The following is a 57,671-nucleotide window of genomic DNA, read 5'->3' as shown; positions in this document are numbered from 1 at the left end:
ATGTGCGCGGCATCGGCGAGGGGCTGACGCTCACCGCACGGGGATGGGCGCGCTATGTCGGGCCGTCGCGGCTCGGCGTCGGGCCGGAACTGGGCGCGCGGCAGGGCGATTATTTCGACAGCGGGCTGACCGTGCGCGTGGGGCGACCCCGGCTGGGCGTGACGGTCAGCCTCACCAATATCGCCGATACGGTGGGCAATCGCTTCGCGCTGGGAACCCCCTTCGCCACCGGCCGCGCGCAGGTGACCCCGCTTCAGCCGCGCACGCTGCGCATCGGGATCGACGGCCGTTTTTAGGGGGGATGCGCCCCACCCCCGGCCCCTCCCCTGAAGGAGAGGGGGGAGCGAGTCCGATGTCATCCCGTTCTGGAAGCCTGATCGGCGGAAACAGCGCTCATCGTCATGCAGGGCTTGTCCCGGCATCCACGGTGCCGCCGGGAGCAACGGGGCGCGCCCCTGCTTCACGGCAGACCCCGGAACAAGTCCGGGGTGACGGTTGAGGCTGGGGCGGGCGCGAAAAATTTTTGCGTGGCCGCCAAGGCTCGGCAGCGCGGGCTCCGTCTTCGGGATTGAAACGGTCCTGAAGAGGTTATTCGATGCGCGTCTCGCTGCTTACTACCACTGCCCTGATTACGCTTGCCACGCCTGCCGCCGCGCAGACCGTCGTCAACGCAAAGCGCACTGATCCGGTGCGGACCTCGACGATCAAGAACGGCGCTGCCGATGCGGTTCGCATTGCCTCGGCCGGATCGGTCGAACCCGCTTCGGGCACTGCCGTCACCATGGACAGCGACAATGCCGTCACCAACGAAGGCAAGATCGCGATCAGCAACGCCAATGGTGCGATCGGTATCGCAGCGGCAGCGGGCACGACGGGCGATATCGTCAATAGCGGCACGATCACGATCGACGAAAGCTACACCCCGACCGATCAGGACAAGGATGGCGATCTCGACGGGCCGTTCGCGGTCGGATCGGACCGGACCGGCATCCGCACGCTGGGCGCGCATTCGGGCAAGATCACCCATAGTGGCACGATCACGGTCGAAGGCAATGATTCCGCCGGTATCTGGCTGGGCGGAACGCAGACGGGCGCGTTCACCCATGACGGCAAGACGAGTGTAGTCGGCGACAATTCGGTGGCCGTGCGGGCAGAGGCGATCAACGGCAATGTCCGCCTTGCCGGGACGGTGACCGCGACCGGCGCGAATGCGATTGCAGCGCGCTTCACCGGCGATGTGTCGGGCGCGATGGTGGTGCAGGGCGCGATCGGCGCGACCGGATATCGCTATACCACTGCGCCTTCGGACACGTCGAAGCTGGATGCCGACGATCTGCTGCAGGGCGGGCCGGCGCTGATGATCGAGGGCAGCGTGTCGGGCGGGGTCATCCTGGCCGTCGCGCCGAAGGATAGCGACCCTAACAATGCCGATGAGGACAAGGACGGGATCGAGGATGCGAAGGAAGGCAATGCCGCCATCGTTTCCTATGGCAAAGCGCCCGCGATGGTCGTGGGATCGGCGAGCCGCGATATCGCGATCGGCGCGGTGGCGAACACCGCCAACGGATACGGCCTGATCATCGACGGATCGGTTGCCGGGAACGGCGTCTATTCGGGGATAGACGGCAATGGTCTGGTGATCGGCGGTCAGGGCGGCGCGGTGACCATCGCCAACGGGATGGGCGTTGCGGGCGCAGTCACCGCGACATCGAATGGCGGCACAGCGACCGCGCTGCGCATCGGCAGCGGGGCGAGCGTTCCCGAACTTCGCGTGTCGGGTCAGGTGACCGCGCAGGGCGCGCAGGCAGCGGCAGTGCGCGTCGATGCGGGCGCGAATATCGCGACGATCCGCAATTCGGGCACGATCGGCGCGGCGGTGAATGCCGAGACGGGGCAGGCCAATGCGATTGTCGATGCCTCGGGCGGGGTAACGCTGATCGAAAATAGCGGTGCGATCGTCGCCAAGGGAGCGAAGGCGGATTCGAACCGCAATATCGCGATCGATGTTTCCGCGAACACGAGCGGCGTCACCGTGCGCCAGACCGCAGTGGCCGCCGATGTCACCGCGCCGTCGATCACCGGCGATATCCGCTTCGGATCGGGCAATGACGTGCTCGACCTCGCCGATGGCAGCTTCAAGGGCAATGCGAGCTTCGGCGCGGGCGCGAACCGGATGGCGCTGTCGGGCGATGCGCAGGGCGCAGGCGCGATGACATTCGGTGCGGGCGCGGATACGGTGGCGCTTGCCGGATCGTCGGTGTTTAGCGGCAGCGTGGATTTCGGCGGCGGTGCCGATGTGCTGACGCTCGCCGGGACGTCGCGCTTTTCGGGCACGCTCGCCAATGCGGGGGCGCTGGCGGTGAATGTGACGGGCGGCATGCTCGACCTTCAGGGGGCCACCACCATCGGGTCGCTAAACATGGGCGCTGACGGCATTCTGGGCGTGACGCTCAGCAAGACGGCAGGCACGGGCACCGCGCTGAACGTCGCCGGGACGGCAGCATTCACCAAGGGTGCGACGCTTCGCCTTTCCGTCACCGATGTGCGCAATGCCGAGGGGCGCTATGTCGTGCTGACCGCCGGACAGCTGACCGGTGCGGACGGGATCAAGACCGATGCCGATCTGTTGCCCTTCCTCTATAAGGGCTCGCTCGCCACCGATGGGGCGGCGAACCAGATCGTCGTCAATGTCAGCCGGCGCAGCGCGCAGGAGCTGGGCCTGAACCGTTCGCAGACGACTGCCTACAGCGCCGTTTATGCCGCGCTGGCGCAGGATGAGGATGTCGCCAATGTCTTCCTGAACATTCGCGACGGCGATCAGTTTCGCGGCACGCTGCGCCAGATGCTGCCCGACCATGCGGGCGGCACCTTCGATGGCCTGAGCCTTGGCGTGCGGACCATGGCGCGCCAGCTCGCCGATCCGAGAAGTCCGATCCTCACCCGCGGCAAGTTCAACCTGATGGTGACGGCCGGCGGATGGGGCACTGACAAGAAGGAGAAGGACACCGCCGCATATGATCTGGGCGGGCTGGGCTTTGCGGTCGGGGGCGAGATCGAGACGGGGCTGGGCACGTTCGGCGTGTCGGGCACGTATCTGTGGAACAAATATACGAGCGGCAGCAGCGACAATGAGGTGCTGTTCAGCACCTATGAGCTGGCGGGATTCTGGCACGGCCAGTGGGGCGGGTTCGCCGCGCGCGCCCGCGCATCGATCGGCACGGTCGATTTCGAAGGATCGCGCTATTTCAACGGCACGGTCGGCAATGATACGCTGAGCCGCCGGGTCGAGCATGAATCGAACGGCACGATGACGTCGTTCAGCGGCGGCGTGTCTTATGAAGGGGGCGGGCAGGTCTTCTTCTTCCGCCCGGCAGTATCGATCGACTATCTGAAGCTTACCGAGGACGGCTATACCGAAACCGGCGGCGGCAAGGCGCTCGACCTCACCGTCGACAAGCGCAGCAGCGATGAGGCAGCGGTTGAGGGCGGCCTGACGTTGGGCATGGATCTGTCGGGTACCGGGCGGCGCGACAGCAACTGGTTCCGGATGGAAGTCGAAGGCGGCTGGCGTGAGATTGTGAGCGGATCGCTGGGCACCACCACGGCGCGTTTCGCGGGCGGCGATGCCTTTACACTGACGCCGCAGGACCGGGCGAACGGCTGGTACGGGCGGCTGCGCGCGCTGGGCGGCGGGTCGCTGTTCCAGGTGGGCGGCGAATTCGGCGCCGAGAAACAGAATGACCGGCTTGGCCTCACCCTGCGCGGAACGATGCGGGTGAACTTCTAAACCCGGCACGATGTCCTTGTGAGCGGCAATCCGAAGTTTTCCGTTGCAAGTCGCTGCGGATTGTCGCTCGCAAGGTCCGGTCGGCGGGGCCATCCCCCGGCTCCCCACGACCGTCCGGCCCGAAAGATGTCCGTTGCTTCTTTCGGGCCGGAAATGGTCAGGTGAACAGCATCCAGAGTGCCATCGCGACCATCATCACATTTTCGGTCAGCGAGACAAAGCCGAGCGGGACGTTCGAACCGCCGCCGACACAGGCGCATTTCAGTTCGCGCTTCTGCACATAGACAGCATAGAAGACCGATATCGCGCCGATCCCGCCGATGAACAGCGCGATCGGGATCGACAGCCAGTGGAGCGCATGCGCGACCATCAGCACGCCCGCCAGCCCCTCGGCAAAGGGATAGATATAGGCATAGGGCACCCAGCGGCGGGCGAGCAGGTCATAGCCCAGAAACATCGTCGCGAAACTGTCCACATCCTGCAATTTCTGAATGGCGAGCACGCACATCGACAGTGCGATGAACAGCTCGACCGTCAAGACCGACAGCAGCACGCCGCTCGACAGCCAGCTTGTCGCCACCGCCATCAGCGCGGCCATGGCGAAGATCGCGATGACGGGTTTGTAGCTGGTCGCGTCCGGGTCCTTGACCGGTTTGCCGAAATAGCGGCGAAGCGCCTCATGCCCGCCGATCCTCTCGCCGCCGATGAAGGTTTGCGGGGTGGTCTTCACATCATGTTCGGCCTTGAACGTGTCGGTTTCCTCGCGCGTGGTGAGGTGATGGTCCTCGACTTCATAGCCTTCGGATTTCAGGAGATGGACCGTCTTCAGCCCGAAGGGGCAGATGTGCTTGTCCATCACCATGCGATAGACGGTCGCGCGTTTTTCGCCCGTTTCGGGGGGATTGCTCGCTTCGTTCATCGTTTCACCTTTTCGAACAGTTCGACCAGCTCGCCGAACTTTTCCTGCTGCTGCGCCGGATCGCCCGAGCGGATCGCGTCGGCGACGCAATGCGCGGCGTGGTTTTTCAGAACCGCGCTCTCGACCTTTGAGATTGCCGATTTCACCGCCTGAATCTGGTGGAGGATGTCGATGCAATAGCGATCGTCCTCGACCATCTGGGCGAGGCCGCGCACCTGCCCCTCAATCCGTTTCAGGCGGTTGATCGTCGCTTTCGGATCGGTGTGCACGGCTGCGTCCTTATAAATACCCTGGAGGGGTATCGATATGGCGGCAACCCGCAGCGTTTCAAGGTGCGGGGGGCGGGCGTTATCCGAACAGGCCGCGCTGATAATCCTGCACTGCCTGCACGATTTCCTCGCGCGTGTTCATGACGAACGGGCCATGGGCGAAGACCGGTTCGCCGATCGGGTCGGCATGGCCGAACAGGATCAGCGCGCCGCTTTCGGCCGAAACCTCGACTGCGTCGCCGTCGCCAAGCTGCGCGAGATGATATTCGGGGACTTCCTCACCGGAAATCCGCACCGACCCGCGCACGGTGTAGAAGAAGACGTTGCGGCCAGCCGGGGCGGGGAGCGACGCGCCGCTTCCCGACGCCATCTCCACGGTGCCGAGCATCACGCCGGTAAGCGACGAAATCGGTGCGCCATCGGTGCCCGATACCGGACGGAGCGTCACGCCCTCGGCGAGGGTTTCCGCCGCGATCTGGTCCGCGGTTACGCCAATATAATGGGGATCGGTCATTTTGAGGCGCGACGGCAGGTTCACCCAGAGCTGCAGGATTTCCATGTCGCCGCCTTCGCGCTTGAACGCCTCCGGCGACAATTCGGCATGGACGAGGCCGCGCCCGGCAGTCATCCACTGCACGCCGCCCGCTTCGACGATATTCTCACCGCCGCCGGTATCGTGATGGGCAAGGCTGCCCTTCAGGATGAAGGTCACGGTTTCGAACCCGCGATGCGGATGCGGGCCGAAGGGCAGGCCGTTGTTGTTCGGCGCATAATGCTGCGGCCCATGATGGTTGAGGAACAGGAACGGATCGACCTGTTCCAGCCCCGGACCCGGCACCGGGCGGCGCGTGACGAGATCGCCGATGTCATCGCGAAGGGCGGGGTGGATCGATTTGACCTGACGATTGCTCAAAATTCACGCTCCGGGGATTAGCGGCACGGGGCCTTTGGGCACGATGCCGTTCGGATTGATATGGGTGTGGCTCTCATAATAATGATGCCGGATATGGTGGAAATTCACCGTCTCCGCCACGCCGTCGAGCGCGTAAAGGCGCCGGGTCAACGCGGCAAGATTGGGATAATCGGCGATGCGGCGGACATTGCATTTGAAATGGGTGTGATAGACCGGATCGAAGCGGATCAGCGTCGTCCATAGCCGGATATCGGTTTCGGTGAGCGTGTCTCCGATCAGCCAGTCGCGCCCTTCCAGCCGGTTCTCCAACTCGTCGAGCACCGTGAAGAGCGGGCCGATCGCTTCGTCATAGGCCGATTGTGAGGTCGCGAACCCCGCCTTGTACACGCCATTGTTCACGGCCCCGTAAATGCGATCATTGAGCGCGTCGATCTCTTCGCGATGCGCTGCCGGATACAGGTCGAGCGGCTTCGCCCCGCATTCGTCGAACGCGCTGCCCAGCATGCGAAGCAGGTCGGCGCTTTCATTGTTCACGATAGTGCCGGTTTTCGTGTCCCACAGCACCGGCACGGTGACATGCCCCGAATAATCGGGCTTTGCGGCGGTGTAGATCTGATGAAGGTTATCGGCATCCATCAGCGGGTCGGGGGTGGCGCATTCGCCCGAACGGAAGGACCAGCCGCCTTCTTTCATCAACCAATGGACGACGACCAGCTCGATGGCGTCGGTCAGCCCTTTCAGGTGACGCGCGACATTGACGCGATGGGCCCAGGGGCAGGCAAGGCTGATATAGAGGCGATAGCGGCCCGGTTCTGCTTTGAACCCGGCCTTTCCGGTCGGACCTGCCGAACCGTCGGGCGTCACCCAGTTGCGGAACGCACTTTCGTCGCGTTCGAACGTGCCGCTTTCCTCGTCATTATGATCCCATTCGTCGTGCCAGACGCCATTTTTCAAAAAGCCCATGCCGGTCTCCTGTTCCTGTCGCATGGGATAGCGCGGCACCCCGCCCGTGCGTTCCATCGCGGGCGGGGGGCGCGGTGCCCCGACCCCAATCCAGCGAAATCGTCATTGCGAGCCCCGCAGGGGCGCGGCAATCCAGAGCGGCTTGCGCCGGGTCGCTGGATCGCCGCGTCGCTACGCGCCTCGCGATGACGATGTGGTCCGTGAGGGGTTGCTGAAACCCGCTATCAGCGCTGGCGCACCTCCACCACCGCGACCGATTGGGCGGGCAGGTCGAAGGCGAGCTTTCCGCCATCCTTCGTGCCGCTGAACGCGACCGGGTGGATCGTGTCGGGCGCGTCGAAGCTGTTATGCGTGTCCATCGCCGGGCCGGTCAGGATCTGGCCGGACGCGCTGCCGGTCATGCCGGTCACCACATGCGCTGCCTTGTGCGGATCGCTGTTGACGAGGGCGAGATAGAGCTTCCCATCCTTCGCCTTTGCCGCCGAGACATCGACCATCGGCACGTCATGGTCGCCATAGCGATAATCGGGCGTTTGAATCGCAACGGGATAGGGAGTCGCGCCCTGAAACACCTTGTACATGTCGAACACCCAGTAGGTCGGCGTGCGGACCATCTTGTCGCCTTTGGTCAGGATCATCGCCTGAAGCACATTCACCATCTGCGCGATCGCGGCGAGCTTCACCCGGTCGCTGTGACGGTGGAAGATGTTGAGGGTGAGCGCGGCGACCTCTGCATCGCGCAGTGAATTCTGCTGATAGAGAAAACCGGGGTTCGAGCTGGGTTCAGGGTCGTACCAGGTGCCCCATTCATCGACATACAGGCCGACTTTCTTTTCGGGATCATATTTGTCCATGATCGCCGAATGTTTGGCGATCAGCTCCTCGATATGGCGCGCCTTTTCGAGCGTGATCGCCCATGCGTCCTCGTCAAAGCCGAGTGCCGGTCCCTTGTGATCCCAGCCATAGGGGAAGACATAATAATGCAGGCTGATCGCGCCGAGGCGATCCTTTGACTTCTGCATCAGCTTTTCGGTCCAGTCGTACAGATCGTCATGCGGACCCGCCGCGACCTTTACGAAATCGGGAGCGCCCGGTGCGGGGTTGACGAAGGTCGCATAACGATTGTGCAGATCGGTCGAATATTCGGCGGTCATATGCCCGCCACAGCCCCAACTTTCATTGCCGAAGCCCCAATATTTCAGGTTCGTCCACGGCTTGTCCCTGCCATTGGCGCGACGTAAGCGCGCCATCGCGCCATCGCCGCCATCGGTGATGTACTCGGCCCATTTGCGCATGGTGTAGGGCGGCAGCGAACCCATATTGCCCGACACATAGGCGTCCGCGCCCAGTGCCTCTGAATAGTTCATGAATTCGTTGGTGCCGAAGCTGTTATCGTCGTTCACTCCGCCCCAATTGGTGTTGATCCCGACCGGGCGTTCGCTGAGCGGGCCGATGCCGTCGCGCCAGTCATAGGTGTCAGCAAAACAGCCGCCGGGCCAGCGGACGACGGGCACGTGAATCTGTTTCAGTGCCTCCAGCACATCGGTGCGAAAGCCGTTGCGGTTGGGAATATTGGAATGGTGGCCGACCCAGATGCCGTCATACAGGCCGCGCCCCAGATTTTCGGCGAATTGCCCCTGAACCGCCGGGTCGATCACCGGGCCCGGATGCGCGGTGTCGATCGATACGCTGACCCGGCTCGCCTGTTGCGCGTGGCCGGGCGATGCGAGCGCTAACGCAGCGACGGTCGCGGTCAGCAGAGTGTTGCGAAGATTCATGGATCATCCTCCCCTTTTCAGCAGATTTTTCCGCCAAGAAGAGGGTTATGCCCGAGTTTCGCGCGACGGCAAGCCCGGTATCGAAGCTGGTGATAGCGCGATCAGTGCGGCGCGCGCCGGCAAGCCGGGCCGGAGCGCGCCGCGCCGGATCAGCGGGTTATGTCGAGCACCATCCGGCCCTCGATCTGCCCCTTTTTCATCCGGTCGAAGATCGTGTTGATTTCCTCCAGCGGCGCACTTGCCACCGTTGCCTTCACCTTGCCGTCCGCTGCGAAATCGAGCGATTCCTGAAGGTCGAGGCGGCTGCCGACGATCGAACCGCGCACGGTGATGCCGTTGAGCACCATACCGAAAATGTTGAGCGGGAAGTCGCCGGGGGGCAGGCCGTTGAGCGCAATCGTGCCGCCGCGCGCGGCCATGCCGATCGCCTGTTCGAACGCTTTTTCACTGACCGCGGTCACCAGCACGCCGTTGACTCCGCCGCCGGTTTCACGCTTCACCGCCGCCGCCGGGTCGCTTTCGGTGCGGGCATTGACCGTGACCTTCGCGCCGAGCCGGCGGGCAAGGTCGAGCTTCGCGTCGTCGATATCGACCGCGACGACGTTCAGGCCCATCGCCACCGCATATTGCACCGCCATATGGCCAAGCCCGCCAATCCCCGAAATCGCGACCGTATCGCCGGGCTTCGTATCGGTCATCTTCAGCCCCTTATAGACCGTCACCCCGGCGCACAGCACCGGTGCGATGTCGATAAAGCCGATATTGTCAGGGAGGTGGCCGACATAATTGGGATCGGCGAGGACATAGTCGGCGAAACCGCCATTGACCGAATAGCCGGTATTCTGCTGGCTTTCGCACAAGGTTTCCCAGCCGCCCAGACAATGGACGCAGTGACCGCACGCGCTGTAGAGCCAGGGCACGCCGACCCGGTCGCCCTCCTTCACATTGGTCACGCCCTTGCCGACGACGGAGACATAGCCGACGCCCTCATGCCCCGGAATGAAGGGCGGGTTTGGCTTGACCGGCCAGTCGCCTTCGGCTGCATGCAGATCGGTATGGCAGACGCCCGATGCCTGTATCGCCACCTGAATCATGCCGGGGCCGACTTCGGGAACGGGGACTTCCTCGATGGTGAGCGGTGCGCCGAATTCGCGCACGACGGATGCTTTCATGGTCTTGGTCATGATGGTTCTCCGGTGTTTGGGGGCGCCTCAGAAAAAGCCGAGCTTTTTGGGGCTGTAGCTCACCAGCATGTTCTTGGTCTGCTGATAATGGTCGAGCATCTTCAGATGGTTTTCGCGCCCGATGCCCGATTGCTTATACCCGCCGAACGCCGCGTGCGCCGGATAGGCGTGATAGCAGTTGGTCCACACGCGCCCGGCCTGAATCGCGCGGCCGAAGCGGTAGCAGGTGTTGGCATCGCGGCTCCATACGCCCGCGCCGAGGCCGTACAGCGTGTCATTGGCGATCGCGAGCGCTTCGTCCTGATCCTTGAAGGTCGTCACCGACAGGACGGGGCCGAAAATCTCTTCCTGAAAGATGCGCATGCGGTTGTTGCCGCGAAACACGGTGGGCTCGACATAGAAACCCTCGGCAAGGTCGCCCGCGAACCGGGCCGCATTGCCGCCGGTGAGCAGCTCGGCACCCTCCTGTTTGCCGATATCGATATAGGAGAGGATCTTGTCGCGCTGTTCGCTGCTCGCCTGAGCGCCGATCATCGTGTCCATGTCGAGTGGATTGCCCGCCTTGATCGCCTGCACCCGCTTGATCGCGCGCTCCATGAAGCGGTCATAGATGCTTTCCTGCACCAATGCGCGGCTGGGGCAGGTGCACACCTCGCCCTGATTGAGTGCGAACATGGCGAAGCCCTCAATCGCCTTGTCGAGGAAATCGTCATCCTCGCGCGCGACATCGGCGAAGAAGATGTTCGGGCTCTTCCCGCCCAGTTCCAGCGTCACGGGGATCAGATTTTCGCTGGCATATTGCATGATCAGCCGCCCGGTGCCGGTTTCGCCGGTAAAGGCGATCTTGGCGATGCGCTTGCTGCTGGCGAGCGGCTTGCCCGCTTCGAGGCCGAAGCCGTTGACGACGTTCAGAACCCCGGCGGGGAGCAGATCGCCGACGATTTCGAGCCACACCATGATCGACGCAGGCGTCTGTTCGGCGGGTTTCAGCACGATGCAGTTCCCGGCGGCGAGTGCAGGCGCGAGCTTCCATGCCGCCATCAGCAGCGGGAAATTCCACGGAATGATCTGCCCGACCACGCCCAGCGGTTCCTGGAAATGATAGGCGACGGTGTCATGGTCGATTTCGGAAATGCCGCCTTCCTGCGCGCGGATCGTCCCGGCGAAATAGCGGAAATGGTCGATGGCGAGCGGGATGTCGGCGGCCATGGTTTCGCGCAGCGGCTTGCCGTTATCCCAGGTCTCGGCAATGGCGAGCCGTTCGAGATTGTCCTCCATCCGGTCGGCGATGCGGGTGAGGATCAGCGCGCGATCGGCTACGCTCGTCCGGCCCCATGCTTCGCGCGCGGCATGCGCGGCATCGAGCGCCGCCTCGATATCCTCGGCCTGACTGCGCGCGACGCGGCAGATGGTCTTGCCGGTGATCGGTGAGATATTGTCGAAATAGCGCCCGCCTTTCGGCGCCATCCAGTCGCCGCCGATGAAATTGTCATATTTCGCGGCAAAGGGCGCGGTCATCGCGGCCGCAGGGCTGGTCTGTGCATCCATGGGAAGGTTCCTCTCAAATCCATATCGCCGGCTGATGCCGATCGTGAGGAACAATCTTCGCGCTTATGGGCGCGAAGGAAAGGGCAGGGCGATCAGGGGGATGCGCAATCGTCTCACTATCGAGACAGATAATGCGGGCGACGATCGTCAGCCGCGCGAAATGCCCGCTCTGTCCATCCGGCGATAGAGAGTCGCGCGTCCGATGCCGAGCGCCTTTGCCGCCTGCGTCGCATTGCCGTTCGCCTGAGCCAGCGCGCGGCGCAGGATCGCGCCGTCGGCATCGCGAAACGAGTCGAGCGACGGGCCGCCCAGCACCTCCGCCGCGCCGCGCCGACCCAGACTGGCGTCGGTCAGGCTGAAGCGGCGCCGCGCCGCGCGGGTGGCACCGACGATCAGATCGTCGCGATCGACCGCCAGCAGGGCAGTATCGCCGCCGGGCAGATTGGCGTCGATGATCCGGTTGCCCTCGAACGAGCGGCAGAACAGCGCGCGTTCGATGCGGCGGGCGGCGTCCTGCACGATCTTCTGCACCAGCGTCGCGGTCGCTTCGGTATGATCGTCGCGGCAGTTCGAAATGTCGAGCGCGCCGGTCAGCCGCCCGGCGGCGTCATATACCGGCGCGTCCATGCAGCTGATCCCGATATTGCGGCTGGCGAAATGCTGATCGCGATGGATGGTGACGGCGCATCCTTCGACCAGACAGGTGCCGATGCCGTTGGTGCCCTCGCTGCCTTCGCTCCACACGCCGCCAAGCGTCAGCCCGACCTGTTCGAACATCTCCCGGTCGCCGGGCTTGCTGCGCGCTTCGAGGATCACCCCGTCGCGGTCCGACAGCATCACCGCGCAGCCGGTCGCGGCAACCGTCTGAAACAGCTGATCGAGCAGCGGGCGCGCGACGTCGAGCATCAGTTCGTGGCGTTGCCGCCGCACGGTCAGCTCGCTTCCCGAAACGATGGTGGGCGCGCGATGATCGCCGGCGTTCAGCCCGTGTTTCAGCCCCGACCGGCACCAGCTCGCCGCGACAAGCGACTGTGCGGCCCGGGTCGGCGATCCGAGCACTTCTTCGACCTGATCCTGATGATGCCGGTCCATGGCATCACTCTATCGTGTTTTGGCCCCGATGGCGATGGGGTGTCGCGCACGGGCACGACTGCGGTCCAGCCGGGCGCGCCAAAAGCCGTATACGGCGAGCGAACCGAGCAGGGTCAGCACCAGTCCCGACAGCGTCATGGCAAGTTTCCACACGATCCCGCCGACCCGCGCCGCATGGATCGGATAGAATTTCTCCTGAAGCCGGGCGGCAGTGCCGCCCGTTCGTGGATCGCTCGCTGCCAGCATGCGCGCGCTCGCCGGATCGAAATAGACATAGCTCCGGCCGTTAGGCGTCCATTCGAAGCGCTGGGCGAGGCGGACGATCACCGGCGCATGGGGCTTTCGCGCATATTGGATGCGGCGAATCGCGGCATCGGGGAAGCGGCGATGCGCGCCGTCAATGATCGCGCGCCAGTCGATTCGCCCGGGCGGGGTCAGGGTCGGGGCCACGGGAACGGGCGCTTTGTCGATCCAGGGGCCGAGCGGGGTGAAGATCATCGCCGCGCCGGTCGCCATCGACAGGAGCAGCAGCGGCGCCGTGACGATCCCGATATCGCGATGCTGGCGGACGATCGCTGACGGCGTCATCCGCGCGGGCCAGAGCCGGAAGCGAAAGGTGCGCCGGGTGCGCCACCAAAGGATGCTGCCGGTTATCACGAAGCCGATGCCGATCAGCCCGGCGATCCCGGCAATCAGGACGCCGGTTTCGCCAGCGAACAGGCGATGGTGCAGGTCGAACAGCCAGAGTTCCGGGCGCTGCCATGCGCTGGTCCAATGCGCGACGCGTTCGCCCGACTGCGCGAAATAGGCGCCGCTGCCATCGGCATAGATCGCCTGATGCACGCCGAGCTGCGGCCCGGCAAAGGTGATGCGCGACAGCGGCTCGCCGCCCGATGCGCTGGCGGCCTCCATCACATGCGCCAGCGCCGCGTCACTCGCACGCACCGCATCATGCGCATGGGGGACGGCGATCCAGCTGTCTTTCCATACCAGCGCAGCGCCGGACAGGCCGATGACCGCGAGCAGCAGCCCGATCAGCGCGCCGGTCCAGCGATGGAGGAGCGACAATAGCCGCATCAGAAATCGCTACGCCAGCCCAGCGTGAAGTTGCGCCCGCGCCCGGTGTAGAAGCGCGCATTGTCGGTCGGCCCCTGCGTGTCGCTATAATAAGTGACATAATCCACATTGCCGAGATTCTGCACGCCCAGCTGAATACGCCCCTTGCCCAGATCGTAGGAGATCAGCGCATCGACCAGCGTATAGCCGCTGAAATCGTTCGCGCTCGGCTGTCCGTCGAAGCTGCGCGACAGATAGAAACGTCCCTGCACATGCGCGGCAAAGCGGCCGGTACGATAATCGGCGTCGAGGTTCAGCCGGTCGGGCGAGATATTGGCACCGTCGAGATCGGCATCGTCGACACCGTCGCCGTCTGTGTCGGTCCGTCCGACGGTATGGGCATAGCCGATACCGACCGTGAAGCCGGGCAGGGGCGTGCGGACATCGAGATTGAGGTCGAGTCCCTGAATATCGATCGGCTGGCGCGCGACCGAGAAGATGCCGTCATCGCCCCGGATGAGTACCTGCCCGACATCGCTCGACGACCAGTAATAGCTTGCGCTTGCCTTTAACGGGCCGCGTTCGACCTCGAACCCGACTTCGCGATTGTCGGAGACGACCGGGCTGAGGTTGAGGAAATTCTCCACCTCGATTCCGGGCTGATCGATGCCGCGCAGAATTCGGCCGATATCGGCGATCGTATAGCCCTCAGCATAGCTCGCATAAGCGCGGATGCCGCGCACGGGCTCGAAAACCACGCCGCCATTGGGCAGCGCACGGTCGAAACCGGGCGTGCCGCCGGTGACGCGCACCGCGCCATAGCTGGCGAGCGTAGTGAAATCGGGAATGTCGAGCCGGACATTTTCATAGCGCACCCCGCCCGCGAGGCGGAGCACATTGTTCAGCAGGCCCCAATTCGCCTGAACGAAGGGTGCAAGGCTGCGGAACGTGGTCTCCGGCACCCAGCTTCGCCCGGTCAGCGCGAGCGACTGCTGCGTGCGGTCGAACAGCGCGTCAAAGCCCAGCGTGAGGGTGAGGTCCTTCACCCCCGGCACGGGGCGTTCATAGCTGATCTTGCCCCCCAGCTTGCGCGAGATATTTTGCGACTGGTCGAACAGCGTGCCGAGCGGCGCGATCGAGGGATCCTGAAACGCGCCATAGACGCCGCCCCCGAACAGGTCGCGGGTGCGGTTGTAAAATCCCTGCAGCGTCAGCGTGCCGCCGCCCAGATCGCCCGCGATCAGCGACGCAGAGGCGAGTTCGGCGATACCCGATGCCTGTTTCCCCTCCGGTCGCCCACGCGCGGAAGTGGCCGGAACGCCGATCGCGCGGTTCCCGTCCACTGCGACATAATGGCCGTTGCCGCTGATATCGAAACGATTGGCGACCACCTCCAGCCGGGTATCGGGGGCAAGCTGAACGCCGATCCGGCCGAAAATCGACCAGCTGTCGGTATCCTGCAATTCGCTGTGATTGCCGTCGATGCCGACCCGGCGGCCATCGCCGTCCAGAAATACGCCGCGTCGTTCGAACGATCCGCCCGCCGTCGCATCGAACGCCCCCGTGCGATAGGTGAGCAGCCCCGCCGCCTTGCCGCCCAGCGAGCTTCCCGAAAAATCATCGCCGGCATTGCCCTGAAGCAGGGTGCGGCCATGCCAGCCATCGGTTTCGGGGGCGCGCACCGTCACCTGATTGACGACGCCGCCGGTCGCGCCGATCCCCTGCAGCGCGTTCGATCCGTAGATCACCTCGACCCGGTCGATGAAGAACGGATCGATCGTATAGCCGTCGCGCGATCCGTCGCGGATCGGCGTCGATTGCGGGATGCCGTCGATCGCGAACAGCGGCGAGCGGCCGCGCAATGTCTCGCCGAAGCCGGTGATCTTTTCGCGGTCGGGCGAAAATGCCGGGAGCAGCGCCGAAAGCGCAGCGACGGTCGATCCCGATACGCCGAGCTGGCGATCGAGCGTCTCGCTATCGATCACATCGAGCGTCACCGGCAGCGCGCTCGCCGGAAGTCGGGTACGCGCCGCACTGACGACGATATCGTTGTCGTCCTTTTGGGTATCCTGTGCGGCCTGCTGCGCCTGCGCAGCCAAAGGCGTGAACGCGATCAGCGCGAAGGACAGGCAAAGCGGACGAGCGAACATGAAACCCCCCAAAGGAATGAAGGGTGGCTCCTATCGTTACTGATAACGAGTTGCAATAATACTTTTCGTCGGTTGGTACTTAATGTGCCCCGCCGCCCGGCAGGGTGGCGCTTGTCATCAGCGCGCGTGCCGGTTCGATGCTTTTGTCGAAATAATAAAGGCGCGGTGCGTCGAAGGTAATCATGTAGAGCTTGCCGCCGACGATCGCTGCCCGCGCTTCGCCGTTGCGCGTCAGCGCATCGTCATCGGTATAGCGATAGGTGAACCGAACGCCCTTATTGCCCAGAAAATTCGTCGGTTCGGTCGAAAGCAGTTCGAACGAAGCGATATTTTTCTGCGTGCGATAGGTCCCTTCCAGCAGTTCGGGGATTTCGACCAGCAAGGTGCTCTGAAGGAATTTGGGGAGCGGATCGCGCTTCTTGCTGCGTTCGCGGACCAGCGGTTCATCGGGCGCGATCCCGCCGTAAAAGGTAACGTCGTTCAGCTGTTCGCCGTCCAGCGTCCAGGTTTCGGCATGTTTGCCGGGTGCCATCGAAAGGCGGTTCCAGTCGCGATCGGGCGTCACGCTCATATCCGAACCGGCTACCGTCGCCGCTTCCTTCGCGGTGCGCAGCCGGTGCGCGAGTGCGGGCGTGGCGAGCAGCGCCATTGCGGCGACCGCACCGGTGAGAGTGCGAAACATTCGGTGGGTCATTGGCTGTTTTCCTCAGGAAGCATGAGCCTGATCATCGCTGCGTCGGACGCATCGGGGCTGAGTTGGAGATAGTGTTTCAGGGCCGCCTGTCCCTCGGTCCGCCGTGCGGTTTTGATGAGCGACAGGCCAAGCCCGCGATAGGCCTCACCCAGCGCGGGATTGAGCGCGAGGGCATTTTGGTAGAATTGCGCTGCGGCGATGAAATCCCGCTGCGTGCCGCGGGTACGATAGAGATTGCCGCGGGCGAGCCACAGCGTGTCGGTCCAGCCGTTTTGGGCGAGATTCTGAATCAGATAATCGCTCGCACCGAAATCGTTGAGCTTGATCTGATCGTCGAGAAAGACCGGCATCCATGTTGCCAGCGCCTCGCGATAGCGCGCCGCCCCGTCATCGCGCGCATCGCCGTCGGATGCCGCGAGTTCGGTGAGATACGCAGCGCGCTCGCCATTGGGCGGGTGGGAGGCGGTGAAGGCGATTGCGTTGAAATTGGGCTTTTTCAGCCCGCGCACCGATGCCGAGCTTTCAGCCTCCGCCATGACATGTTGCCACATGTCGCCCGCTGCTTGCGGGCGCAGGGCGCTGCGGTTGAGATAGGCGACGCCCAGCCGGTCCGCCTCGCGCTCCTGATCGCGGCTATGCCGGAACAGGCTGCCATACACCGACAATTGGAGATCCTGATAGGTACGCATCGTGCGATAGCCCGGTGCCATGCCGGCCAGCAACGCGCCCCATGCGAGCACGTCGGAACCGGTGCGCCGCGACCGAAATGCCTGAAGCGTGTGGCGGCTTTCGAAATGGCCGAATTCATGGCCCAACACTGCGCCCAGTTCCGCTTCGTTGCGCACGCGAAGGAACAGCCCGCTCAACACCCGCATCGTGCCGTTGGGCGACATGGACGCGTTGAACGTGGGTTCGCGGATGATATATACCCGTACCGAATTGCAGCGGTCATCGCCCACCGTTTCGCACAGGACATGTTTTACATAAGCGGTCAGCGCTTCGTCGCGAATGACAAGGGGCGAAGCGGCAAGTTCTTTCTCCGCCTCATCATCCTCTCGCCACAGGCCGATTTCGTCGACACCCTGCGGCTGATACACCCCCTGATAGGGCGGCGGCAGCATTTGCTGCGCAGCCGCGTGTGGCGCCGCCCATAGCGTCGCCGCTATGGCGAGCAGCGCCCGCATATGGTCGACCGCCATGTTACTGACCGAGATCGCTGCCGGGGAAATCCTCCAGCAACTGGGCAGCGCGCTTGTCGGCTCCCTCCGCCTCACGGACATCGCCGCCCATCGCTGCATCGGCGTTCAGCCACAAAATGTCGCCGGTTTTCAGGTCGACGAGCCCGGCATAGCCCTGATGCTCGCCCGATTTTACCGGAATGCCCGGCCCCAGCATCGCAAGAACCTGAAGCACCTTGCGCCCGGTCGAGCCATAGGCATCGCGATTATAGAGGAAGAGCCCGTAATCGGCATCCTTCGCACCGGGCAGGTCGGCAACGCCCGCGCCGAGCGACCAGTCGAAAACATCTTCCTTATTGTCGCGCTTTTTGGTGGGCAGGCGGTTGCCCCGAAAGAACTGATATTCGATCACCGCATCCGACACCGCGGCGAACAACGCCATATGTTCGGCAAGCTTCTGCGCATCCTCGCCATAGGCTTCGGGCGCGACGACGATCTCATTTCCGAGCTTCGTCTGAAGTTTTTCCAGCGCGACCTGAAGGTTGCGCTTCGCCGAATCGGTCCATTCGCCATTGGGTTCGAACATGCCCCCGGTCGATTGCGACCCCACCTGCACGCTCGGCCGGAAGACGAGAATTTTCTTGCCGCTTTTCGGTGCCAGTTCAAAGCCCTGCTTCGTCGCAGAGCGTTCCTGTCCGCTTGCCGGCGCGGCGGCGAACAGGGTGACGCACATCGCCAGGGCGAGCGCGCGCAATATATGCTTCATCGATTTCCCCCCAATGTCCTGCCGAAGCAGGAGCGGATCGGACGGTAGGATGAAGGCTTCGCGCCGGACAAGCCGGAAAAGATGCCGGTTGGCGCAGGGCAGTATCGTTTCGGGAATCATCCGAAACGGAACTTGTCCGCGACTATGGGCGGTCCGGATGCGAGTGACAGCGGGCGTCATTAGGCTTTCTTCGCGCGGGCGGAGAAGCGATTGCTTGCCGTCGGCTGCCCACCCGCCTTATCTGTGCGGCCATGCATGGAACGAACAACACACTCGCGCTGATCGGCAATACGCCTCTGGTCCGGCTTGCCGGGCCGAGCGAGACGAGCGGCGGCGAAATCTGGGCGAAATGCGAATTCGCCAATCCCGGCGCGTCGGTAAAGGACCGCGCGGCGCTTTCGATCGTCGAGGATGCTGAGGAAAAGGGGCTGATCCAGCCCGGCGGCACGATCGTCGAGGGGACGGCGGGCAATACCGGTATCGGTCTCGCGCTCGTCGCCAATGCCAAGGGCTATAAGACGATCATCGTCATGCCCGAAACGCAAAGCCGGGAAAAAATGGATACGCTGCGCGCGCTGGGCGCCGAGCTGGTGCTGGTCCCGGCTGCCCCGTATTCGAACCCCGGTCATTTCGTCCACACCTCGCGCCGGATCGCCGAGGAGACCGAAAATGCGATCTGGGCGAACCAGTTCGACAATGTCGCCAATCGCCGCGCGCATATCACCGGCACTGCTGCTGAAATCTGGGAGCAGATGGAGGGGCGAATCGACGGCTTTACCTGCGCTGCGGGAACCGGGGGCACGCTGGCCGGGGTCGGGCTTGGCCTGAAGGAAAAGGATGAACGGGTGCGCATTGCGCTGTCCGATCCGCATGGCGCTGCTTTGTACGAATATTATGCCCATGGCGAGCTGAAGTCCGAAGGGTCGTCGGTTGCCGAGGGGATCGGGCAGGGGCGGATCACCGCCAATCTGGAAGGCGCGCCGATCGATACGCAATATCGCATTTCCGATGAGGAAGGGCTGGAATGGGTCCGCCGGTTGCTGCGCGAAGAGGGGCTGTGCCTCGGCCTGTCGTCGGGCATCAATGTCGCGGGCGCGGTGCGGCTGGCACGCGAACTGGGTCCGGGAAGCAGGGTCGCGACGATCCTGTGCGATACCGGTTTCCGCTATCTCTCGACGCTCTATAATCGCGAATGGTTGCAGGCAAAGGGATTGCCGGTGCCCGACTGGCTGGCTGCCGCCTGAGGCGAGCTGCTTCGCGCAGAGGTGACAAGCGCGTGCCGCTTGCCTAGACTGGCGCTATCGTGATGAAGCAGATGCAGCAGGAATCGGCGCAGGCAATGCAGCGCGTCCGGGTCGGTCTGACCGGCCTGATGGTGGTGCTCGTCATGATTTTTGTCGGCAGCATGATCTACGCCTCGGCGAATAAGGATGCCGGCGCGCCGACGATTACCGATGCCCAGCTGGAAACGGTCGCCAATCTGACCGCGCCTGAAAACGCGATCGAGCCGGTGGCGAAGAAGCAGCCCGAAGAGCCGCTCGCCGAACTGGGCGTCGCGCCGAGCGCGAGCACGGTCGAACCGGCAAGCGCGAACAAGATCGCCGCGCAGATTCAGGCGGAGAAGCAGAAGGACAGTTCGAAGGTCCATTGACTCGTGCTGCGGGGGCACGTGCTCAATATATTCGGGTCGCTTTCCCTCGCCTGCGCTGTTGCCGCTTCCTCACCTTGTGATGAACGGCATGAGTCGTTCCGGATACACGGCTACGCCGGTTTTCCAATCCGCGCTGACCTTTGCCTTTTGACAGCGAAATTCGCCGGAACGAACGCGCGCCTGCCTGAGCGTGGTCATTCCGACAGGATCGAGCGGTCGATCTCTGCGATGTTGCGTGCGCCGGTGAGCGCCATGGCGGTGCGCATTTCCTTTTCGATCAGCGAGAGCAACAGCGTGACGCCTGCCTCGCCCCCCGCCGCCAGCGCATAGAGCCATGCGCGGCCGAGCAACACGCCTTCGGCCCCCAGCGCGAGCATACGCACCACGTCGAGCCCCGATCGCACCCCGGAATCGGCGAGGATCGCGGTGCGTCCCTTCACCGCGTCGGCAATGGCGGGCAGCGCGCTCGCGGTCGAGGCGGTACCGTCAAGCTGGCGTCCGCCGTGGTTGGACACCACGATCCCATCGGCCCCGGCATCGACCGCCGCGCGCGCATCATCGGGGTCGAGAATGCCCTTGATAATCAGCGGCCCGTCCCAGGCTGCGCGAATCCAGCTGATATCGGACCAGGCGATCGACGGATCGAAATTCGCGCCGAGCCAGCCCATATAATCGTTCATCCCCGACGAAGCGCCCAGCACCGGCAGCAGATTGCCCAGCGCATGCGGTCGCCCGCGCAATCCCACATCCCATGCCCAGCCGGGCTTGCCCATCGCCTGCAACACACGGCGCAGCGGCGCGTACGGGCCGGACATGCCCGAATGCGCGTCGCGATAGCGCGATCCGGGCACCGGCATATCGACGGTGAAGACCAAAGCTTCGGCACCCTGCGCCTTTGCCGTGGCGATGAGGTCCGCCATGAAGGCGCGGTCGCGGATGACGTACAGCTGGAACCACAGCGGTCCCGGCGTCGCGCTGCGCACCTCCGCCATCGAACACAGACCGACTGTCGAAAGGGTGAAGGGAATGCCCGCGGCGGTCGCTGCTCTTGCTGCCTGCGTTTCGCCGCGTCGCCGGTACATGCCCCCGATCCCGATCGGCCCCAGCGCAAGCGGAAGCGGTCGGCGCGCCCCCAGCAGATCGGTCGACAGGTCGATGTCCGACACGTCGCGCAGCACCCGCTGTTTCAGCCCGATCCGCGCCAGATCCTCGCTATTGGCGCGCAACGTCATTTCCGACCCTGCTCCGCCATCGGCATAGTCGAACAGGAAGCGCGGCACCCGCGCCTGCGCCGCGCGGCGAAAATCATGCGGGGAGGAGATGATCGTCACGGATGCATTCCCCTCGACAAAGGAACAGAGATCATGCAAGGCTCTCACTGAAATATCAGATGCGACTTGTCGCAGACATAAGCGCGATACGCAAGCATTATGCCATGGGTGGAAAAGGATCGGAATGGCCGAAGCGAACCATGATGCACCACGCCTTGCGCTGCCCCGGCTGGGGTTCGGCGCAGCGGCGATCGGTGGATGGTTCGCGCGGGTGGATGCCGAAGCAACATGGGCGACGGTCGCTGCTCCGCTTAAGGGACGCATCTCCTTTTTGGACACCGCGCCGCATTACGGGCGCGGGTTGAGTGAGCGTCGGCTGGGCGATGCGATCCTGCTGGCCGGGCGCTATACGTTGCTGGAGCAGGAGCCGCTCGACAGCCCGTTCCCGCAATGCGAGGCCGTCGGGGTACAGGTGATTGTCGGCGGACCCTATAATAGCGGTGTCCTGGCAACCGCTGGACGCGGCGGCGCGGGACTTGACGTGTATGAGGACGAACCAAAGGTTCATCCCGGCCTGCTCGCGCATCCGTATGCTGTTCCGCTTCCGCATCTGGGTAGTGCCACGATCGAGGCGCGCTCGGCGATGGGTATGCGCGCCGCCGCGAAACTGGCAGCGTTCTTCCGTGGCGAGGAGCCGGCCGACCGTGTCGCCTGAAGAACCGATTGCGGCGCTGGTGGCGGATCGGCTGGCGCGGCGCGCGGCCGGCGATCCGCCATTGGTGCTCGGTCTTTGCGGCGCTCAGGGGAGCGGCAAGTCCACGATTGCGGCGCAGCTGGCGGCACGGTTCGATTCCAGCGCGGTCTTGTCGCTCGATGATCTGTATCTGACGCGTGCCGAACGCGCGGCGCTGGCGCGCGATGTCCATCCGCTGTTCGCGACCCGCGGCGTTCCGGGAACGCACGATGTTGCGCTGGGGATCGCGACGATTGAGGCGCTGGGGCGTCGCGAAACGATTGCGCTGCCGCGGTTCGACAAAGCGGTCGATGATCGCGCGCCCGTCGATCGCTGGCCCGAGGCACCGCGCGATTGCGCGCTGTTGATCTTCGAAGGATGGTGCGTCGGCGCGGTCGCGCAGGATGAGGCGGCGCTGGCGGCTCCGATCAATGCGCTTGAGGCCGGCGAGGATGCCGAAGGCATCTGGCGGCGCTATGTCAATGCAGCGCTGGCGACCGAATATCCGGCGCTATTCGCGAAAATCGATTTGCTTGCGTTGTTGATGCCGCCGGACTGGCCGACGGTGCTGCAATGGCGCATCGAGCAGGAGGAGGCGCTTCGACGCGCACGCGGCGCTGCGGCGGGCGTGATGAATGCCGCGCAACTGGCGCGCTTTGTCAGCCATTATGAACGACTGACGCGCCATATATGGGCTGAGATGCCCGCCCGTGCTGATCTGTGCCTGCCGCTGACCGCAGAGCGTGCACTGCGCGACTGACCGGTCGCATCATTACGGCGATGCGGCCGTGCATTGATTGAACGATGGCAGCGTAAGGTTGCAAGCAGCGCACTGCACGTCCACCGCATCGCTGCGGGCGCGCCACCCGGCCGCTGACGCGGCATTCATTCGGCCGGTCATGTTCGTGGGGTTACCGCCGCCCGAAACCGCAGCCGGTATAATTATTGTCGACGCCCGGATCGGTCAGCGGTCGACCTTGCGCTGATGAGCCGGGTGCTGCCGAAGCCCAAGGAGGGCGAGGAGGATGCGACGGGCAAGGATACGGGCATCCCGACCACCGCCGTCAATGTGCCGCAGATTCTGAGCCCGGTAATGGCTGCAACGTTGCTGTCGGTGACCGATAACAGCTATACCGCCCTTTTCATCGTGTCGGGAGCATTTGTGCTGGTCGGATGGTTCCTTGTCCTGCAGATCATGTCGGTACGCTGATATGACGATTATCGATTCACACCTTCACTTCTGGTCGCTGGCGACGCCGGGTCACGAATGGCCGACGCCGGACGAACCGCGCCTGTACCGGGATATGGGGCCGGACGATCTCCGCGCGGCGGCCGGAGATACGCCGCTGGCGGGCGCGGTGCTGGTCCAGTCGCAACCGACCGATACGGACACCGACTGGATGCTGGCGCTTGCTGCCGGTGAACCGCTGGTGCAGGCAGTTGTCGGCTGGGTCGATCTCGCTCATCCCGAAGCGCCGGAGCGGATCGCCGCTTTGGCGCGCCATCCCAAATTGCGCAGCCTGCGCCCGATGCTGCAGTCGATTGACGATACCGAGTGGCTGCTCCGCGACGAGTTGCGCCCTGCGATCGCGGCAATGGAGGCGAACGGGCTGCGGCTCGATGCGCTGGTGCAGCCGCGGCATTTGCCGATGCTGTCGCGTTTCGTCGCGCGCTGGCCCGATCTGGCGGTGGTGATCGATCATGCCGCCAAGCCCGATGCCGCACAGGGAGCGATCGATCCCTGGCGCGATCATATTGCGCAGCTGGCCGGGCAGGGCGCGTTCTGCAAGCTGTCAGGGTTGCGCACCGAGCAGACGCCCGATCAGGCGGCGGACGAACTGGCTCCCTATATCGATCATCTGCTTGCGAGTTTCGGCGACCGGCTAATGTGGGGCAGCGACTGGCCGGTGCTGACCCGGTTCGGCGAAAGCTATACGCGCTGGCTCGCCGATGCGCAGCGGCTGGCCCGGGCAACGGGCACCGAACGCGAACGGTTGTTCAGCGGTTGCGCGCGGGACTTTTATGGCCTGCCGGAAGATGATCGCTGATCCGCCACGCGGATAATTCGCGGGCGAGGGATGAGGCCGAAGATGATCGCTGATCCGCCAAGGCGGAGAATTCGCCGGCGAGGGTCGCCTGGAATATCAGTCGTCTACGAATCGTAGCGCAAAGCGTCCGACCGCGATATTAAATGGTCGCATGCCCAGGACAGCTCGCGGAACTCGCACAAAACGCCATGCCTCCGCCGCCGGGGAACCGATCGGGACCGGGCCCCGGCTGGGCGAAGTGGCGTATCGCCGGATCCTCGAAGGATTGTTCGACCGGCGTATTTCGGCCGGCTCGTTCATTTCGCAGAACGAACTGGTCCGGTTGCTTGATCTGCCCATTCAGCCGCTGCGGGACGCGCTGCGCGTGCTGGAGACCGAGGGTATCCTGAAAATCCACCCCCGGTCGGGCATTGAGTTTCTCAAGGCCGATCTCGAACTCGCGCGCTCGACCTATCAGTTTCGCTCGATCATCGAACGCTCGGCGGTGCGGGCCTATGCCGAGACGGCGGACGCGAACGAGATCGCCAGACTGATCGACATGCATCACGCGCTGCTCGAACAACTGGAGATCGACAGCGCGGAAGAATGTCTGGATGCGATGGAGGAACTGGAGCAACAGTTTCACAGCAGCATCATCGCTTCCTTGCGCAACCCGATGATCGAGACGACGGCGCGCAGGTTGAAAAACTATGTCGCGCTGATCCGTCTCGACGTCACCGCGACTGCACCGCGCATGATCCGCACGATTCGCGAGCATCTCGACGTTCTCCAGGCGTGTGAGGCGCGCGATCAGGAGGCTGCCGAGGCAGCGCTCGCGCATCATTTTCAGGCGGCGCTTCAACGCATTCTTGGGATGGTCTGACACCGCCGGACCCAGTTTCGGAGACTGTAATGATACCGACCCGTCACCTGGCGGGCGTCGGGGGATGGCGTGCGCCATGACCCGTCGCTTCGTCCGCAGGATCGACCTTGCCGACGATGCAGCGGTGATCGCCGCCTGTGAAGCGGCGCACGCGTCCGGCCATACACCGCCTGAGGTACTTGCCTCGCAACGCCGTACCGGCGTCGTCGAGGTCGAAATTTATCGCCACGGCAGCGGGCTGGAGGTCAGCGACACCAGCGCTGCATCGGCAATAGGGTGATGCTGCACCGCGTCAACTCCCGGCAAGGCAGCAATGACGCGGCACAGCCCGCGCGCCCTTGCAGTGCCGATGCATTTGCGGACCTGCCGCGATCGGCGTTCAGAGAAACATGTGTCGAAAAACGCCATAGTCTCACAAGCCGACAATCCCTCCATACCGGATACGAAATGCGTGTCGCGCCGGACAACGGCTGCTATTCCGGATCGATAAGCAGAAAAGAAAAGCACAGAAAAAGGAAAGTGATGCCCGAAGTTCAGGACTATGCCAGGGCAGCCGATCAGGTGTTCGACGTCCTTCTGGGCGATAGCAGCATTGCCATGACGCTGGTGGAAATCGACAAGCTCTCACCTCATCCCGGCGCAATGCGTGAAGCATTTTCGCTTATATTTCGCAGTGAATCGCAGCTTGTTTTGCCGCAGCGGACCTATTCCATGCGCAACCGGTCCATTGAAAATGCCGAGCCCGTCGGGGTGTTTCTTGTACCCATCGGCCGCGACGCGAAAGGTGTGCGCTATCAGGCGGTGTTCAACTAGGCTTTTCAGGTCCGACATCGGATAGCGCACGGGGAATAATTTCCCCACGCTGTTGCGATGAATTTGGCGTTCTACACGGCGGAACGGGTATCGGGATGCCATATCAGGTGGCGGTGCGTTGCAGCTCCGTTTGACCCGTTGACGAAGCCCAGCCTGCGATAAAGCGCTTCGGCACGCCGATTGTCGATGCCGACATGCAGGTCAATCGCCGCGCCGATATCGGCTGCAGCCTTGCACAATGCCGTCAGAACGGTACTGCCCACTTTCCGGCACTGATGGTCAGCGATCAGGCCGATATCGATCACGCGCCATGGCGCGATGGTGCGATCGACGCACAGCCTCCCTATCGGCGTGCCGCCGTGCAGGATGATCCAGCGATCCGCATCAGGGAAATGGCGCGCGATATGATGTTCGAACAGACGGTGCTGCTGGGCGATCAGTGCGCACAATGGTTCATCGGCGAGCATAAGCCCGGCAAATATTTCCCGCCTGTACGCAGCGTGCATCTGTGCGACCAGCGTTGCGTCATTGTCCCCCTCATCGCGAAGCGAGAGCGGCGGGGAGAGGATCAGTCGAATTGCGGATATTCTCCCTGAAGGGCGATGCAATAATTGGTCGCCACATACGGTTGCATATTATTGTGGGGCTGCGTTCCTCCGGTATTCGCGATCGACAGCGGCGACATCTGCGTGTTCGCCTGACTCGTTGAATATACCGGGCGGCTCGATGAGGTTAGCGACGCATTGATATTCGGGTCGGTATAGGCCGTGCTGCGTGTCTTCATCGCAGCACGGACACCATGGGTGTGCGCGGGAATCTGCGCTTCCGTCAGCGTTAACGCTGCAGCTCCGAAAGGCTGACCTACGCGGCGCACGGTCAGCCCCGGCCCGGCACCGGCGCCGCAGGGCGAACGCATCGTCAGATCGGGCAGCGCGAAATTTGTTCTTCCATCCCCGCCATAAACAACACCGATCAGCGAAAACAGCGCCGTATACTGATTGAGCGGGAGAAGGCTCCCGTCACAAAATGCCCAATCATAAGGTGCAAAGTCGAAGCAGAAATCGGAAATCTGGCCAATAAACCCTTCCATGGTTGTAATCTCCTTCAATTGGCGCGGGAGGGGTACACGCCGAATAGCGCAATGCAGGGACGTAACGGCAGCGTCGGGCCACAATTATCATGGGGCTGGTTGCCGCCCGTCATCCCCACTGCCTGTGCGGACATCATGACGGTGCCGTCGGGAACATCGACGAATATTTCTGCCGTGCCATTTGCAAGCACCTTTCCATCCGGATCGGTGTCGGTCGCGGCGGCGGTGCCGGCGTTGAGGGAATGGGTATGTTCCGGCATCTGGTCGCTGAGTAAGGTCACGCGCTCGGCACCGGCAGACTGACCCAATACGTACGTCGAACCGGTGGTCGGCGACGTTCCCTGCCCGATCGGAACCCGTCCGCGCAGATCCGGCAGCGCAAAGGTGGAGCGCCTGTCACCGCCATAAGTGGTGCCGATAAGCGAATACAGCGTCTCATATTCCGCGATCCGCAGCACGCTTCCGTCGCATTCGGCCCAACCTTTCGGCGTTCTGGCGGGATAGGGAAATATTCGGATTTCCCCCACATATGCTTCGCTCATATTGGTCTCCCTGAGGCAGTTTTCCGGAGCTCGTCCTTCAGCCGCGCGACGGAAAAATGCCCGAAAGTGTCACTACGCAATTGATCGTCAGAAACGGTTGCATGTTCTGGTGCGCATGCGAACTGCCGCTCGTTCCGGGCGGAGATCCGCCCAGCGCCACCATCTGTCCGGTATCTCCATAGGTCGGAACAGGGGCTTCAGCGAACACGGCGTCATTGGGCAGACTTTGTTGCGCTGTATCCTGGTTTGCGAACAGCGCATGCGTGTGATCGGGCATTTCGTTGATGGTCAGTATGTGCGTTTCCTCACCGGCTGCCTGGCCCACATTGATTCCCGATCGTGCGGGATTGCCTGCCCCGATGGCGGTTCGCCCGTTCAGGTTCGGCAGCGCGAACGTCTTCGTTCCGTCGCCGCCATATCGGTTTCCGAGCAGTGCGAAGAGGGCATTATTCTGCTGGATCGGAAGAAGCTGTCCGTTCGCGAAAGCGGTTTGCCGGGGTGCCCAGTCAAAGGCCAGCGGCAGGATCATGCCGAGGAAATAATCCATGGAATCTCTCCATCGTTACGCGGCCAGTACATGGCAAAACGGGGTGAATGGAAAGCGAAACTCCATCCGGAACGAACCGGAATTTTATTAAATTTCCGGAACTTACAACCGAACGCATCCTGGCCGCCATATAACTGCTGTTTTATAGGGTCGTGCGTCCGGCAGGGGCCGGTTTCATCACGTGCGATCGGGGGCACTATGATGACGCCGCGATTCCTGAACGTTTTTGCATCGTATCTGGAGCATTATGCGCCGAGGTCAGCAGCAGGTGCTGCGCGGTCATGGCTGACAGCAGCGTTGCTGTTGCTGGCCGGGATGATGGTTCCGGGTTTTGCGGACGCACAAACCTGGCAAAATTGCACGATCAACGTATCCGTCGGCGAAAATCAGACGCTTAGCAGAGATGCGCTAGCCGACTGCCCCCGAGGCGTTAGTCAGCCCAACAGCTATGTCCGGGTGCCATATGCCGGATTCGGCACGATTCCTCAGCACGGTACCGTGCAGCCCAATCCCAACGATTTCGATGACGGACAGTATAGGTACACTCCATATGGGGGGTTCCGGCTGATATATACGCCGGACCCGGCATCTGGTGGCTTAAACGATGTCTTTGACGTCAGTATATTCGATGAAACCAGAAATGATTATTATCTGGTAACCTATAATGTCAGCATCACACCGGCGTCAGCACCGCCGACGCTGAGCGGGGCATCGCCATTGGCCGGAACAGTCGCCGGAGGCACGCTGGTTACCCTGACGGGTAATAATTTCATATCCGGCATGAATGTGACTGTGGGCGGCAATCCGGGGACAAGCGTCACGGTCAGCAGCACCACCAGTCTGACGTTTCGCACACCGGCCGGAAGCGCGGGAGCGAAAAACATCGTGGTTACGTCCAGCGGCGGTACCGCGACGCTGACCGGTGGCTTCAGCTATGTCGAAGCGCCACAACTGGCCGCAGCGTTCAGTCCCTCGACGATTGCCGCAGGCGCCACCGCGACGCTCAATCTGACGATCAGCAACCCGCCGGGTAACAGCGTGTCGCTTAGCGGGCTTCAGTTCTCGGCGAACCTGCCCGGCAACCTGTCCGGCATGATTCAGTCGTCAACATGCGGTGGCACGCTGAGCCTGAACAACGGTACGGTTTCTTTGTCGAACGGCAGCGCGCTTTCGCCCGGATCGTCCTGCGCGATCGCGGTGCAGGTAACGCCCGGTGGATCGGGAACCTATTCGCTGACGACGGGAACGATCTCCGCATCCGGACCGACTGCGTTGACCGGCAGCGCTGCATCGGCGAGCCTCACGGTCAATGCGCCGACGATCACGGTTTCGCCGGCTTCGCTGACGAATGCCACGGTCGGCGCGAGCTATTCCACGACGATCAGCGGCAGCGGCGGCACCGCGCCCTATAGCTTTGCAGTGACATCGGGCGCATTGCCTGCCGGGATCATCCTCGCCGGCAACGGCACGCTGTCCGGCGTGCCAACCGCCGGAGGCGCGTTCAGCTTTACGATTACGGCCACCGATCAGGACAGTTACAGCGGCCAGCGCAGCTATAGTCTGACCGTCGCCGCGCCGTCGATTGCGTTTGCCGCAAGCGGCGCGCTGCCCGATGCCACGCGCAATGTGAGCTATTCGCAAACGCTGAGCGCCAGCGGCGGCAGCGTGCCCTATAGCTATGCCGTGACCGGCGGTGCATTGCCCGCCGGGCTGACCCTTGCCGCGAACGGCACCATTTCGGGCACGCCGACCGGGGGCGGTACCGCTAATTTTACCGTAACGGCAACCGATAGTTCGACCGGTTCGGGACCTTATACGGGCAGCGAAAGCTATTCGATCACGGTGACTGTGCCGGCCGTTTCGCTGGCGCCGTCGACGATCCCGGGTGCCACGCGCAACGTCAGCTATTCGCAGGCGCTCAGCGCGACCGGAGGCAGCGGGCCGTACACCTATTCCATATCGTCGGGTGCACTGCCCGCCGGTATGACACTGTCCGGCGGCGGTGTGCTCAGCGGTACGCCGACTGCGGCCGGATCGTTCATCTTCACGGCCACCGCCACGGATCAAAACGGTAATTCGGGAAACCGCGCCTATACGCTGACCGTATCGACGCCGGCTATCGCCCTGTCCCCGGCTTCGCTCAATGATGGCCGCGTCGGCGACGTGTATAGCGCGACGCTTACTGCCTCGGGTGGTGCGGCGCCCTATAGCTTCGCGCTGGTAAGCGGGGCGCTTCCGCCGGGCGTGACATTCTCTTCCGGCGGCGCGCTTTCCGGCACGCCGACTGCCGGCGGTACGTTCAATCTGGTGATTCGCGCTACGGATGCCAATGCGAACAGCGGGGATCAGGCCTATGCCCTGACCGTCCTTGCACCCGCCATCAATATTGCCCCGGCGACGCTGCCGGACGCCACCCTGAACGCAGCGTACAATGCAACGATCACCGCAAGCGGGGGCACGGTGGGGTATAGCTATTCGATCGCCAGCGGTGCGTTGCCGACCGGGCTGACGCTTTCCGCCAGCGGCGCGCTTTCGGGTACGCCGACCCAGAGCGGCGACTTCGCCTTTGCGATCAGCGCCAGTGACAGCTCTACCGGCACCGGACCGTATAGCGGTGCGCGTTCCTATACGCTGACAGTTGCCGTGCCGACGATTGCCGTAACACCTGCCAACATCCCCGGCGCGACAACCAATGTCGCATATTCACAAAGCCTGAGTGCCGGTGGCGGAACCGGTCCGTATAGCTATGCGGTAACTTCCGGCGCGCTGCCTTCGGGAATAAGTCTTTCGGGCAGTGGCATGTTGTCGGGCGCTGCTGCGACGTCGGGAAGTTTTACCTTCACCGTCACCGCGACCGATGCCAATAATAATAGCGGCACGCAGGCTTATACGCTTGCCGTATCGTCGCCCACGATCGCCCTGAATCCGACCACCCTGCCGGATGCAACGATCAATGCCGCCTATTCGCAAAGCCTGAGCGCGAATGGCGGCGCTGCGCCCTATAGCTATGGCGTGACCTCCGGCACATTGCCTTCGGGGGTAAGCCTGTCGAGCGGTGGGCTGTTGTCCGGCGCCCCTGTGACATCGGGAAGCTTCGGGTTCACCGTCACGGTGACGGATGCGAACGGCAATAGCGGGATTCAGGCCTATACGCTCGCCGTGTCTGCGCCGACGATTGCGCTTAGCCCGACCACGCTGGGCAATGGTGTTCCGAACGCTCCGTATAGCGCGAGCATCAGCGCAAGCGGTGGCACCGCGCCGTATAGCTATGCGGTGAGCGCGGGCGCGCTTCCCTCCGGACTGTCGCTCGGGACCGACGGGACGCTCGCAGGTACGCCGGTGAGTGCGGGCACGTATAATTTCACGATCACGGCCAGCGATGCGAACAGCAACAGCGGTGCCCGAAGCTACACGATCGACATCGTCGCGCCGACGATTGCGCTCACGCCCGATATGCTCGACGACGGCATTCTCGGCACTGCCTATAGCGTGACGCTGTCGGCGAGCGGCGGCGTTGGGCCCTATGGGTACAGCATCGCATCCGGCGCGCTCCCGGCCGGTCTGACTCTGTCGGGCGACGGTCTGCTATCCGGCACACCGACGGCGGCAGGCTCGTTCGGTTTCACGCTCAGCGCTGCCGATGCGAACGGTAATGCCGGGACGAAGGCCTATAGCATCGCGATCGTCTCACCCCAGGTGAACGTCACGCCCGCCGCTCTGCCCGATGGCAGCGTGGGAACGGCGTACAGCCAGCCGCTCTCCGCCACCGGCGGCACGGCCCCGTACAGCTATGCGGTAAGCACCGGCACGCTGCCCGCCGGTCTGACGCTGGCCGGCAACGGCACGCTTTCGGGCACGCCGGACGCTGCCGGCAGCGTGAGCTTCACCGTTACCGCGACGGATGCGTTCGGCACCAGCGGTGCGGTCGGATACACCCTCACGATCGCCAAAGCGGCACAGACGATCAGCTTTACCGCCCCTGCAGACATCGCGCTGGGCAGCGGACCTGTGACCCTTGTCGCTGCGGCGAGTTCGGGCCTTCCGGTCAGCTTCGTTGCGGCCACTCCTTCGGTCTGCACCGTCGCTGGCGATCAGGCGACGCTGGTCGCATCGGGCACCTGCACGATCGAAGCGCAGCAGGCGGGTAATGAAAATATCGCAGCAGCACCGTTAGTGTCCCGCAGCTTTACCATCACCGCGGCAGGACTTGTCGCCGTTCAGCCACAGGCGCCTGTCACGGGGACGGTAGGCCAGCAGCTGACGCCGGTGCAGCCGGTTACGGCCAGCGGGGGTACGAAACCTTATGCATATGCATTGTCAGCAGCGCTTCCCTCGGGACTGGAATTCTCGCCGTCCACCGGGGTGCTTTCCGGCACGCCAGTCGCGGATGCCGAAAATGTCAGCGTGACGGTGACGGTAACCGACGCCGCCGGTCAAAGCGCTCAGGCCGGTTTCACGATCACCATCGCGGCGCCTGCCATCACGCTTTCGCCCGAATCGCTCCCCGATGGCAAAACGGATGAGGCGTATAGCGCAGCGATCGTTGCGACCGGCGGCACTGCGCCCTATCGCTACGCCGTTACCGGCGGTGCGCTGCCGGCCGGGCTGAACCTGGCGGCAGATGGTGCCATCACCGGCCAGCCTGTCGATGGCGGCAGCTTCGATTTCAGTGTGACCGCCACTGACAGCAGCAGCGGCACGGGGCCGTTCAGCGCGACGCGCGCCTATCGCATCACGGTGGCACTGCCGCCGCCCGAAGTGTTGCCAGTTCCCGAGCAGGTCGCAGCGAGCGCGACGACGAGCGCTTCGCAACCGCTGACGCTGAATCTCAACGACTATATCACCGGCGATTTTGACAGCGTCGAACTCGTGCGTCAGGCGATGCATGGCACGGTGACGCTGATAAGTCCGACCCAGCGTACAGCGGGGATCGGAACGGCAGCGGCGAGCGGTTTCGTCGCCCGGTACGAACCTGAGGTCGGTTTCGTCGGGCAGGACGGTTTTGACTTTGTTGCGGTAGGGCCGGGCGGTACGTCCGCGCCTGCTACGGTTACCGTCACCGTCCGCGCCGATGTTCCGGTGGCGGTGAACCTTTCCGCCAACGCCGAACAGTCCTCGCCGGTTACGATCCTGCTGACCGAGGGGGCAAGCGGCGGTCCGTTCACGGCGGCGACCATCGTATCGGTCACTCCTTCAGATTCGATTTCGACACGGATCGAGGCGCGGGGCGAAGGCAGCTATGCACTCATCGTCACGCCCGCACCCACTTTTGCCGGGCTGGCAACGGTGGGCTACACGCTGACCAATGTCGCCGGAACGTCGGCAGTGGCGAGTGTGAGCGTGACGGTGGCGGCGCGCCCCGATCCGACTGCGGACCCCACCGTTGCCGGCGTGTCGGCGGCGCAGGCGGAGTCGGCACGGCGACTGGCCGCAGCACAGCTGAGCAATTTTCAGCGGCGCAACGAACAATTGCACAATGGCGGACAGGGGTCGGGCGGCATGTCGAGCAGCGTCCAGCTGACCGGTGGCACACCCGCATGGCAGCGTGAGGCAGAGGCGAATGGCTGGTCCGGCCAGACGGCGATGGCTGATCCGGCGGCGGTGCCGGCTGTCGCCGGTCGCGCTGTGGTCCGGGGCGATGCCGAGACGAACAGGGGAGGGGTGCCGGCAAAGCGCGCGACCGACCCGGCGGACACACCGGCTGCGGAGGACAATAGCGAACGCACGGTCGGATCGGCGGCGCTATGGGTTGGCGGTTCGGTGCTTGTTGGCACACGCGACGCCGATGCCGGGCGCGACCGACTGCGCCTGAGCAGCGAGGGGCTGAGCCTTGGCGTTGACGTCAAGCTGAACGATCGCCTGATCATCGGACTTGGCGGCGGCTATGGGCGCAGTGTGACAAAGGTGGGCCGGGACGACGCGGGACGTGTGCGTGCCGCGGCCAGCTCCGCTTCGCTTTACGGATCATGGTCCCCGGCACCTGCCTTCTTCGTCGACGGCGTGCTCGGCATTGGCGATCTCGACTATCGCATCCGCCGTTCGGTAACGGCCAATGGACTGACCGCCGATGCTGTACGCAGCGGGGAGCTGCTGTTCGGGTCATTGTCGGGCGGCATCGACCGGACGATGGGTCGGGCGGATATCTCGCTCTACGGCAAGCTGGACTGGGTTGATGCAACGCTCAATTCCTATTTCGAGCGCGGCGGCGGCACCTACAGCCTGGCGTTCGCGAAGCGCGATCTTAGCTCGATCGCCGGCGTGCTGGGTGGACGCGGCAGTCTGAATCTGGGTGCCGTTCGCCCGCAACTGCGGCTCGAATGGCGGCACGAGTTCAGGGACAGCGCCGCGCAGCTGCTCGATTATGCCGATGTCGGTGCCTATCGCTATCGTCTGAACGACGAGGCCTGGCTGATGGACTCGTTCACGGGCGAGGTCGGTGTCGAATTGCTGCTCGGAAGAGGCTGGAGCAGCACGATCGATCTGGGCGGTGGATTTGGCTCGGGCGCAACCTACGGCACTGCAGGCATATCCGTGGCCCGACAGTTCTGAAGCAAGGGTTCGGCGGGCTCAGATCAGCATCACCGCGTGCTGGTCTGAGCCTGCCGCCCCATCGGCGCACTTGTTAGGCTACAGGGCACCGACGCCCCGTGCGGCGACGTGAATATAGCCGACGATGGCAATGTCGCGCTGCATTTGCCGGGCGACTTCACGTATCTTGTCGAATTTGGCGCACCCGATATGAAAGCGATGGCACTCAAATCGTTGGGAAATTCTCGTCGATAGAGCGGCTTGACGGCCACTTAGCGCTCCAATTGCAGGTATTCGGTGCCTTGGGCGACAAGCGCGAACGCGGACACTATCAATGTGTCTGATGAACGGCGGCTATGTCGACGAACCGGAAAGTCTGCTTTTAGGAGCCCAGAGAGGCAAAACGGACGTTCTGCAGAGCGGACTGGCGTGACAGCTTGGCGCCCCAATTTCGGCCATTCGACGTGTCTGGGTTTGCTCTCGAAAGCGGACGAACATAGACGACATCTAGGACGGTGATGCGGCCCGTCGACCTCGCGCCCCGATATCGGCCATTCAAAGCTGGCAAGCGATTTCCGAGGAATAGAACGGCCGCTTCTTCAATCGTGTGGCCTAGAAGTGATTGCGCGCAAACGTTTGCAGATTTTCCGGTGTAACCAATGGAGAATTCGGCAGACATTCGTCACTTCCAATCTCGATATTGCTCGATCTGACCGGCCCCATCATGATTGGAATTTTTGCTGAATGCGAAAGTTCTGTCACGGAATGCGGTGCTGTTTCGTCATGAGGACATAACCCCTCAAAGGATGCACGTATGACGAAATCAAGATTAAACTATGTTGAGGCGGCGCCGGACGCAATGAAGCCAATGTTCGCGCTGGAAGAAAGTCTCGCAAGCCTCTCGATAGATGCGGCGATGCGTGAACTGCTGAAGATTCGCGCGTCCCAGATCAATGGCTGTGCCTATTGCCTGAACATGCATCTGCCTGCCGCGCGTAAGGCGGGCGTCCCGCAGAGCAAGCTGGACGTTCTGGCCGGATGGCGGGAAAGCCCGGCATTCGGCACACGCGAACGCGCCGCGCTTACCTGGTGCGAGGCGCTTACCCGCGTCGAAGCGACGGGCGCAGATGACCATAGTTTCGAAACATTGGCAGCAGCATTCAGCGCGCAGGAGCAGGTCGAGATTACCCTGATTATCACCACAATCAACGCATGGAACCGGATCGCGGTCGGCTTTCGCAGCCAGCACCCTGTCGAGGCTCGGGATACCGCCTAGCCAAACTCTCCAGATATTTGAGACTCATCGCCCCCGACTTAAATCGCTTGCCTATCGCATGACGGGATCGCTCACCGATTCAGAAGACATCGTTCAGGAAGCATGGGTGCGATGGAGCCGCAGCGATCACGCCGCAGTCAACGATACTGCACGCTGGCTTACGACGATTACAGCACGCCAATGTCTGGATCATCTGCATTCAGCGCGGGTGCGGCGAGAGCGCTATGTCGGTGCGTGGTTGCCCGACCCGCTAATTACTGAGCGGGCACCGGATGCGGAGGGCTTCCTTTCGGAAGCACAAGATGTTCGAATTGCGCTTCTTCTGACTTTGCAGATGCTTGCACCTCCGATGCGCGCGGCTTTTCTTCTGCGCGAGGCTTTCGATTTTACCTACGCAGAGATAGCTGATGTTACAGGAGGGACCGACGCGGCGGCAAGGCAGCTCGTTTCGCGTGCGCAAGCTAATGGCAGGCGCCGAGCCCGTAGCATCGGGCAATATCGCGGAAGACGAGAGACTTGTCCGCGCTTTTTGGGAAGCCAGTCGAACAGGAGACATGGAGGCTTTGCTTGCGCTGTTTACGGAAGACATTGAGATTCATACTGACGGCGGTGGCAAGGTCCCTGCCGCTATCAATATACTGCATGGAGCACGACGGGCAGCTTCGCTCTTTGTCGGCATTGCGCGCAAGAGTGATCACCCCGCAAAGCCGTGCCCCGCTCTTGTGCGCATAAATGGAACCCCTGGCTTTGTCAGCGTTGAGGTGGGGGGTGTTTTGCAGACGACCGCCATCGCGACAAGGGCGCAACGGATCGCGGCGGTCTGGATCGTTAGAAACCCGGACAAGCTCGCCCACATCGCCGCCTCGAAACCATCGCTCACCCAAGGATAAGCCCCCGAATATACACCAATGCACCGCCACAGTTCTAAGCATCATGGGTTGACCTTTTCCTATCTTGATGAGGAAGCGCCCGGCCCCCCGGTCTTAGCACTGCATGGTCACTGGATGAATGCGCTCGATTTTGAAGGTCTGGCGGCGGCGTTAGCGCAGAAATGGCGGGTCATCGCTCTGGACCAGCGTAGTTTTGGCGAAACCGATGCTTCGCGGGATCACCAGATTGATGCCTATGTCTCTGACGTGGCTGCGATGCTGGATCATATCGGAATCACGTCCGCTGTGCCTATGATAGGGCATTCCTTCGGCGGGGTCGTGGCCTATCATATGGCCGCCCGGATGCCGGAACGCGTGTCGCGCACGGTCATCGTCGATATAGGGACATCTTTGGACGAAGAGGGCGAGTTTACGCGCTCATGGGCTGGAGTGTTCCCGCTAAAAGAGAAGCTGGAAGAACGCATTGGCGCCCGCCTGTCTCCCTATTTGCAGAACTTGATACATCGCGTTGAGGATGGCTGGCGCTTGAACTTCGAAATTGAGGAATATCTGCTATCCGTGGAAGCACTGAATGGCAATCATGAGCATACCTGGCTCAGCAGCCATTGTCCCGCTTTGGTCGTTAAAGGCGCGGATAGTCCACTCTCTGATCGGAAAGAGCTGAAGGCCATGGCTCTGGAGCGTCCGGAGACGAGCTATATAGAAATCGCAGGCGGACATTCGGTGCATATCGACGCTCCGGATGCTTTCGCGGCGGCCGTCGAGGAGTTCTTGGATCGGGAAACTTGACCGTCTATATAAAGTGGTGACCAAGCTTAATTCTCTTCATCGCCTGTTAGCCAGTTTCCGCTGACGCAAAGCGAGACATAGATTTCAGACAGAGAATCGTCATTTGGTTGCTTAGTGGACGGCACCAGCGACGACGCGCCCCGCAAGTCAGCTCCACGGTCAGCTATCGCCGCCGATCTTGCCGATATTCGGGCGTGCTTGTAACGACGGCTATCGGGTAGCGGTTCGTTACCTCGGAAAGACCGAAATTAGTGTTGGAAGCCAAATGTCAGCTTTCCGCCGGTGCCACACCAAAAACTGCCAGTCCACACACGGCCGAGAATGAGTCATAAATCGCTGTGTGAATGATCGGAAGCTATCAGTGAGCAGAAGCAAACCAGGGAACTGCTGCTTTGTGGGCGGTGTACGCCCTAATTGCAGGCCGCATGGGAGTCAAACGAGGTCAGACAACCTCAACAGTAAAATTGCGATTGACTCGCAATAGCGATCTTGGCTAGGCGCTCTTCGTGACGAACGGGGGTGCCATGAAGCAATTCTTCTTTTTATCCACATCGCTGCTCTGCGCGCTAGCGGCCACCTCGGCTGAGGCTGCCCAACAAGCGACGTCGTTGGACGACCAGAACGAAATCATCGTCACAGGCGAAAAAGCAGCCCGCAGCCTTCAGGAAACGACGGCCTCGGTCAGCGTGACGCCAGACGAAAGGCTGGCTGAAGAGAATATCCTGACGATCCAGGACATCTACAACCGCACGGCCAATGTCTCCGAGACCTATGGCGCATCGGGCTTCTCGATTCGTGGCATCGACCAGCGCGGCGTTTCGGGTGGCGGTGACGCGGCGACCGCGACGGTGTTCGTCGATGGCGCGCCAGTGCCGCAGGATGTGTTGTCGAACGGCCCGACAGATATGTGGGACGTGGTCCAAGTCGAGATTTTCCGTGGACCGCAGTCGACCATCCAAGGCCTCAACGCACTGGCCGGTGCGGTGCATATCCGCACGCAGGATCCGACCTTCGACTGGAGCCTCAAAGGCCGCGCGCTCGTATCGTCCTTCGATACGACGCAGTTTGCGGTCGCGGGCGGCGGCCCGCTGGTGCCAGGTGAACTCGCCTTCCGCATCTCGGCTGAGAAACGCGATTCGGACGGCTATATCCGCAACATCACTCGCAACGAACCGGAAAGCGGCGTGGATTCTACGTCGATCCGCGGCAAGCTGCTGTGGACGCCATCGGCGCTTGCGGGTTTCGAGGCGCGCCTCGGCTATCATCATTTCGAGACAAAGGGCGGTTATCTCTTTACCTATGTCGATCGGTCGGTCGGGAATTATTTCGACAACCGGACCAATCCATCGGATTATCCCAACAGCAGCAATGTCGATAACGACCAGGTGACGCTGGACCTGCGCTATGATCTGGGCGGCGGCCTGTCGCTGAGCACGCTCGGCACCTGGACGGATACTGACTTCATCCGTAAATATGATGGCGACTCTTCGGCCGCCAGCATCGCCTACAGCGATATATGGGGCGGGGCGGAAACCTTCACGCAGGAACTGCGGCTCAACTATGAGGGCAACCGGCTGAGCGGTCTTGCCGGGCTGTTCTACTATAATCGCGACCAGTATCGGCGCGCACATCAGGTGACGCTGGTGCCGACACCCGGACCGACCATCGCGAACCTGTTGACGCCCGCGCTGGGCGCGCAGACGGCGGCGCAGGTCGCGGCGCTCTACACCGCCGCGCTTCCCAATATCCCGGTCGACTACACCTCGGATTTTCCGACGAAGGTCGAGACGATGGCCGTTTTCGCCGATGCGCGCTATCGCCTGACCGACCGGCTCTCGCTGCTGGGTGGCTTCCGCTACGACCGCGAACGCAACAAGATCGGCGGCGAAGCAATCGCCACCTTCGCCGGCACGCTGCCCGATCCGGCGGCATACGGCCCGCTGGCGCCCGCCTTCGCAGGCGTCAACGCCGCCGTCCTGGGACTGGTCGATGACGCCAATGGCTCGGCGCCGGTGGGCACGCGGACCTTCAACGCCTTTCTGCCCAAGGGCGGCGTGGAGATGGCGTGGACACCTGATCTTGCCACTGCCTTTGTCGTGCAGCGCGGCTATCGTTCGGGTGGCAGCGGGTTCAACACGGCCCGGTCGCAACTCTTCCCCTATGATCCCGAATTCACCTGGAACTATGAATTGTCGCTGCGCTCGGCCTGGCTCGATGGCCGCCTGACGGTCAATGCCAACGCCTTCTACATCGACTGGACCGACCAGCAGACCACCGCCAATTTCGGCAACGGCACCTATGACACCCATACGGTGAATGCCGGTAAGTCGCATCTCTATGGCTTCGAGCTGGAACTGGCGCATCGGGTGTCGCCGGCGTTCGACTGGTATGCGAGCCTGGGCCACACGCGTACCAAGTTCGACAGCTTCGTCACCGACGTCGGCTCGATCACTGATTTGTCGGGGCTGGAGTTCCCCTATGCGCCAAGATGGACGCTGGCGGGCGGAGCCAATGTGCGCTTTGGGGGGGGCTTCAACGCCAATGTCAACGCCAGCTATCGCAGCGCGGTCTATACCGATGTGTCGATACCGCAATCGGATAGCCGCGTTAGTGGGCGCACGCTGGTCAACGCCCGTATCGGCTATGAAGCCGACCACTGGAGCCTGTCGCTGTTCGCCAACAACCTATTCGATGAAAAATACGACCAATATGTCAACAGCTTCACCAACTTCGCCATCATCGGTGCGCCGCGCAGCGCCGGGGTGATCCTGGAAGCCGGCTTTTGACCGGCGCGGCGTCCCTCGGCGCGACGGCGGTCATTCTCGGCGGCGCGGTCGCCGGAGCGTGGATGCTGCGCCGGGCCTGGAGTCTCAAAGCCGGCAAAGCGCCATGGCGTTGGGGTGGTCTGGCTCTGCTCTGTTTCATGCTCCTCTGGCCCGCTTGGGTTTTGGGGGAAGCGCGCGGTCCATTCATCGCGCTGACGCTACTGTCCGTTGCGGCCTTCGGCGTCATCGCTTCCGGCTATACGCTCCGGCCGGCCAAGGCAGGCCGGGCAGCGCGTAAGGGCCTGGCTCCCGAACCGGCGGAGCGTGCACCGAGCGCCTGGCGCACCACGCTGCGTTGGTTGCTTGCCGGCCCCATCGGCATGGTGGCGGCGATGGGGTTGGGGATCAGCTATGCCGTCTGGGCGCCCGGGGAAACGCAGACACGGCTCCTGATCGGTGGGCTGATCGTGCCTCTGGCCTGGGGCGGCGCTATGGCATGGACGCTCGCCGACAGCCGCATCCTGCGCGCGACCGCCGTGCTGGTGGGGACGGCCATCGTCGGCTTCGGTGCGGCAATGCTCAAGGGGGTCACATGACGAAGACGAAAAAGGGCGCGGGCTTTCCTTCACCCGACCTCGTGCGCGCGGTCCTCAAGGGGCATAGCGCTCTTGGCCTCGCCTTCGCCGCGCTGTTGTACCTGGTGTGCCTGACCGGCACGATCGCCGTTTTTGCGGGCGAGTTTCAGCGCTGGGAGAACCCTGGCGCCGAGCACATGGAGACGATGTCGGCGGATGCCGTTCAGGCCGCCTATCGCGCCGCGATGGACCGCACCCACGGGCCGGTCGAGCATGTGCTCATTATCATGCCAAGCGAAGATCGCCCATGGCCGACGCTGCGGGTCGATGGAGAGAACGGAACCCAGACGACGTGGATCGCCGATAGCGCCGGTCGCATCACAGGGCAGATTCGCGAGAGCTGGACAAAATTCCTGACGCGCCTGCACATCAATCTGCATCTGCCGCAAAGCTGGGGCATCTTCATCGTCGGATTGACCGGGGTTGCGTTGCTCTCCTCGCTCATCTCGGGTCTGCTGGCGCATCCGCGTATCTTCCGTGATGCGTTCCACCTGCGGCTCGGCGGGTCGCGGCGCCTGCAGGAAGCCGATCTGCACAATCGTATCGGCGTGTGGGCGCTGCCCTTCCACTTTACGGTGTCGCTGACAGGAGCCTTGCTTGGCCTCAGCTCGATCATCATCGGCGCGATTGGCCTCGCGGTATTCCAGGGTGACACCGCCAAGGTCTATGCCATCTTCACGCCCCCGCATCCGACAGAGGATGCGCGGCCCGCGCCGCCGCTCGACCTGCGGCCCTTGTTCGCCAGCGTTGCCGCATGGGCGCCGGAAGGGCGCATCAGCTATCTCGTCGTCGAGCATCCTGCCGAGATGGGCGGGGCCGCGATGTTCGAGGTCGAGGACGGATCTTCGCGACTTGCCAGTGCAGATAGCTATGCCTTCGATCGCCAAGGCAAACTCTATCATGAGCAGAAGGCAGCTGAAAATAATGTGGGCCAGCAGATACTGGGCTCGCTCGGCCTTCTGCACTTCGGCTGGTTCGGCGGCGGCGCGATCAGGATCGCCTATGCCCTACTGGGCCTCGGGCTTACTTACCTCGCAGCAGGAGGCGTCAACATCTGGCTGGCGCGACGGCGTGACAAGGGACGCCCCGCGCCCGGATGGGAGCGCGTTTGGACCGCGACTGTCTGGGGGCAACCGGTCGCGCTGACATGCGCGGCCTTCACCGCGCTGTTTACCCCACTGGTCGTGCCATTGATCTGGACATGGGGGATCATCAGCATCGCGGTGCTTGGGGCGGCCGCCCTGCTTCCGCCTGCGACGCTGTCGCGGTTCGGTCGCGCCATCACAGGGGCGCTATTGATCGTTCTTGCTCTCGCGCATCCCGCCTTCTTGGGCATGGGCGACAGCATGGCTCTGATCGTTGACGGCGCTCTCGGGCTGCTCGGACTTGGTTTTCTTACAACCGTTGTCGGTCAGGTTCCCATGGTCAGGAAAGCGTTACAGCCAGTATGACCGAATTTGGGCCCGAGAAGCGAACGTATGCCACACCCGGCGGTGTGGCGATCCGTGGTGAGTGATGATGGCAACTGGACGGCAGATCGTGGCTTCCAGACCGCGGCTGCTCCACATGGGCTTTCGGCACGCCGTCAATAACCGGATTAGCTAAAAGCCGGCGTTCAGGGTCCGCTCTAAAGAAAGACGCCTTTTTCCCATTCTCGGCCATCCGGCTGAAGCATTCTCGAGCTAACCGAACGGCCGCTTTCGAGCGACGTTGATCCTTCGACGAATGTCCGAAATTAAGGCGGAAGCGTCCGAGGGTGACGACTACGGTAGGGCAATCGCCCACTTTTCCCTTGCCGCCCGTCGGTCAGCCGCGATCGGCGGCCCGGACGATGTCCTGCCGCAACTGGTCGACCTTAGCGCCGGCCCACTGCCGGGCGTCGTCGCCGAACACGAGCCGCGACGGTGCCTCATCCTGCGAAGCGAGCGCGACGATCCGCGCGGCGAGCAGCTTCGGGTCGTTCGGCTGATTGCCGTTGGCCTCGTCAACAAACGCGCGGTACTGTGCGACTGCCTCGGCATAGTCTGGAATATCGATACTGCCGAAGCTCGCCGACCTGCCGTCCATGAAATCGGTGCGCAGCATCCCCGGCTCGACCAGCAGCGAGCGGATCCCGAGCGGTGCCAGTTCCTGCGCGAAGCCCTCCATCCATCCTTCGATCGCGAACTTCGATGCCGAGTAGACCGCTCCCCCGGCGTTGGAGACGAGCCCGCTGACGGACGAAATCGTGACGATGAGGCCTGAGCGACGCGCACGCATGTGGGGAGCGACCGCGCGCGCGACGTTCATCGTGCCGAACAGGTTTACCTCGAACTGGCGCCGCACCGCAGCGTCGGTGAAGGTCTCGAAGAAACCCAGCTCGGCATAGCCGGCATTGTTGACCAGCACGTCGATTGAGCCGAACCGCTCGACGGTTTCGGCGGCAACCGCGTTCGCAGCTTCGGCGTCGGTGATATCGAGCGCGATGGCGTGCAGGCGATCGTGTTCGCCGCCGAAGGCATCGTGCACCGCGTCGGCGGACCGCGCTGTTGCCACGACCGTCTCGCCGGCATCGAGTGCCGCACGCGCGATCTCGCTTCCCAGTCCCCGGCTTGCGCCTGTTACCAGCCAAACCTTACCCATCACCTTGCTCCTCGCTTCTGCTGTCGTCGGCTAGGTAGCCATGCTAATGGATCGAGATAATCGGCTAATCAGTAATGGGCCTTAGTAGCGGGGATCATCAATGCGTCCCGATCAGCTCGGCTACCTCGCCGTCTTTGCGGCGATTGCCTCCGATCGCAGCTTTACACGTGCAGCGAGGCGGCTCGGTGTCACGCAATCGGCGTTGAGCCAGACCATGAAGCGGCTCGAGGGCCAACTGGGTTTCCGCCTGCTTTCCCGCACCACGCGCAGCGTGGCCCCAACTGCGGCCGGCGAGCGCCTGCTCGCCACCTTGTCGCCAGCACTGGCCGGATTGGACGAGGAGATTGCGGCGCTGTCCCAGCCGCGCGGCGCAGCGATCGGCACCGTCCGCATCACGACGGGCAAACACGCCGCGGATACGTTGCTATGGCCGATGCTCCCATCCTTTATGCGCGGCCACCCAGGCATCGAAGTGGAGGTTTGCGTGGAGAACGCGATGACCGACATTGTCGCAGGCCGATATGATGCTGGCATCCGGCTCGGTGAGCGCTTGGAGAAAGACATGATCGCGCTGGCGGTCGGGCCTCCGCTTCGCGTCGCGGTAGTGGCCGCGCCCGACTATCTTACCAACCATCCGGCGCCGACGGAGCCCTCCGACCTCACGGAGCATCGCTGTATCGCCTATGGCGACGCGAACGGCGACCTCTCTCGCTGGTCGTTCGAACGCGAGGGCCGGGCAGTGATGGTCACGCCGGGCCGCGGGCCGGTGTTCAACGACGCCGACCTGCTGGTGGCCGCGGCCCTTGCGGGTTTCGGCATCCTCTACATTCTGGAGGATCTGGTCGCGGCGCCGGTTGCCGACGGTCGCCTCATCCGCCTGCTGGAGCCGTGGTGCGAGCCGTTCGCCGGCTACCACCTCTATTACCCCGATCGGCAGGGCACGAGGGCCTTCGAAACGTTCAAGGAGGCGCTTCGTGCAAGCAAGACCACGTGAAGGCTCGCCAGGCGTGGGCATGCGTCGATTGTCTTTTGGGAAATGACGCGGCCGCGTGGCGCGACTTAACCGACTTACGTCATTCTGCTTCCGACCAGTGAGGATATGTCGCATAAGCGGTCAGGGCCTGTCCCCGCACCACCGTCCGATTGACGGGCGATCAGTGGTCAGAGGCAGTCAGTTGCTCGATCCAGGCCGACCGCATGTTGTAGCAATGGAATGCCTTCACCTTTCCATTCTCTACGACAAACACGTCGCAGCAAGGCACGTCGAACGTTTTGCCCGAAGCCGGCAGCACCCCGCCGCCCGGAATCGGGAAGTCGCCACGGTGCGTTCCCTGGAGCCTGAGCTCGACCACGACCACGCCGTCGGCGGCGCAATGGACATTCAGCAGCTCGCGGTGGAAGTCGGGGAAAGGCTTCTCGAGGCCCTCCAACGGCTGGCGGACATCCGCTCCGGTCCACCTCATGCCGGACGCCATGTCGAGGAAGTAACCATCATCCACGAACAGCGAGACGAACTTGTCGAGATCCAGCTTACTGGCTTCGGCGGCTGCGTAGACCTCTCGCACAATTTCTTCGTTTGCAGGCACTTTTGCTCTCCATTTGGTGTTTCAGCAAGCAATCCGGCTCTAGCTAGGAGGGCGGTGGATTTTGTTCCAGTACTGACTATTTTGTAAGTGCTGGGACAGGAGATTGCAGGTGACCACGACGAACTTCCGGTGCGGGCTGGAGGCGGTTCTCGCCATCCTCGGCGGGAAGTGGAAGCCGCTGATCATCTATCATCTGGCCAGCGGTCCGAAGCGCACCGGGCAACTGCGCAGGCTCGTCACCAACGTGAGCGAGAAGATGCTCATTCAACACCTCAAGGAGCTGACGGACGATGGCGTTATCCGCCGGATCGACTTTCAAAAGATCCCTCCGCACGTCGAGTACGAGCTGACCGACTTCGGGCGCAGCCTTGCTTTAACGCTTGCGCCGATGTGCGACTGGGGAACGCATCACGATGGCCAGATCGCCGCGATCGTGCGCAATCGGACCAGCGCAGCAAAGGTTGATGGCCGGGCCTAGCGGGTTTGGCCGAGACCCCATAATGCCAAAGCACGTTCAGACCGAAAGCATGAGCGAAGGTTTCTCACTCGGCGGATGACGCCAACAGGTGACGGTCACTTTCGATCCAATTCCGGTCTCTGATGAAGCCTCCGGTGCCGCAATCTCTTCGTATGACAGGTCGCTTTCGGACGACGGATTATACGTGCTGCCGCTCCGAAGAGAATGGTGAAACGGGGGAGGCTCCGTTCCGACACTACTCCCCCACCGTCGCCTTGTTGAAGAGCACGTCCATTCGGTAGACATGGGCTGGACGGGCGAGGATTTCGTTCATCCGGGCGTTGTCGCGGAAGATGTCACCGCCTCCACCAGCGACGTGCGCTTCCCGGCCCCTGATGTTGGGGAATGCCTCGAAGATCCCGAAAGTCGTCTTCGAGTAGCGGACACCGAACCACGGGCCCGTTGCCGGTTCATCCATCACGCACCCGTAGATTTCGCGCAGCATCTGTATGACATCATCTTCCTTGCCCGGCCGGGCTTCGATGTGGATGTAGAATGCCTTGGGGCCATCCTCGCCATTCTCGCCCGTCACGAGAACACCCCGATGAGGAGCGTTTGATGATGGTTCCGGATGCTCGACCGGGCCGGGCGCGGTGGCAAGGTCTTCGGGGCGGGGTGAACGCGGAGGGGTTTTCGTCACGGCTACACCTTTTGCGGACTATGGGGCCGACACGGCCTGTCGAAGTCATAAACCGGGCCGTCGTTCATCCACCATTGTGAAGCGCATCGTCGCCTTTCACTTTTTGCAAGCCTGCAATGGTGTTAGCATCACCGTCCATGCATCTCCCCTCCACCCGGACCCTTCACGCGTTCGTCACAACGGCGCAGCTCGGCAGCCTTGCTGCCGCCAGTGCGCGCGTCGCCATGTCCGTACCGGCGTTGTCGCGGCGGCTCGCGGGCCTTGAGAAGGCGTTGGGTGTCCGCCTTCTGGAGCGTGTACCGCGAGGCGTGGTGCTGACCAGCGCCGGCAGTGATTATCTGGCCCATGCGGTCGCGGTTCTCGATCGGCTGCAGGCGGCGGCCGCAGAATTGCAGCAGGACGCCATGATCGTGCGGGTGACGACCATCCCTGCTTTCGCAACGCGATGGCTGCTACCACGGCTGCCGGCATTCAGCGCACGACACCCCGGCATCGAAGTGGACGTGCGCACCTCGATCGCATTTGAGCGGGTAGATGTCGGGCAGTATGACTTCGCCGTCCGTCTGGCGCTCGATCGCGAGATGAGGACAAAGCCGTTGCTGCCGATCCATCTCTTGCCGGTCTGGAGCGCGGCCCATCCGCGCGCAATCAAATATCCCAAGGATGTGCTGCATCATCCGCTGCTCGGACCCGATCATCGACCAGAATTCTGGCAGGAATGGCTTCACGGCGTCGGGCTGGGGGATCAGGCGGTTCGGCCCCGCGAAATCGATGCCCTGCTTTTATACGAGCAAACCTTGAGCGGTGCCGGCGTCGCAATCGGCATCGAGCCACTGGTCTCGGGTTTATTAGGTGACAGGCGCCTGAATGCGCTCACCGCGCACCGGCAACGATCGGAACGCAGCTTCTTCCTTATCGAACCTGCCGAGATGCGGACGCCCGCCGCGCGTCTCTTTCGGGAATGGCTACGGCATGAAGCGCAGGGCTAACCGATGCCCGCAGGCGGACACTTTTACCGTGGATTGGCCTTCCCGTCCTATCGAGGAGCAAAAGGCTCGTTTTGAGTGACCGAACGTCCGATGAGTGTCGCTTTTTGTGCGTATCACCACGAACGCCGCGCGATAATAAACCAGCACTTTCATTTGCATCTCGAATCGCCAGCCGAGGTTTTCTGAATGCCGCTCGCGCCTGAAACACTGCTTTGTCGATCGGTGGTCCCGTCGCGCGAATGCGTGTCGAGCCGTGATGCTGGATGGACGTCGCTGCTGCTCGATCTGCACACCGGCGCAACTTCGCACGATGCCTACACCTCGATTGCCACGCCCGACCTGCGGATCGGTGTGTCCGTATCCGGCCGCTATGCATGCGACGTGGTCATCAATGGCCGCTGGCGGCACGATGCGCACGACCCGGGCACTGTCTGTCTCCATCGTACCGGCGAACCGACACGCTATCGCTTTCCAAAACCCGACACGGCCGATTATCGGCTGGCGCTCATCTATTTGCCCGTCGATCTGCTCGATGAAGGCCGAGAGCATATCCGCCGTGCGGTTGCCCGGCGCGCGCGCCGACACTGAACAGCATTATCGTCCGCGATCCGGCGTTGACGCACACTACGCATGCGCTGCTGGGCGCGATGCAATTCGGTGCCGGAGATCTCTATTGCGAGGCGGCCGCTGCATGGATGGCGATGCACGTGCTTACCCGGCATGCGGAGAATTGCGGCGGCGATGACGTTCGCAGCGCGGGCTGGATCGAGGACCGGCGCCTCGCGCGCGTGCTCGACTTCATGGCCGCCAACTTCTCAAAGCCGCTGACGATCGCCCAGCTCGCTGATGAGGCCTGTGTCAGCAAATTCCATTTCAGCCGGCTGTTCCGGGCGCGCCTCGACCAGACGCCCCATCGCTACCTGACGGAATTGCGGCTCGATGCGGCGCGACGGATGCTCCTCACGACCGATCTTGCTGTGACCGAAGTGGGCGCTGCGCGCGGTTTCGCCTCGGCCCCGCATTTCTCCAGCGCCTTTGTGCGCCGATTCGGCATCTCGCCGTCGCGTGCGCGGCGCGAGCATCGCATAGGGCGGCACTGACCGCACCGGTCCTGTCGCTCGATTGCGCACTTGTTGCGCGATCTTGCGGTCGCCCTCGAACGCCGGGCCGCGCTTGCTAATCTTCGTCTCGCACCCGCCAGACCGGGTTTCTGATGAGGCAAGAGCATGAGCAAGATTCTGATCGTCCTGTCCGCCGCCGATACCTGGACGCGCGCCGACGGTTCCAAATATCAGAGCGGCGTATGGGCCGAGGAATTCGTGGTGATGGACGAAAAGTTCATCGCGGCGGGTTGTGAGGTCGATATCGCCACGCCCGGGGGCGTCGCCCCGACGATCGACCCGCACAGTATGAACCCGGAGGTGGTCGGCCAGGAGAATGTCGACCATTATCGGCGCTATCTCGACGCGATTGCCGACCGGCTGGCGAAGCCTCTGATGCTCGCCGATATCGTCACCGCCGACTATGACGCGATCGTCATTCCGGGCGGGCACGGTCCGGTGGAGGACCTCTACAAGGATGCCGAGATGGGTCGCATTCTTGTCGAAGCCGACCGCGCCGGAAAGGTCATCGCACCGGTCTGCCACGGTCAGGCCGCGCTGCTCGCAACGCGCAGCGAAAGCAGTGACTGGCTGTTCGCGGGTCGGCGTATGACGGCGTTCAGCGACGAAGAGGAGGTCGAGCTCGGCACCGCCGATAACGCGCCCTGGCTGCTCGCCGAGACGCTGCGCGGCGCTGGCGCGGTATATGAGAAGGGACCGAACTGGGGCCCGTATGTCGTCACCGACCGCAACCTGCTGTCGGGGCAGAACCCGGCATCAAGCGCGCCGCTGGCCGAAGCGGTGCTCAAGGCGCTGGCCGGAAGCCATGTCTAGATGTTTAGTCCCAGCATGTGATGGTTGGGTTTGACGATAAAGACATCTGGCTTTGATTTCCAGAGTTCCTCGACTGCTTCGTAGGGCGTTCGGAACTTGAGCGCCTTGAGTTGCCTTGCGAAGTTGTAGGCGATCAGCCAGTCGCGGACGTGTCGTCGCAATTCGTTGATCGAGGCATAGTGGAAGGATTTGACGGTCGCGTCCTTGATAGTCCGGACCATGCGTTCGGCCTGACCGTTGGTCCAGGGATGGCAGGGCTTTGTCAGGCGGTGCTCGATACCATTCTCCTGGCATACGCGCCCGAAGATGTGCGGGAAGGTCAGGCCCTGTGCACCGCGTTCGCGCTGGACGAACTGCACGCCATTATCCGTCAGGATGGTGTGGATCTTGTAGGGCACGGTCCTGATCATCGCCTTCAGGAAGCCGGCAGCGACCAGCTTCGTCGCCCTGCGATAGATACGCGCGAAGACCAGCTTCGACGTGCGGTCCACGGCGACATAGAGGTAGGCCTTGCCATCTTCGTAGCGCAGTTCGGCAATGTCGATGTGAAAGTAGCCGATCTCGTAGTTCTTGAACTTCTTTGGCTTCTCGCGATCGGCCCTGGGCAACCGGCTGACCCCATGCCGTTGCAGGCAGCGATGTAGCGATGAGCGGCTCAGATGCGGGATCACATCGCTTGAGGGCGATATAGACATCGTCGAGTGGTAGGGGACTGTCCGATATTTTGTGCGCGAGGCCAGTGATCGTCATCAGATGACGAACCGTTCGCCGAAGATCACGGCGAACGGGGTCTTTGCGTCGGCCCACTCGCGCGGCGGCCGTTTCCAGTCCTCGGCAGCCTTGTTGAGCACGAGGTATAGCAGCTTCATCGCGGCGTCGTCACCGGGGAAGTGACCGCGGGTTCGCACCGCGCGCCGCAGCTTCGAGTTCAGCGCCTCGATTGCGTTGGTGGTGTAGATGATCCGGCGCACACCTTCGGGGAACGCGAAGAACGGGATCACCTGGTCCCAATGCCGCTAGCTCTGGGCGATGGCGGGGTGCCGCTTGCCCCAATGGCCCGCCTCGAACGCGTCCAGCGCCGCCAGACCGGCCTCGGCGGTTTCGGCGCGGTAGACACTTCTCAGCGCCTGGGCGATCGGCTTGCGATCCTTCCACGACGCGAAGCTCATGCTGTTCCTGAGCAGGTGGACGATGCAGGTTTGAACGATCGTTTCGGGGAACGCGGCGTTGATCACTTCCGGGAAGCCCTTCAGACCATCGACGACCGCGATCAGGATATCGGCGACACCGCGATTCTTGAGCTCGTTCATGACGCACAGCCAAACCTTGGCGCCCTCGGTCTGCTCGATCCAGATGCCCAGGATATCCTTCTTGCCGTCGGGAAGGATACCGAGCGCGATGTACACCGCCTTGTTGCGAACGAAGCCCTCGTCGCGGATTTTGCCGCGGATCGCGTCGAAGACGGAGGAGGATCAGGCGATGATCCGGGGGATCATCGACCCGACGACGCAGCGGGTAGCACGCGTCGAGCGGTCGGCCCTGCCACTCGGCGACGGCCTCCAGAACGGCGTCGGTCATCGTCGAGATCAGGTCCGGCGATACCTCGATCCCGTACAGTTCCTCGAGATGCCCCCGGATCTCGCGCACCGTCATCCCGCGCGCGTACATCGACACGATCTTGTCGTCGAAGTCGGGGAAGCGGCGTTGGTATTTGGCGATCAGCTTCGGGTCGAACGTCCCGGCCCGGTCGCGCGGAACGTCCAGTGTTACCTTCGACGTGCCCGTCAGCATCGTCTTCTTCGACGAGCCGTTGCGACGATTTATAGCGCCTTCGGCGCCTTCGCTTTCCAGATGATCGTCCAGCTCCGCTGACAGCATCCGCTCCGACAGCGCCTTCTTCAACTCGCCGATCAGCCCATCTTTTGCGAACAGCTCCCGCAGTTCACGGCCAGCCAGCAGCTGATCCAAAACGTCCTTGTCGATTGCCATATCGATGGTCCTTCCTTGTCCATCCTTATGGCCTCGCGCACAAAATTCCTGACAGTCCCAGTGGTAGCCGTGCCTGCACCCGCAGCGCGACGATCGCGGCTTCCTCCATTGGCGAGAGCACGGTGCTACGCCGCTCCTTCGGTCCCATCGGCATGTCTTCGAGCGATTGCCGCTTGCGCCACTTCAGGACCGTTTTCTCGTTGATCCCGTACTTCCTGGCGAGGTGCGCGACCGAAGCTTGCGATTGCTGTAACTCTGCTCGAATGGCGTGCGTGGTCCTGGCGCTGCCGTGGAGAACCTGGCCCATAACTCCCTCCGCTGCGATGATGACAATCTTACACCATCACATGCTGGGACTAACCACCTAAGAAGTCGATCGTTGCTCCGACGATCCCGTTCCCGGGCACGCACCGCAGACCACAACTGCACGCGCCGTAACCGAATGCGGGTTTCGGATAGGACCGGCGTCTAGCCGGTATGCGGCCACCATTCCGGTCTACAGCTTCGAACCGCTCGGCCTTGAAAGCGCAGCGCTTCGTCTGTCCCCAAATGGGCAGAATCCCGGAAATGAATCTACACCGTGCTCGGCAGGGATTGAGGAGAGATTGACATGAGTCCGATTGAAAAACGCCTCAAGAGCCTAGCGATGGAACGCCGCAGCTTTCTGAGCGGTGCGGCTGCAGTTGGTGCTGGAGCGGGATTGTCCGCACCCGCTATGGCCGCCCGCGCCGCCGCGGCAGAGCCTTCGGTCATCGCGTTGCGAGACCAGGATCTGAAGTTCATTGCCACTGAAGAGACCTATACCACCGACGAACTGATCGCGCGGAACGCCATCAACGATGAACACATAGAGTACCTCAAGGGAACCGGTCTTCTTGAACTCGGCGCTGGCCGCATCGGCGCAATGGATGAGGCGGGGGTCAATATTCAGGTGCTCTCCGCACACACACCGGGCGTGCAAAATGTGCCCGGTCAGGAAGGCATCGATTTTGCGTATCGTCTTAACAAGATGATCGCCGCCGGACCGATGGCCACCTATCCCAAGCGTTACCAGGCCTATGCGACCCTGCCTCTTCAGGACCCCGAGGCATCAGCGGACGAACTGGAACGCGCCGTTCGGGAAGACGGCTTTGTGGGAGCCATGACCAACGGCTTCATCGGAACGAAATTTCTCGACCACCCCGACTTTGACCCTCTTCTGGCCCGTGCCGAGGCACTTGATGTGCCCATATACCTACATCCCGGTTATCCACCGGAAGCAGTCTTCGATATTTACTACCGCACTACACGGCCAGGCAACGACCAAACCTTCCAAAACTACATCTTCAGCGGCTCGGGATACGGATGGCACCAGGAAGCGCTGACTCAATGCCTTCGACTGATCATCACCGGGACGTTTGACAGATTCCCCAGGCTGCAGATGATTGTCGGTCACATGGGGGAGGGGCTTCCATTCTACTACGAGCGTATCGTGGGGGATATGAGCGAGTCGACCAAAGATTCGCTAAATAAGCCTCTCGGCCAGTACTTCAGTGATAATTTCTGGTATACGACCAGCGCATTCTTTCAGGATGAACTGCTTCACCTTTTATTGAGGTACGTCGACGTCGACCGGGTGATGTTTGCGATTGACTACCCGTTTGCCGACATGAAGCATGGAACCGACTGGTTTCGGGCAGTCGATCTGCCCCGTGAAGCCAAGGAAAAAATCGCGTTCCGGAATGCGGAAAAGCTGTTCGGCATCAAAGTCTGATGCAGCCTCATCGTATCGAATGATGCCGTTCGGCTTTCATGTCGGCGGGGGCCATGGCCGCAGCCGGGCACCCGATCGGCCGATAGAGAAAATCATCCGCCGCCATGGCCGCCCCCGGGCGTTGTTTCCCGCACGCTTTGGCGGCGTATCGACGGACTTACACGTTTCCCGTCTCCAATAAGACCATCAACATCATCATCGGGGGCTTGTCGGAATCGCGTCGCAATGACGGCCAGAGAGCCGCGTTGCTTGCCGGAACAAATCCGTCAGCACTCCGCCGCCTCCTTCACCAGACCGAGTTGCAGGAATTGCTCGCCGTCCCGCGCAAGCCGCCGTGCGAGGCTGCAGCGCATATGCAGCGCACTCAGCCGCGTCTCCCCGCTTTAACATTGGCACGGGCGACGGCGCTGCGGCGGGAAGCCAGCTCATCCAGCGGTCGTAAACTGAGTGCGGATCCGCGCCGCCCTGGTGCGGGTCTGCGATCCGCTCGGCGTCTCAGAGGCAAATGGAGACACCAACATGGCAACTTGCTTCTCCGCACGTGAATCGCGGCGCTGCCTCGACGCAACACGGCCCGCATTTCGAACAAAGTCGGGCTCGCCCACCGCCTTAAATCAAGGCGCTGGCAGGAAGGCTCTCGGTCTGCAGTTCCTGGAGCCGGGGTGCGGCGAAGCCATCAGGACAGTGACCTTTCGAACGGTGCGCTTAGCCGGCTGTCACGAACCGAGCACCAGCTGATTCGAGCGACATAAACGGGCTGATCAACAGCTTGCACACCGAATGCCGCCGACGGCGGAAATCGCAATATCCATCATATCCGAGGATCGACATGCGTCAGAAACTTGCTCTTTACAGTCGTTTCATTCTTTCTGCAGGCGGCTTGCTGTGGGCCACTTCGGCGCTAGCCCAACGGTCAGTGGACATCGAGTCGCCGCTCATGGCTCCTGATCCAGCGTCTGTATACGCTGCAGAGGACGGCCCCGAAGAAGATCATATAACGATTGGTGCCGGGGGAATGTATCAGCCCGACTATATGGGCGCGAGGAGCTATCAATTCCAACCGATACTGGCGGCCGACATCAAGCGCGGCGTCTTCTTCGTCAATTTCGAGAACGGAATTGGCGTCGCGCCGATAGATACGGAAACATTCACGGTCGGTGCCGGTGTCGTCCCAATTTTCGATAGCTATGACCGGGAGGATGTGCCGAACCAGTTCAACAAGGTCGACCTGGGAGCTGGTGTCCGCGGATTCTTCAGCATTCGGCAGTTCGGTTTCGAGGTCACGACAGGCCTTACCCAAATATTCGCGGGGAACACGAAGGGCATGATTGTCGATTTCAGCCTATCGCGCGACATCATCGTTAATGAGCGACTGTTCATCACGCCCTCGATCGGAGCGAGGTGGGCAAACGCCAAACACAATGATCGGTTCTACGGCGTGAGTGAATCTCAGGCACAGGAATCGGGCCTTCGGCAGTTTCGCCCCGGTGCCGGTTTCCTGGATGCGGATGCCGAGCTTATGCTGCAATATCGACTGACGGACCATATCGGCATCGGTGTGGGAGGCAGCGTCACAACGCTGATGGGCAATGTGAAGGACAGCCCGATCGTCCAGAAGAAGACCGCTCCTACAGGGACGGCTTTCCTGACCTACACTTTCTGACCGGCAAGAGCATATGGAGGGCAAGCCCCGCGCCGGTCGCGACCGTAGAATGCCGCTGCCCCATCTGAAGGCGAAAGCGTGTGATCGTGGAGCGACTGATCGCATAGAAGCTAAAGCTGGAAATTCTTGTGTGCGGTTACGGCGGGGCTGCGGCGTCTAGCGGCGGAACTGGACACGAAGGCGCCTTGATGTCTCAACCGATTCTTCTGCCGATCAGCGGCGAAATGATCCCCTTGCTGGCTCAGGATCGCCGATCGGCTTCCAATTGGACTCAGGCGCTTACCTTAGTCCTCTCGCTACTGGTCATCGCCGCGACGCTGTACCAGATGCGAGCAATAGATCCGCACCAGATCGTTTCGCTGGTGCCCGTAACATTGCACTTCTGGGCGCTGTTCGCGCTGGGCATCATGGCTGGCCCGTTAAGCGAGTTCTACATCTTCAATAAATTGTGGAAGGTGGGCGCCGCCGCGTTGGGCGCCCTTACCCGGAAGCTGATCTATAACGAGCTACTGCTCGGTTACCTTGGCGAGGCGTGGTTCTATGCCTGGGCACGGAGAAGCTGCCGTATCGAAGGTTCGCCATTTGGCGCGGTCAAGGATGTGGCGGTGCTTTCCGCTGCGGCTGGGAACCTCATGACGCTGGTCCTGGTCTTGCTCGCTATTCCCTTCCTCGACCTTCTTTCTCTGGGCCAATATGGCGATGCCGGTGCATGGTCTCTGGTGTTCGTGGTCGCCACGTCACTGGCGATGATGATCTGGCGTAAATCGTTGTTCTCGCTGACCCGTAACGAGTTGCGGATGGTCTTCGCCGTGCACGTCGGACGTATCGTCGCCACGACACTGATTTCGTCCGCACTGTGGCATCTTGTGCTTCCAGATGTTTCCCTCGGTTGGTGGGTGATGCTGGCGGCTGTCCGCTTGCTGATCTCGCGTCTTCCTTTCCTGCCCAACAAGGACATCGCCTTTGCGGGCGTGGCAGTCCTGGTCGTGGGGCAGGAAGCGCAGATTTCCGAACTGATGGCGATGATGGCCGGGCTGATCCTCTGCGCCAACCTGTGCCTCGGGCTGGGCTTCGCCGTCTCCGACCTGATCAAAGGAGAGCGCCGTCGTGCCTCTAAAGCTTAGCCTTGTCGCCCTCGCCGTGTTGCAATCTGCGGCGATCGTGCCTTCCACTCCTGATCTGGGTCAAGCGGCGGGGCGTTGTCGTCCCGACGAGACTGGCCCGGCTTTCATTGTCAACGTCGCGGGCCTGCGAGACCAGGTCGGGCGCCTCAAGCTCGAGGTTTATCCTGCGAATGACGATGATTTCCTTGAGGATGACAATATCCTCATTTCCGCCGGCAAGACCTTTCGCCGCGTCGAAGTGCCGGTACCCCGGACGGAAAATCCGGAGCTGTGCATCCGGGTTCCACGACCCGGTCGCTATTCCCTCGCTTTGCTTCACGATCGCAATTCGGATCGCCGCTTCAACTGGCGCCGCGATGGAATAGGTTTCGCCGGCAACCCCCGCCTCGGCTTCAGCCAGCCGGACGCTGAAGAAGCCGTAGCAGTGGCAGGCAGCGGGCGCACAAAGATCACCATCGTCCTGAATTACCTGCGCGGACTGCGCCTGCGCCCCTTGGAGGGTGATTGACAGAATGCATATCGTCGATGTCTGCGGTTTCTATTCGCCCGAGGGTGGCGGTATCCGCACCTATATCGAGCAGAAGCTGCGGCTGGCCGAGTTGCTGGGGCAAGAAATCACGATTCTTGCCCCAGGAGCAAAAAATGGAGTGCAGCAGGTCTCACCATCGTCCCGGATCGTCAGGCTGCAGTCTCCGAATTTTCCGCTCGACCGGAAGTACTTCGCATTTACCGACCGGGGCTCCGTGCATGCCGCGCTCGATCGCCTGCAACCCGATTTCATTGAAGCCTCCTCGCCTTGGAAGAGCGCTCAGTTCGTGGCCGAGTACCCGCGCCGCGTGCCACGAAGCCTCGTGATGCATTCGGACCCGCTGGCGGCGCACGCCTATCGCTGGTTCGAGGGCCTTGCCGCGCCGAATTCGATCGACCGGGCTTTCGACTGGTTCTGGCGTCGCCTGCGCCGATTTGGCAGGGAATTCGACGTGGTCGTCGCAGCCAATTCAAGCCTTACAAAAAGGCTGCAGGATGGGGGCGTACCCAACGCAGTGACACTACCCATGGGGGTCGAGCCAGGCCTGTTCTCTCCTGGCAAGCGGCAGGAATGCGTGCGTACCATTCTGCTGGCGACATGCGAGCTCCCCCCCGATGCCACTTTGCTCGTAAGTGCAGGCAGGCTCGCCACGGAGAAACGCATTCCGATGCTGGTCGAGGCGGCCACAGTCGCCGGGCGGCAGCGCCAGATCGGCCTCGTTATTTTCGGGGAGGGGCGGGCACATAAGAAGATCCTCCGTGTCATCGACGGCAATCCGCACGTGCGCCTGTTGCAGCCTGTGCGCGATCGCGAGCTGTTCGCCACCATTCTGGCCAGCGCTGATGCCCTACTACACGGGTGCGAAGCAGAAACTTTCGGCATGATCGCCGCCGAGGCCCACGCCAGCGGCATTCCGGTTATTGCACCGCGTGGTGGGGGCGCTGGGGATTTTGTCCGCCACGATCCGGCGCTTGGTTTCCGCCCTACGGACACGGCCGATGTGGTACGTGCGATCCTCGAACTGCCGCACGGCGGCTCTTCATCAAGAATCGCTCCGGCGGCGCGAAGTGTGGAACAGCATTTCCGCGAACTTTTCGCACTTTACCACGCCCTGGCGCAGTCTGCGCTGGCGGTCGCCTGATCGGGCGATCATGCTTCTTGCCCGAATTGATCGTTACGTGCTCAGCCTCGCGCTGGGGCGCTTCGGAAGCGTGGTGGGGATAATCATGTTGCTAATGATTCTGGAGCATATTCCGCGGCTCCTCGACATCACGCGGCTTTCGGGCCAGCGCGGCTATATTGTACGACAGACCGTACTCGGACTGCTGCCCGAATATGCCGGTATTGGTGTCCTGGTGGGTATTTATCTCGCTGTCGGTATGACGATCCGTCAACTTGCCGTGCGCGGTGAGCTGGCAGTAATCGAAGCGACCGGGATCGGACCATTGCGGTGGATGCGTACACCTATCCTGCTGACCTTCCTCGGTGCCGCTTGTCCGTCGTCAGAACATTTGGCACGACTCGCGGCGTAAATTAGCGGAGTGCGGGCCTCGTCAGGGGATGGATGTTAAGCGGCGAGCTTGCGGTG

52 protein-coding genes and 3 pseudogenes (1 of these 55 running past the window's edge) are annotated in these 57,671 nt (G+C 62.5%); 31 read left to right on the top strand and 24 right to left on the bottom strand.

Features of this window, described 5'->3' with window-relative positions; all coding sequences use genetic code 11:
- Together EV664_RS16100 and EV664_RS16095 are read left to right on the top strand one after the other, a co-directional pair.
- A protein-coding gene (locus EV664_RS16100; protein ID WP_133496739.1) for a TonB-dependent receptor crosses the window boundary here: on the top strand, positions 1 to 296 show its final stretch. 2,095 nt of this gene lie to the left of the window's left edge; only the last 296 of its 2,391 coding nucleotides appear in the window; its start codon lies off the left edge, out of view; its stop codon occupies positions 294 to 296.
- A 299-nt stretch (positions 297 to 595) separates the two neighbouring features.
- The gene (locus EV664_RS16095) at positions 596 to 3,787 is read left to right on the top strand and encodes an autotransporter outer membrane beta-barrel domain-containing protein (RefSeq protein WP_133496738.1); all 3,192 of its coding nucleotides are present in this window, start codon (positions 596 to 598) and stop codon (positions 3,785 to 3,787) included.
- Positions 3,788 to 3,944: 157 nt separating this feature from the next.
- Here the strand turns inward: EV664_RS16095 and EV664_RS16090 are convergent, their stop codons facing one another.
- The 13 genes from EV664_RS16090 to EV664_RS16030 all read right to left on the bottom strand — a co-directional run bounded on the left by EV664_RS16090 (position 3,945) and on the right by EV664_RS16030 (position 18,297).
- Positions 3,945 to 4,706 carry a MauE/DoxX family redox-associated membrane protein gene (locus EV664_RS16090; protein ID WP_133496737.1) on the bottom strand — a complete coding sequence of 254 codons (762 nt, stop codon included), beginning with the start codon at positions 4,704 to 4,706 and terminating at the stop codon, positions 3,945 to 3,947.
- Positions 4,703 to 4,975, bottom strand: coding sequence for a metal-sensitive transcriptional regulator (locus EV664_RS16085; protein WP_133496736.1), 273 nt, complete (start codon positions 4,973 to 4,975; stop codon positions 4,703 to 4,705). The genes EV664_RS16090 and EV664_RS16085 overlap by 4 nt, the downstream gene beginning before the upstream one ends.
- Positions 4,976 to 5,054: 79 nt before the next feature.
- Positions 5,055 to 5,888, bottom strand: a complete 834-nt coding sequence (locus tag EV664_RS16080) for a pirin family protein (RefSeq protein WP_133496735.1) — start codon at positions 5,886 to 5,888, stop codon at positions 5,055 to 5,057.
- Between the two features lie 3 nt (positions 5,889 to 5,891).
- Complete coding sequence (locus EV664_RS16075; RefSeq protein ID WP_133496734.1) at positions 5,892 to 6,851, bottom strand: glutathione S-transferase family protein; 960 nt, start codon at positions 6,849 to 6,851, stop codon at positions 5,892 to 5,894.
- A gap of 224 nt (positions 6,852 to 7,075) precedes the next feature.
- On the bottom strand, positions 7,076 to 8,629 hold the full coding sequence (locus EV664_RS16070; protein ID WP_188656449.1) for an alpha-N-arabinofuranosidase: 1,554 nt from the start codon (positions 8,627 to 8,629) through the stop codon (positions 7,076 to 7,078).
- A 149-nt stretch (positions 8,630 to 8,778) separates the two neighbouring features.
- Positions 8,779 to 9,813, bottom strand: coding sequence for an alcohol dehydrogenase AdhP (gene adhP, locus EV664_RS16065; RefSeq protein ID WP_133496733.1), 1,035 nt, complete (start codon positions 9,811 to 9,813; stop codon positions 8,779 to 8,781).
- A gap of 27 nt (positions 9,814 to 9,840) precedes the next feature.
- Positions 9,841 to 11,361 carry an aldehyde dehydrogenase gene (gene adh / locus EV664_RS16060; protein ID WP_133496732.1) on the bottom strand — a complete coding sequence of 507 codons (1,521 nt, stop codon included), beginning with the start codon at positions 11,359 to 11,361 and terminating at the stop codon, positions 9,841 to 9,843.
- Positions 11,362 to 11,508: 147 nt separating this feature from the next.
- Positions 11,509 to 12,453 (bottom strand): GAF domain-containing protein, encoded by a 945-nt coding sequence (locus EV664_RS16055; RefSeq protein ID WP_133496731.1) that lies wholly within the window; start codon positions 12,451 to 12,453, stop codon positions 11,509 to 11,511.
- A gap of 9 nt (positions 12,454 to 12,462) precedes the next feature.
- Positions 12,463 to 13,530, bottom strand: a complete 1,068-nt coding sequence (locus EV664_RS16050) for a PepSY-associated TM helix domain-containing protein (RefSeq protein WP_133496730.1) — start codon at positions 13,528 to 13,530, stop codon at positions 12,463 to 12,465.
- Positions 13,530 to 15,659 (bottom strand): TonB-dependent receptor, encoded by a 2,130-nt coding sequence (locus EV664_RS16045; protein ID WP_133496729.1) that lies wholly within the window; start codon positions 15,657 to 15,659, stop codon positions 13,530 to 13,532. Before EV664_RS16045 ends, EV664_RS16050 begins: the two co-directional genes overlap by 1 nt.
- 79 nt (positions 15,660 to 15,738) lie before the next feature.
- Positions 15,739 to 16,353, bottom strand: coding sequence for a hypothetical protein (locus EV664_RS16040; RefSeq protein WP_229668309.1), 615 nt, complete (start codon positions 16,351 to 16,353; stop codon positions 15,739 to 15,741).
- Positions 16,350 to 17,552: a M48 family metallopeptidase gene (locus EV664_RS16035; RefSeq protein WP_229668310.1), complete on the bottom strand. Its 1,203-nt coding sequence runs from the start codon at positions 17,550 to 17,552 to the stop codon at positions 16,350 to 16,352. Before EV664_RS16035 ends, EV664_RS16040 begins: the two co-directional genes overlap by 4 nt.
- Before the next feature lies 1 nt (position 17,553).
- The gene (locus EV664_RS16030; RefSeq protein ID WP_133496728.1) at positions 17,554 to 18,297 is read right to left on the bottom strand and encodes a hypothetical protein; all 744 of its coding nucleotides are present in this window, start codon (positions 18,295 to 18,297) and stop codon (positions 17,554 to 17,556) included.
- 251 nt (positions 18,298 to 18,548) lie between these two features.
- Between EV664_RS16030 and EV664_RS16025 the strand changes: the two genes are divergently transcribed.
- Together EV664_RS16025 and EV664_RS16020 are read left to right on the top strand one after the other, a co-directional pair.
- The gene (locus EV664_RS16025; protein ID WP_133496727.1) at positions 18,549 to 19,541 is read left to right on the top strand and encodes a cysteine synthase A; all 993 of its coding nucleotides are present in this window, start codon (positions 18,549 to 18,551) and stop codon (positions 19,539 to 19,541) included.
- Positions 19,542 to 19,603: 62 nt separating this feature from the next.
- Complete coding sequence (locus tag EV664_RS16020; RefSeq protein WP_211338526.1) at positions 19,604 to 19,948, top strand: hypothetical protein; 345 nt, start codon at positions 19,604 to 19,606, stop codon at positions 19,946 to 19,948.
- Positions 19,949 to 20,142: 194 nt separating this feature from the next.
- Here the strand turns inward: EV664_RS16020 and lldD are convergent, their stop codons facing one another.
- The gene (gene lldD / locus EV664_RS16015; protein WP_133496726.1) at positions 20,143 to 21,279 is read right to left on the bottom strand and encodes an FMN-dependent L-lactate dehydrogenase LldD; all 1,137 of its coding nucleotides are present in this window, start codon (positions 21,277 to 21,279) and stop codon (positions 20,143 to 20,145) included.
- 124 nt (positions 21,280 to 21,403) lie between these two features.
- On the opposite strand from lldD, the gene EV664_RS19815 reads away from it, so the two are divergent.
- The 7 genes from EV664_RS19815 to EV664_RS19445 all read left to right on the top strand — a co-directional run bounded on the left by EV664_RS19815 (position 21,404) and on the right by EV664_RS19445 (position 25,675).
- On the top strand, positions 21,404 to 21,934 hold the full coding sequence (locus tag EV664_RS19815; protein ID WP_373287525.1) for an aldo/keto reductase: 531 nt from the start codon (positions 21,404 to 21,406) through the stop codon (positions 21,932 to 21,934).
- On the top strand, positions 21,924 to 22,712 hold the full coding sequence (locus tag EV664_RS16005) for a kinase (protein ID WP_188656451.1): 789 nt from the start codon (positions 21,924 to 21,926) through the stop codon (positions 22,710 to 22,712). The genes EV664_RS19815 and EV664_RS16005 overlap by 11 nt, the downstream gene beginning before the upstream one ends.
- Positions 22,713 to 22,937: 225 nt before the next feature.
- A complete protein-coding gene (locus tag EV664_RS16000) occupies positions 22,938 to 23,162 on the top strand; it encodes a hypothetical protein (protein WP_188656452.1) in 225 nt (74 codons plus the stop codon).
- A 1-nt stretch (position 23,163) separates the two neighbouring features.
- Entirely contained in the window at positions 23,164 to 24,000 is an 837-nt protein-coding gene (locus EV664_RS15995; RefSeq protein ID WP_133496725.1) for an amidohydrolase family protein, read from the top strand.
- A gap of 238 nt (positions 24,001 to 24,238) precedes the next feature.
- The gene (locus EV664_RS15990) at positions 24,239 to 24,862 is read left to right on the top strand and encodes a GntR family transcriptional regulator (protein ID WP_229668311.1); all 624 of its coding nucleotides are present in this window, start codon (positions 24,239 to 24,241) and stop codon (positions 24,860 to 24,862) included.
- A gap of 76 nt (positions 24,863 to 24,938) precedes the next feature.
- A complete protein-coding gene (locus EV664_RS15985; protein WP_133496723.1) occupies positions 24,939 to 25,142 on the top strand; it encodes a hypothetical protein in 204 nt (67 codons plus the stop codon).
- On the top strand, positions 25,142 to 25,675 hold the full coding sequence (locus EV664_RS19445) for a DUF6916 family protein (protein WP_211338525.1): 534 nt from the start codon (positions 25,142 to 25,144) through the stop codon (positions 25,673 to 25,675). Before EV664_RS15985 ends, EV664_RS19445 begins: the two co-directional genes overlap by 1 nt.
- 71 nt (positions 25,676 to 25,746) lie before the next feature.
- Here EV664_RS19445 and EV664_RS19810 read toward each other — a convergent pair whose 3' ends face one another.
- The 4 genes from EV664_RS19810 to EV664_RS15960 form a co-directional block, all read right to left on the bottom strand.
- Entirely contained in the window at positions 25,747 to 26,142 is a 396-nt protein-coding gene (locus EV664_RS19810; RefSeq protein ID WP_425326421.1) for a GNAT family N-acetyltransferase, read from the bottom strand.
- A gap of 101 nt (positions 26,143 to 26,243) precedes the next feature.
- Complete coding sequence (locus EV664_RS15970) at positions 26,244 to 26,765, bottom strand: phage tail protein (RefSeq protein ID WP_133496721.1); 522 nt, start codon at positions 26,763 to 26,765, stop codon at positions 26,244 to 26,246.
- A 14-nt stretch (positions 26,766 to 26,779) separates the two neighbouring features.
- The gene (locus EV664_RS15965) at positions 26,780 to 27,307 is read right to left on the bottom strand and encodes a phage tail protein (RefSeq protein ID WP_133496720.1); all 528 of its coding nucleotides are present in this window, start codon (positions 27,305 to 27,307) and stop codon (positions 26,780 to 26,782) included.
- A gap of 37 nt (positions 27,308 to 27,344) precedes the next feature.
- Positions 27,345 to 27,854, bottom strand: a complete 510-nt coding sequence (locus tag EV664_RS15960; RefSeq protein WP_133496719.1) for a phage tail protein — start codon at positions 27,852 to 27,854, stop codon at positions 27,345 to 27,347.
- 30 nt (positions 27,855 to 27,884) lie between these two features.
- Between EV664_RS15960 and EV664_RS15955 the strand changes: the two genes are divergently transcribed.
- From EV664_RS15955 to EV664_RS15920, 8 genes are all read left to right on the top strand, one after another.
- A complete protein-coding gene (locus EV664_RS15955) occupies positions 27,885 to 34,403 on the top strand; it encodes a putative Ig domain-containing protein (RefSeq protein ID WP_133496718.1) in 6,519 nt (2,172 codons plus the stop codon).
- Between the two features lie 838 nt (positions 34,404 to 35,241).
- Entirely contained in the window at positions 35,242 to 35,658 is a 417-nt protein-coding gene (locus EV664_RS15950; RefSeq protein ID WP_211338524.1) for a carboxymuconolactone decarboxylase family protein, read from the top strand.
- Positions 35,633 to 36,250, top strand: a complete 618-nt coding sequence (locus EV664_RS19805; RefSeq protein WP_133496781.1) for a sigma-70 family RNA polymerase sigma factor — start codon at positions 35,633 to 35,635, stop codon at positions 36,248 to 36,250. Before EV664_RS15950 ends, EV664_RS19805 begins: the two co-directional genes overlap by 26 nt.
- Positions 36,213 to 36,548 (top strand): sigma-70 family RNA polymerase sigma factor family protein, encoded by a 336-nt coding sequence (locus EV664_RS15940; protein ID WP_133496716.1) that lies wholly within the window; start codon positions 36,213 to 36,215, stop codon positions 36,546 to 36,548. The genes EV664_RS19805 and EV664_RS15940 overlap by 38 nt, the downstream gene beginning before the upstream one ends.
- Positions 36,549 to 36,596: 48 nt before the next feature.
- Positions 36,597 to 37,337 carry an alpha/beta fold hydrolase gene (locus tag EV664_RS15935; RefSeq protein ID WP_211338523.1) on the top strand — a complete coding sequence of 247 codons (741 nt, stop codon included), beginning with the start codon at positions 36,597 to 36,599 and terminating at the stop codon, positions 37,335 to 37,337.
- 524 nt (positions 37,338 to 37,861) lie between these two features.
- Positions 37,862 to 40,123 carry a TonB-dependent receptor gene (locus tag EV664_RS15930; protein WP_133496780.1) on the top strand — a complete coding sequence of 754 codons (2,262 nt, stop codon included), beginning with the start codon at positions 37,862 to 37,864 and terminating at the stop codon, positions 40,121 to 40,123.
- Positions 40,120 to 40,698 (top strand): hypothetical protein, encoded by a 579-nt coding sequence (locus EV664_RS15925; protein WP_133496714.1) that lies wholly within the window; start codon positions 40,120 to 40,122, stop codon positions 40,696 to 40,698. The genes EV664_RS15930 and EV664_RS15925 overlap by 4 nt, the downstream gene beginning before the upstream one ends.
- Positions 40,695 to 42,188, top strand: a complete 1,494-nt coding sequence (locus EV664_RS15920) for a PepSY-associated TM helix domain-containing protein (RefSeq protein WP_133496713.1) — start codon at positions 40,695 to 40,697, stop codon at positions 42,186 to 42,188. The genes EV664_RS15925 and EV664_RS15920 overlap by 4 nt, the downstream gene beginning before the upstream one ends.
- A gap of 355 nt (positions 42,189 to 42,543) precedes the next feature.
- On the opposite strand, the gene EV664_RS15915 is transcribed toward EV664_RS15920, so the two are convergent.
- Positions 42,544 to 43,359 carry an SDR family NAD(P)-dependent oxidoreductase gene (locus EV664_RS15915; RefSeq protein ID WP_133496712.1) on the bottom strand — a complete coding sequence of 272 codons (816 nt, stop codon included), beginning with the start codon at positions 43,357 to 43,359 and terminating at the stop codon, positions 42,544 to 42,546.
- A 100-nt stretch (positions 43,360 to 43,459) separates the two neighbouring features.
- On the opposite strand from EV664_RS15915, the gene EV664_RS15910 reads away from it, so the two are divergent.
- Entirely contained in the window at positions 43,460 to 44,353 is an 894-nt protein-coding gene (locus EV664_RS15910) for a LysR family transcriptional regulator (RefSeq protein ID WP_133496711.1), read from the top strand.
- 160 nt (positions 44,354 to 44,513) lie between these two features.
- Here EV664_RS15910 and EV664_RS15905 read toward each other — a convergent pair whose 3' ends face one another.
- A complete protein-coding gene (locus EV664_RS15905; protein ID WP_133496710.1) occupies positions 44,514 to 44,945 on the bottom strand; it encodes a nuclear transport factor 2 family protein in 432 nt (143 codons plus the stop codon).
- Between the two features lie 109 nt (positions 44,946 to 45,054).
- Here EV664_RS15905 and EV664_RS15900 point away from each other — a divergent pair, with 109 nt between their 5' ends.
- Complete coding sequence (locus EV664_RS15900) at positions 45,055 to 45,423, top strand: winged helix-turn-helix transcriptional regulator (RefSeq protein WP_133496709.1); 369 nt, start codon at positions 45,055 to 45,057, stop codon at positions 45,421 to 45,423.
- Between the two features lie 235 nt (positions 45,424 to 45,658).
- Here the strand turns inward: EV664_RS15900 and EV664_RS15895 are convergent, their stop codons facing one another.
- Entirely contained in the window at positions 45,659 to 46,102 is a 444-nt protein-coding gene (locus EV664_RS15895; protein WP_211338522.1) for a putative quinol monooxygenase, read from the bottom strand.
- A 137-nt stretch (positions 46,103 to 46,239) separates the two neighbouring features.
- On the opposite strand from EV664_RS15895, the gene EV664_RS15890 reads away from it, so the two are divergent.
- From EV664_RS15890 to EV664_RS15875, 4 genes are all read left to right on the top strand, one after another.
- Complete coding sequence (locus EV664_RS15890) at positions 46,240 to 47,091, top strand: LysR family transcriptional regulator (RefSeq protein WP_162848883.1); 852 nt, start codon at positions 46,240 to 46,242, stop codon at positions 47,089 to 47,091.
- A 243-nt stretch (positions 47,092 to 47,334) separates the two neighbouring features.
- Positions 47,335 to 47,679, top strand: a complete 345-nt coding sequence (locus EV664_RS15885) for a hypothetical protein (RefSeq protein WP_133496707.1) — start codon at positions 47,335 to 47,337, stop codon at positions 47,677 to 47,679.
- Between the two features lie 26 nt (positions 47,680 to 47,705).
- The gene (locus EV664_RS15880; protein ID WP_133496706.1) at positions 47,706 to 48,191 is read left to right on the top strand and encodes a helix-turn-helix domain-containing protein; all 486 of its coding nucleotides are present in this window, start codon (positions 47,706 to 47,708) and stop codon (positions 48,189 to 48,191) included.
- Between the two features lie 126 nt (positions 48,192 to 48,317).
- On the top strand, positions 48,318 to 49,025 hold the full coding sequence (locus EV664_RS15875) for a type 1 glutamine amidotransferase domain-containing protein (RefSeq protein ID WP_133496705.1): 708 nt from the start codon (positions 48,318 to 48,320) through the stop codon (positions 49,023 to 49,025).
- Here EV664_RS15875 and EV664_RS15870 read toward each other — a convergent pair.
- The 3 pseudogenes from EV664_RS15870 to EV664_RS15860 all read right to left on the bottom strand — a co-directional run.
- Positions 49,022 to 49,805: pseudogene (locus tag EV664_RS15870) on the bottom strand (IS481 family transposase); the annotation flags it as partial. The gene EV664_RS15875 and the pseudogene EV664_RS15870 overlap by 4 nt on opposite strands.
- Positions 49,775 to 51,014, bottom strand: a pseudogene (locus tag EV664_RS15865) (IS256 family transposase). The pseudogenes EV664_RS15865 and EV664_RS15870, both read right to left, overlap by 31 nt.
- A gap of 58 nt (positions 51,015 to 51,072) precedes the next feature.
- Positions 51,073 to 51,321: pseudogene (locus tag EV664_RS15860) on the bottom strand (transposase); the annotation flags it as partial.
- A gap of 303 nt (positions 51,322 to 51,624) precedes the next feature.
- Here EV664_RS15860 and EV664_RS15855 point away from each other — a divergent pair.
- From EV664_RS15855 to EV664_RS15830, 6 genes are all read left to right on the top strand, one after another.
- Positions 51,625 to 52,767 carry an amidohydrolase family protein gene (locus EV664_RS15855; RefSeq protein WP_133496704.1) on the top strand — a complete coding sequence of 381 codons (1,143 nt, stop codon included), beginning with the start codon at positions 51,625 to 51,627 and terminating at the stop codon, positions 52,765 to 52,767.
- 829 nt (positions 52,768 to 53,596) lie between these two features.
- Positions 53,597 to 54,430, top strand: a complete 834-nt coding sequence (locus tag EV664_RS15850; protein ID WP_133496703.1) for a MipA/OmpV family protein — start codon at positions 53,597 to 53,599, stop codon at positions 54,428 to 54,430.
- 188 nt (positions 54,431 to 54,618) lie between these two features.
- A complete protein-coding gene (locus EV664_RS15845; RefSeq protein ID WP_133496702.1) occupies positions 54,619 to 55,554 on the top strand; it encodes a hypothetical protein in 936 nt (311 codons plus the stop codon).
- Positions 55,538 to 56,062: a DUF2141 domain-containing protein gene (locus EV664_RS15840; RefSeq protein WP_188656453.1), complete on the top strand. Its 525-nt coding sequence runs from the start codon at positions 55,538 to 55,540 to the stop codon at positions 56,060 to 56,062. Before EV664_RS15845 ends, EV664_RS15840 begins: the two co-directional genes overlap by 17 nt.
- Before the next feature lie 4 nt (positions 56,063 to 56,066).
- On the top strand, positions 56,067 to 57,224 hold the full coding sequence (locus EV664_RS15835) for a glycosyltransferase (RefSeq protein ID WP_133496701.1): 1,158 nt from the start codon (positions 56,067 to 56,069) through the stop codon (positions 57,222 to 57,224).
- Between the two features lie 10 nt (positions 57,225 to 57,234).
- Positions 57,235 to 57,615 carry an LptF/LptG family permease gene (locus EV664_RS15830; protein ID WP_133496700.1) on the top strand — a complete coding sequence of 127 codons (381 nt, stop codon included), beginning with the start codon at positions 57,235 to 57,237 and terminating at the stop codon, positions 57,613 to 57,615.
- Positions 57,616 to 57,671 lie beyond the last annotated feature (56 nt).

The sequence above is a fragment of the Stakelama pacifica genome, assembly GCF_004361835.1.
GTDB classification, from domain to species: domain Bacteria; phylum Pseudomonadota; class Alphaproteobacteria; order Sphingomonadales; family Sphingomonadaceae; genus Sphingomonas; species Sphingomonas pacifica.
Note: the sequence above shows the minus strand (reverse complement) of the source record. Positions and strands in the feature narration are given on the sequence as shown.

Bases quoted from the DNA above. Each gene is read 5' to 3' on its own strand.
- EV664_RS15955 (WP_133496718.1), top strand. From the start codon at position 27,885: ATGGCAAAACGGGGTGAATGGAAAGCGAAACTCCATCCGGAACGAACC.
- EV664_RS16045 (WP_133496729.1), bottom strand. From the start codon at position 15,659: ATGTTCGCTCGTCCGCTTTGCCTGTCCTTCGCGCTGATCGCGTTCACG.
- EV664_RS15920 (WP_133496713.1), top strand. From the start codon at position 40,695: ATGACGAAGACGAAAAAGGGCGCGGGCTTTCCTTCACCCGACCTCGTG.
- EV664_RS15970 (WP_133496721.1), bottom strand. From the start codon at position 26,765: ATGGAAGGGTTTATTGGCCAGATTTCCGATTTCTGCTTCGACTTTGCA.
- EV664_RS16035 (WP_229668310.1), bottom strand. From the start codon at position 17,552: ATGGCGGTCGACCATATGCGGGCGCTGCTCGCCATAGCGGCGACGCTA.
- EV664_RS15915 (WP_133496712.1), bottom strand. From the start codon at position 43,359: ATGGGTAAGGTTTGGCTGGTAACAGGCGCAAGCCGGGGACTGGGAAGC.
- EV664_RS15875 (WP_133496705.1), top strand. From the start codon at position 48,318: ATGAGCAAGATTCTGATCGTCCTGTCCGCCGCCGATACCTGGACGCGC.
- adh (WP_133496732.1), bottom strand. From the start codon at position 11,361: ATGGATGCACAGACCAGCCCTGCGGCCGCGATGACCGCGCCCTTTGCC.
- EV664_RS15940 (WP_133496716.1), top strand. From the start codon at position 36,213: ATGGAGGCTTTGCTTGCGCTGTTTACGGAAGACATTGAGATTCATACT.
- EV664_RS16095 (WP_133496738.1), top strand. From the start codon at position 596: ATGCGCGTCTCGCTGCTTACTACCACTGCCCTGATTACGCTTGCCACG.
- EV664_RS15965 (WP_133496720.1), bottom strand. From the start codon at position 27,307: ATGAGCGAAGCATATGTGGGGGAAATCCGAATATTTCCCTATCCCGCC.
- EV664_RS15950 (WP_211338524.1), top strand. From the start codon at position 35,242: ATGAAGCCAATGTTCGCGCTGGAAGAAAGTCTCGCAAGCCTCTCGATA.
- EV664_RS16020 (WP_211338526.1), top strand. From the start codon at position 19,604: ATGAAGCAGATGCAGCAGGAATCGGCGCAGGCAATGCAGCGCGTCCGG.
- EV664_RS16070 (WP_188656449.1), bottom strand. From the start codon at position 8,629: ATGAATCTTCGCAACACTCTGCTGACCGCGACCGTCGCTGCGTTAGCG.
- EV664_RS19810 (WP_425326421.1), bottom strand. From the start codon at position 26,142: ATGCTCGCCGATGAACCATTGTGCGCACTGATCGCCCAGCAGCACCGT.
- EV664_RS16050 (WP_133496730.1), bottom strand. From the start codon at position 13,530: ATGCGGCTATTGTCGCTCCTCCATCGCTGGACCGGCGCGCTGATCGGG.
- EV664_RS16090 (WP_133496737.1), bottom strand. From the start codon at position 4,706: ATGAACGAAGCGAGCAATCCCCCCGAAACGGGCGAAAAACGCGCGACC.
- EV664_RS16025 (WP_133496727.1), top strand. From the start codon at position 18,549: ATGCATGGAACGAACAACACACTCGCGCTGATCGGCAATACGCCTCTG.
- EV664_RS15850 (WP_133496703.1), top strand. From the start codon at position 53,597: ATGCGTCAGAAACTTGCTCTTTACAGTCGTTTCATTCTTTCTGCAGGC.
- EV664_RS19445 (WP_211338525.1), top strand. From the start codon at position 25,142: ATGCTGCACCGCGTCAACTCCCGGCAAGGCAGCAATGACGCGGCACAG.
- EV664_RS16000 (WP_188656452.1), top strand. From the start codon at position 22,938: ATGAGCCGGGTGCTGCCGAAGCCCAAGGAGGGCGAGGAGGATGCGACG.
- adhP (WP_133496733.1), bottom strand. From the start codon at position 9,813: ATGACCAAGACCATGAAAGCATCCGTCGTGCGCGAATTCGGCGCACCG.
- EV664_RS15985 (WP_133496723.1), top strand. From the start codon at position 24,939: ATGACCCGTCGCTTCGTCCGCAGGATCGACCTTGCCGACGATGCAGCG.
- EV664_RS15960 (WP_133496719.1), bottom strand. From the start codon at position 27,854: ATGGATTATTTCCTCGGCATGATCCTGCCGCTGGCCTTTGACTGGGCA.
- EV664_RS15890 (WP_162848883.1), top strand. From the start codon at position 46,240: ATGCATCTCCCCTCCACCCGGACCCTTCACGCGTTCGTCACAACGGCG.
- EV664_RS16030 (WP_133496728.1), bottom strand. From the start codon at position 18,297: ATGAAGCATATATTGCGCGCGCTCGCCCTGGCGATGTGCGTCACCCTG.
- EV664_RS15845 (WP_133496702.1), top strand. From the start codon at position 54,619: ATGTCTCAACCGATTCTTCTGCCGATCAGCGGCGAAATGATCCCCTTG.
- EV664_RS15995 (WP_133496725.1), top strand. From the start codon at position 23,164: ATGACGATTATCGATTCACACCTTCACTTCTGGTCGCTGGCGACGCCG.
- EV664_RS15930 (WP_133496780.1), top strand. From the start codon at position 37,862: ATGAAGCAATTCTTCTTTTTATCCACATCGCTGCTCTGCGCGCTAGCG.
- EV664_RS19815 (WP_373287525.1), top strand. From the start codon at position 21,404: ATGGCCGAAGCGAACCATGATGCACCACGCCTTGCGCTGCCCCGGCTG.
- EV664_RS15855 (WP_133496704.1), top strand. From the start codon at position 51,625: ATGAGTCCGATTGAAAAACGCCTCAAGAGCCTAGCGATGGAACGCCGC.
- EV664_RS16040 (WP_229668309.1), bottom strand. From the start codon at position 16,353: ATGACCCACCGAATGTTTCGCACTCTCACCGGTGCGGTCGCCGCAATG.
- EV664_RS16075 (WP_133496734.1), bottom strand. From the start codon at position 6,851: ATGGGCTTTTTGAAAAATGGCGTCTGGCACGACGAATGGGATCATAAT.
- EV664_RS15835 (WP_133496701.1), top strand. From the start codon at position 56,067: ATGCATATCGTCGATGTCTGCGGTTTCTATTCGCCCGAGGGTGGCGGT.
- EV664_RS15910 (WP_133496711.1), top strand. From the start codon at position 43,460: ATGCGTCCCGATCAGCTCGGCTACCTCGCCGTCTTTGCGGCGATTGCC.
- EV664_RS16055 (WP_133496731.1), bottom strand. From the start codon at position 12,453: ATGGACCGGCATCATCAGGATCAGGTCGAAGAAGTGCTCGGATCGCCG.
- EV664_RS15830 (WP_133496700.1), top strand. From the start codon at position 57,235: ATGCTTCTTGCCCGAATTGATCGTTACGTGCTCAGCCTCGCGCTGGGG.